This window comes from Streptomyces sp. NPDC005151, assembly GCF_053599875.1.
Map to the genome: position 1 here is coordinate 1 of NZ_JBSFYR010000057.1, position 49,450 is coordinate 49,450.

The following is a 49,450-nucleotide window of genomic DNA, read 5'->3' on the forward strand; positions in this document are numbered from 1 at the left end:
ATGTCGATGGTGGCGACCAGGAACCACTTGCCGCCCCGGAACACCAGGTCGGATTCGCCCTTGCGGTGCTCGACCAGCTGCTTGAGCGCCGCCGGTGAGCAGAGGAACCGCAGGTTCTTCACCCGGCCCGCAAGGGTCCAGATCGAGACCGTCCGAGCGTCGTACTGCCAGGAAAGACACCGGTCGTCGTAGGTGTGCGCCGCGTCCGGGCGGAAGACGACCGGCTTGGACTCCGCCCTGCGACGCCGGTTCGATCCCTCGGGGCCGAGGTTCCCGGCCCGGATATTCGCCCGCAGCGTCGCATACGCGTCCACCACGCGCTTGATGGCGTGCTGCGCCGCCTGCGCCCCCAGGCCACGGGCCTTGAGTTCGCCGTAACACAGCTTCCGCAAGGGTGTCTGGCGGCCCTTGAGCCCGTGGTGCTCGAACGCCACGGCCGACACCCAGTTCGCCGCGCTGTTGACCGTGCGCAGGGTCGCCTCAAGGGCCGGCGCCTGCATGGCATCCGGCATGAGACGAACCTGCACAACGAGTTTCACGGATGTAACTCCATCATCGTGTCTATGTCACCAAGGTGGGAACCAAACCCCGATATCCGCAGGGGTCGTAGCGTCGTCTACATTCTTCACGCACATCTGGTCTTCACTCCGAAGTACCGGCGTCACGTCTTCGCCGGCGAGATCCTGACCCGCTGCGAGGAGGTCATGCGCGAGGTGTGCGCGAAGGCCAACGCGGAACTACGCGAGTTCAACGGCGAGACCGACCATGTCCATCTCCTTGTGCACTACCCGCCTCAAATCAAGCTCTCCGCCCTGGTCGGCAGCCTCAAGGGCGTGTCCGCGCACTATCTCCGCAAGGAGTTCCCCGACCACATCCGCAAGTACCTGTGGGGCGACCACCTCTGGTCACCCTCGTACTTCGCCGCCTCCTGCGGTGGCGCCCCGTTGGCGATGGTCAAGGAGTACATCGAGAACCAGAAGCGACCCGACTGAGCGCGGCGCCGTGGTGGGAGCATTCCGGAGCGATACGGCGGCGCTCCGCGCCGCCCGACTCAGGATGCAATTCCTCCCGAGCCCGGAAGGGCCGGGGTTCCTTGCAAGATCATGCTGAACCCGGGTGCCCACAGCGGGGGCGGGGCGGCTCAGCCGGAGCCGAACCGCTCCCAGAGCCGGGGAAAGCGTTCGGCCAGCGCCGCGTCGTCCTCGAAGCGGACGGGCGCGCCCTGCGGCTCGGAGGCCTGCGGCGGAAGGCCGAGGTCCGGCGTGACGACGCCGGTGAGCTGTTCGTACGCCTCGTCGGCCGCATAGCCGAGATCCTCGGCGTCCCCGTCGATCTCCTCGTCGAACTCGTCGAGCAGTTCGGCGAGGCTGTCCGGATCGTGCACCGCCCCCTCGAAGACCTCCCGCCCCTGGCCGATCAGCCAGCACCGGAAGAAGTCGAAGGCGTCGTCGCTCGCGCCGCCGAGCAGCACGGCGGCGGCGCCCCACAGGTCCCAGTGGTACGCGCGGTTGTAGCGGGCCTCGAAGTGCCGGGCGAAGTCCAGCACGGATTCCGGATCGAGCTGCACCAGCCGGTCGACGAGCAGGTCGGCATGGTCCTCGGGGTCGCCCTCGGCGGCCTCTCGGGTGCTGTCGATGATCTCCCAGAACTCCGTCTCGTCCATCACGGGTCAAGCATCGGCCTTGGTGGCAGGCGATGCACGCGGAGACACGAAGCCTTCAGCGATAGAGGCCGCTCAGCCGTTCGGCGGCAGCGGCGAAGCGGTTCCGCAACGCGGGCGGTTCGAGGACCTCCAACTCCGGTCCCAGGGACAGCAGCTGGTCGTACGCGACCTCCAGGGACTCCACGGGCAGGGTGACGGTGCGCCACCCGCCGGTGCCGGGCGGGCCGGCCGCGTCCAGTGCGTCCTGGACCGCCGAACGGTCCATGGTGTGCGGCAGTCGGCCTACCCCCGCCTTTGACACCCGTACCGTCACCTCGGTCCGCAGGATGGAGCGGGCGAACCGCGCGGCCTGCTCGTCCCAGAAGCCCGGCAGATCGAAGTCGTCGTCGCGTACGAACCGTCCGTCCGACACGGCCACGGCGGTGAAGCGGTCGATCCGGTACACCCGGAATTCCGTCCCGGCGCGGGCGCACACGTACCAGACCCCGGCCTTGAGAACGAGTCCGTACGGCGCCAGCTCCCGCTCGACCTCACCGCCCGCACCGCCGCGCCGGTAGCGGGCGCTGACCATCCGGTCGTCCCAGACGGCCTCCGCGACGGCGGGCAGCAACTCCGGCGTGACGGGCTCCTGATACCAGCCGGGTGCATCCAGGTGGAAGCGCCGGGCGGCGGTGTCGGAGGCGTCCCGCAGCGAGGGCAGCAGCGCGGCGGACACCTTGAGCCGGGCGGCGGACGCGGCGTCCTGGAGCCCCATCTCGCGCAGCGCGGACGGCAGCCCGGAGAGGAAGAGCGCCTCGGCCTCGTTACGGGCCAGCCCGGTGAGCCCGGTCCGGTACCCGCCGACGAGCCGGTACCCGCCGGCCCGGCCCCGGTCCGCGTACACGGGAACCCCCGCCTCGGAGAGTGCCTGGGCGTCGCGGGCGACGGTCCGTTCGGACACCTCCAGCTCCCGGGCGAGCTCGGCGGCGGTCATGGCGGACCGGGACTGGAGGAGCAGCACCATCTTGATGAGCCGGGCAGCACGCATGGGCCCAAGTGTGCCGTGCCCTCGATCGCCGGCAGGCTCGAAGATGCCCTCGACCGCCGGGCGGGCTCGAAAATCAAGCCCGCCGACGGGGTCCCTCCCATGCCTTCAAGGCTATGGGGGGAGATTGAGGGCAAAAGGCCGGCCGGGTACACCCGGCCGGTGTCACCTCACAGCCCGTACTTCTCCCGGGCCTCCTTGACCGCGGACGCGGTCACCTCGCCGCGCCGCGCCAGCTGGGCCAGCGCCGCGACCGTGATCGACTGCGCGTCGACCCCGAAGTGGCGGCGGGCCGCGTCACGCGTGTCGGACAGACCAAAGCCGTCCGTGCCGAGCGAGGACCAGTCCTGCTCCACCCACTGGCTGATCTGGTCCGGCACCTGCCGCATCCAGTCGCTGACCGCGAGGACCGGGCCCGGTGCGCCTTCCAGCGCCTGGGTCACGTACGGCAGCCGCTGCTCGCCGTGGAGCAGCGCCTCGTCGCACTCCAGCGCCTCGCGGCGCAGCTCGCCCCAGGACGTGGCGGACCAGACGTCGGCCGTGACACCCCAGTCCGCGGCGAGCAGTTCCTGGGCCTCCAGGGCCCAGTGGATCGCCGTGCCGGAGGCCAGCAGCTGCAGGCGCGGCGCATCCGCCGTGGCGGGCGTGCCCTCCTTGAAGCGGTAGAGGCCCTTGACGATGCCCTCCTCGACGCCTTCCGGCATTGCGGGCTGCGGCTTCGGCTCGTTGTAGACCGTCAGGTAGTAGAAGACGTTCTCGGCCTCGGGGCCGTACATCCTCCGCAGACCGTCCTTGACGATGACCGCGATCTCGTACGCGAACGCCGGGTCGTAGTTGAGCGACGCCGGGTTCGTGGCCGCGATCAGGTGCGAGTGGCCGTCCGCGTGCTGGAGCCCCTCACCGGTCAGAGTGGTCCGGCCCGCGGTGGCGCCGACGATGAAGCCCTTGCCGAGCTGGTCGGCGAGCTGCCACATCTGGTCGCCGGTCCGCTGCCAGCCGAACATCGAGTAGAAGATGTAGAAGGGGATCATCGTCTCGCCGTGCGTCGCGTACGACGTCGACGCGGCGATGAAGTCGGCCATGGCCCCGGCCTCGGTGATCCCCTCGTTGAGGATCTGGCCGTCCTTGGCCTCCCTGTAGTACATCAGCTGGTCGCGGTCGACCGGCTCGTACGTCTGGCCCAGCGGCGAGTAGATACCGGCCGACGGGAACAGCGACTCCATGCCGAAGGTACGGGCCTCGTCCGGGACGATCGGTACCCAGCGCTTGCCGGTCTCCTTGTCCCGCATCAGCTCCTTGGCCAGGCGCACGAAGGCCATCGTGGTGGCCATCTCCTGCTTGCCGGACCCCTTCTTCAGCGCGGCGAACGCCCGCTCCTCCGGCTCGGGCAGTGCCACCGAGTGCACCCGGCGGGCCGGGGCGGGGCCGCCGAGGGCGGCGCGGCGCTCCTGGAGGTAGCGCACCTCGGGGGAGTCGGCGCCCGGGTGGCCGTAGGGCACCAGGCCGTCGTCGAAGGCGCTGTCCGGGATCGGGAGTCCGAGCAGCTCGCGCATGCCCTTGAACTCGTCGACCGTCAGCTTCTTCATCTGGTGGTTGGCGTTCTTGGACTCGAAGCCCTTGCCGAGCGTGTAGCCCTTCACCGTCTGGGCGAGGATCACGGTCGGCGCGCCCTTGTGCTCGACGGCCGCCCTGTACGCCGCGTACACCTTGCGGGCCTCGTGGCCGCCGCGGGAGGTGTAGAAGCACTCGGCGATCTTCGCGTCCGTGAGCAGTTTCGCCAGCTCGGCGAGGGCGGGCTCGGCGCCGAAGAAGTGCTCGCGGATGTACGCGACGTCGCGGGTGGCGTACGTCTGGAACTGGGCGTCCGGGACCTCCCGGAGCCGGCGGACCAGCGCGCCGGTGGTGTCCAGCTGGAACAGCTCGTCCCAGGCGTTGCCCCAGAGCGTCTTGATGACGTTCCAGCCGGCGCCGCGGAACGCGCCCTCCAGCTCCTGGACCACGCGGAAGTTGGCGCGGACCGGGCCGTCGAGGCGCTGCAGGTTGCAGTTGATGACGAAGGTCAGGTTGTCGAGCCGCTCACGGGCCGCGAGGGCGAGGGCCGCGGTCGCCTCGGGCTCGTCCATCTCGCCGTCGCCGAGGAAGGCCCAGACGTGCGAGTTCGACGTGTCCTTGATGTTGCGGTTGGCCAGATAGCGGTTGAAGCGCGCCTGGTAGATGGCCGAGAGCGGGCCGAGGCCCATCGACACGGTGGGGAACTCCCACAGCCAGGGCAGCCGCCGCGGGTGCGGGTAGGACGGCAGACCGTCGCCGCCCGACTCCTGGCGGAAGTTGTCGAGCTGCTGCTCGCTGAGCCGGCCGTCGAGGAAGGCGCGGGCGTAGATGCCGGGGGAGGCGTGGCCCTGGATGTAGAGCTGGTCGCCGGAGCCGTCCCCCTCCTTGCCGCGGAAGAAGTGGTTGAAGCCTGTCTCGTACAGCCAGGCTGCCGAGGCGAAGGTGGCGATGTGGCCGCCGACGCCGAACCGGGAGCCGCGGGTGACCATCGCGGCCGCGTTCCAGCGGTTCCACGCGGTGATCCTGGACTCCATCTCCAGGTCGCCGTCGAACGCAGGCTCGGCGGCGGTCGGGATGGAGTTGACGTAATCGGTCTCCAGCAGCTTGGGCAGCGCGAGACCGGCGCCCTCGGCGTGCTGCAGCGAGCGGCGCATCAGGTACGCGGCGCGGTGCGGGCCCGCGGCCTTGGTGACGGCATCGAGGGAGGCCGCCCATTCGGCGGTCTCCTCCGGGTCACGGTCCGGGAGCTGGTCGAGCTCGCTCGGAAGCTTTCCTACGGGGTCGGTCATGATCGCCGCCTTCCGGAGAGGAGGGGGGTGGAGAAAGGCCCTGACTGGCAGGACAGGGCGATGGGGCCGGTGGGCCCGCGGAGTGAACTGTAAAACGCTGATCGATGATCGATCAAAGGATGAAGGGCAAAACTTCTCGATATGAAGAAATTGGCATCCGGTGCCCTGTTTCACGGCACGGAGTGACATCAGAAATAGGATGAATCCGGGCGCTCGCCTGCACGGCTGAGCGCCCGACCACGCAACTGCGTACCTGCCTCAGGCGCGCGGCGCGCATCCCAGGACATGCGCCTTCACCAGCACACCGATGTCCGGGTCCTTGCGCAGGAACGCGTCGATGAGTGCCTCGTGCTCCTCCGCGTACGACTTCTGCACCGTCCCCAGCCACCGGATCGAGAGCGCCGTGAACACCTCGATGCCCAGACCCTCCCAGGTGTGCAGCAGTACGGCGTTCCCGGCGGCCCGCACCAACTCCCGGTGGAACGCCACCGTGTGCCGCACCTGCGCCTCGCCGTCGGCCAGCCGGTCGGCCTCGTACAGCGCCGCCACATGCGGCGACAGCCGCGAGCAGTCCTCGCCGAGCGCCGGAGCCGCCAGCTCTGCCGCGATCTGCTCCAGACCGGCCCGTACCGGGTAGGACTCCTCCAGATCGGCGGCGGTCAGATTCCGGACCCGTACGCCCTTGTTGGGCGCCGACTCGATCAGCCGGAGGGTCTCCAGCTCCCGCAGCGCCTCGCGTACGGGCGTCTGGCTGACCTCCAGCTCGGTGGCGATCCGGCGCTCCACGATCCGCTCGCCCGGCTTCCAGCGCCCGCTGACGATCCCGTCCACGATGTGCTCGCGGATCTGTTCGCGCAGCGAGTGGACGACGGGCGGGGTCATGAGGGCTCCTTCGGGGAAACCGGTGCTGCCGATCCGACCGGTGCGGGCGAGGCAACCGGTGGTGTCTGAGGGCTGTCCCGTCATCCCTGGCGGGCGCACGACGACAGCTACGGCACCTCGCTGCGTTGTCGGAACACCCGAATACGCCCAGTATGAGGGCGCTCCTCCACCTTGCGATGCACCGCATCCGACGCCGTGCGCTGATCCGCCAGGGAATACGGGACAGCCCTTAGACAATACGGCGGCGCCCCCGCCCGGAAGGGTTCCGGTCGGGGGCGCCGCTGGTGAGGCTGGTTACAACCGTGGTGCTCAGAGGCCGAGCTCGACCTCGAACTCGCCGGCCTCCAGGATCGCCTTGACCGCAGTCAGGTAACGGGCGGCGTCCGCACCGTCCACCAGACGGTGGTCGTAGGAGAGCGAGAGGTACGTCATGTCGCGGACACCGATGACGGTGCCCTCGGCGGTCTCGATGACCGCCGGACGCTTGACGGTGGCACCGATGCCCAGGATGGCGGCCTGGTTCGGCGGCACGATCACGGTGTCGAACAGCGCACCGCGCGAGCCGGTGTTGCTGATGGTGAAGGTGGCACCGGACATGTCGTCCGGGGTCAGGCCGCCGCCGCGGGCCTTGCCGGCCAGCTCGGCGGTCTTCTTCGAGATACCGGCGATGTTCAGGTCGCCCGCACCCTTGATGACCGGCGTCATCAGACCCTTCTCGGCGTCCACGGCGATGCCGATGTTCTCCGAGTCGAAGTACGTGATGGTGCCCTCGTCCTCGTTGATCCGGGCGTTGATGACCGGGTGGGCCTTCAGCGCCTGGGCCGCCGCCTTCACGAAGAACGGCATCGGGGACAGCTTGACGCCCTCACGGGCGGCAAAGGCGGCCTTCGCCTGGTTGCGCAGCTTCATCAGCTTCGTGATGTCGACCTCGACGACCGAGGTCAGCTGGGCCTGCGAGTGCAGCGCCTTCATCATGTTGTCGCCGATGACCTTGCGCATGCGGGTCATCTTGACCGTCTGACCGCGCAGCGGGGACGCCTCCAGCTTCGGCGCCTTCGCGGCTGCCGGGGCAGCCGCGAAGGGGGCCGGAGCGGCAGCGGCGGCCTTGGCGGCCTCCGCGGCGGCGACGACGTCCTGCTTGCGGATACGGCCACCGACGCCGGTGCCCTTGACCGCACCGAGGTCGACACCGTTCTCGGCGGCGAGCTTGCGGACCAGCGGCGTGACGTACGCACCGTCGTCGACGGAGGCCGCAGCCGGAGCCACCGGGGTGACCGGAGCCGGAGCAGCGACCGGAGCCGGGGCCGGGGCGGCCACGGGCGCCGGGACGGCGGGCGCCGCCGGGGCCGGAGCGGCCACCGGGGCGGGGGCAGCGGCCACCGGAGCCGGAGCGGCCGGAGCCGGAGCGGCCACGGGGGCCGGAGCGGCCGGAGCCGGGGCAGCCGCCGGGGCGGCACCCGCGGCACCGATGACGGCGAGCTTCGCGCCGACCTCGGCGGTCTCGTCCTCGGCGACCACGATCTCCAGCAGCACACCGGAGACCGGGGCGGGGATTTCGGTGTCGACCTTGTCCGTGGAGACCTCGAGCAGCGGCTCGTCCTCCGTGACCTCCTCGCCGACCTCCTTCAGCCAGCGGGTGACAGTGCCCTCGGTGACGCTCTCGCCGAGCGCCGGGAGGGTGACGTCCGTACCGGCGGCGGCACCGGCCGGGGCAGCAGCCGGAGCCGCGGCCACGGGGGCCGGGGCGGCGGGGGCCGCCGCGACCGGCGCCGGAGCAGCCGCGGGCTCGGCGGCCGGAGCCGCGGCCGGGACGGCTGCACCCGTGCCGTCGTCGATGACGGCCAGCTCGGCGCCGACCTCGACGGTCTCGTCCTCGGCGACCTTGATGGACGCGAGGATGCCGGCGGCGGGCGCCGGGATCTCGGTGTCGACCTTGTCGGTCGAGACCTCGAGCAGCGGCTCGTCGGCCTCGACGCGCTCGCCCTCGGCCTTCAGCCAGCGGGTGACAGTGCCCTCGGTGACGCTCTCACCGAGCGCCGGAAGGGTTACGGAAACCGACATGGTTTCAGTTGCTCCTTACGAAAGTGCGGAAGTGGGTCGGTCGTCGCGCCCGGGACTGGATCAGTCGTGGGAGTGGAGGGGCTTGCCGGCCAGGGCCAGGTGGGCCTCGCCGAGCGCTTCGCTCTGCGTCGGGTGGGCGTGGATGAGCTGCGCGACCTCGGCCGGCAGCGCCTCCCAGTTGTAGATCAGCTGGGCTTCGCCGACCTGCTCGCCCATACGGTCACCGACCATGTGGACGCCGACCACGGCACCGTCCTTGACCTGGACGAGCTTGATCTCGCCCGCGGTCTTGAGGATCTTGCTCTTGCCGTTGCCCGCAAGGTTGTACTTCAGAGCGACGACCTTGTCCGCGCCGTAGAGCTCCTTGGCCTTGGCCTCGGTGATGCCCACGGAAGCGACCTCGGGGTGGCAGTACGTCACCCGGGGGACACCGTCGTAGTCGATCGGGACGGTCTTCAGACCGGCCAGCCGCTCCGCCACCAGGATGCCCTCGGCGAAGCCGACGTGCGCGAGCTGCAGCGTCGGGGCCAGGTCGCCCACGGCCGAGATGGTCGGAACGTTGGTCTGCATGTACTCGTCGACGAGGACGTAGCCGCGGTCCATCGCGACGCCGGCCTCCTCGTAGCCCAGACCCTGCGAGACCGGGCCGCGGCCGATCGCGACCAGCAGCACCTCCGCCTCGAACGTCTTGCCGTCGGCGAGGGTCACGCGGACACCGTCCTGCGTGTACTCGGCGCTCTGGAAGAACGTACCGAGGTTGAACTTGATGCCGCGCTTGCGGAAAGCGCGCTCAAGAAGCTTCGAGCTGTTCTCGTCCTCGACCGGAACGAGGTGCTTCAGACCCTCGATGATCGTGACGTCGGTGCCGAAGGACGTCCACGCCGAGGCGAACTCGACGCCGATGACGCCGCCGCCCAGGACGATCGCGGACTTCGGGACGCGGTCCAGCTTCAGCGCGTGGTCCGAGGAGATGATCCGGTTGCCGTCGATCTCCAGGCCCGGCAGCGACTTCGGCACGGAGCCGGTCGCCAGGAGCACGTGGCGGCCCTGGATGCGCTGGCCGTTCACATCCACCGAGGTGGGGGAGGAGAGCCGTCCCTCACCCTCGACGTAGTGCACCTTGCGGGAAGCGATGAGACCCTGCAGACCCTTGTACAGGCCCGAGATCACGTCGTCCTTGTACTTGTGGACGGCCTCGATGTCGATGCCCTCGAAGGTGGCCTTGACGCCGAACTGGCCGGCCTCGCGTGCCTGGTCGGCGATCTCGCCGGCGTGCAGCAGCGCCTTCGTGGGGATGCAGCCGTTGTGCAGGCAGGTGCCGCCGACCTTGCCCTTCTCGATCAGAGCGACGTCCAGGCCCAGCTGCGCTCCGCGCAGGGCCGCGGCATAACCGCCGCTACCACCGCCGAGGATCACTAGGTCGAAAACGGTGCTGGCGTCGTTCGCCACGTCACGTCCTCCATGCATGTGCGCCGTACGCCGGGCCCCGTCGCTGGGGGATGACCGGCCGGTCGGCTGGTGTTCGGCCGCTTTTGTTATTCGGCCCTGTGGTGGGGGGCCCTGTCCTGCCGAGAACCCATCTTCGCACTTGTTGACGGTGGGCGGGACGCGGGGCCCGGATCCGGGACGGACGATCATCCGTTCCGGAAGGTTACTGCTGCGTAGAGATTGGTAGCAGCGGCGCGAAGCGCCGCGGTGGAAGGGTGGTGGTGGGAGACAGGTGGGAGTGCGGATTTCGTTGAGAGCGAAACCTGTGCGCACCGTGCATCGATGCCGACGGGTGAACACGTACGGCCCCGGACGTATGCCCGGGGCCGTACGCACGGAGCATCCTCAGCCGAGGTCCCCGGCAGCGGTGCGCTCCGCCAGCTTCACCAGCGTGCGGACCGCGGAACCGGTGCCGCCCTTCGGCGTGTAGCCGTACGGCGCGCCCTCGTGGAAGGCCGGACCCGCGATGTCCAGGTGCGCCCAGGCGATGCCCTCGCCCACGAACTCCTGCAGGAACAGACCGGCCACCAGGCCGCCGCCCATCCGCTCACCCATGTTGGCGATGTCGGCGGTCGGGGAGTCCATGCCCTTGCGCAGGTCGGCGGGGAGCGGCATCGGCCAGGAGGCCTCGCCGACCTCCTCGGCGATCTCGTGGATGGACGTACGGAAGGCGTCGTCGTTCGCCATGATGCCGAAGGTGCGGTGGCCCAGCGCCAGGACCATCGCTCCGGTCAGGGTCGCCACGTCGACGATCGCGTCCGGGTTCTCCTCGGAGGCGCGGGTCAGCGCGTCGGCGAGGACGAGCCGGCCCTCGGCGTCCGTGTTCAGCACCTCGACGGTCTTGCCGCTGTACATGCGCAGCACGTCACCCGGGCGGGTGGCGTTGCCGGACGGCATGTTCTCGGCGAGCGCCAGCCAGCCGGTGACGTTGACCTGGAGGCCGAGGCGGGCGGCCGCGACGACGGCCGCGAACACGGCGGCGGCGCCGCTCATGTCGCACTTCATCGTCTCGTTGTGACCGGCCGGCTTCAGCGAGATGCCGCCCGAGTCGTAGGTGATGCCCTTGCCGACCAGGGCCAGGGTCTTCTCCGCCTTCGGGTGCGTGTAGGCGAGCTTCACCAGGCGGGGGCCGTGGGTCGAGCCCTGGCCGACGCCCAGCAGACCGCCGAAGCCGCCCTTGACGAGCGCCTTCTCGTCGAAGATCTGCACCTTGATGCCGTGCTCCTTGCCGGCGGCCGTGGCCACGGCGGCGAAGGACTCGGGGTACAGGTCGTTCGGCGGGGTATTGATCAGGTCGCGGGCGCGGTTGATCTCCTCGACGACCGCGGTGGCACGCTCTGCGGCCGCCTTGAACGCCTTGTCGCGCGGCTGGGCGCCGAGCAGGGCGACCTCGGCGAGCGGCAGCTTGGCGCCGTTGCCGTTCTTCTTGTCCTTCGGCGCGAGCTTGTTCTCGCCGCCCTGGTACGCGGTGAAGGCGTACGCGCCGAGCAGTGCGCCCTCGGCGACGGCCTCGGCGTCCTCGACGGACGTGATCGGCAGCGCGAAGCCGGCCTTCTTCGAACCGGTCAGCGCACGCGCGGCGCAGCCGGCGGCCCGGCGCAGTGCCTCGCCGTCGAACGCCGCGTCCTTCTCCGGGGCCGGACCGAGTCCGACCGCGATGACGACCGGGACCTTGAGGCCGTCCGGTGCGGGGAGCTTGGTCACTTCGCCCTCGGCACCAAAGGCGCCCAGGGTCTCCAGGACGGTGGCGAGCTTTCCGCCGAACGCCTTGTCCACGGCCTCGGCGCCCGGTGCGACGACCGGGCCCTTGGCTCCCTTGGCGACGCCGACGACAAGTGCGTCGGCGCGCAGCGTCGCCGCACCGGCAGTGCTGAGAGTGAGAGCAGTCACGGTGGTGAAATCTCGCTTCCGTTGAGTTCGTTGTCGGTCGAGGGGTGGGCCGACCGTGCCCGGCGCATCGTAGACGCCGCCGCAATGTGCCGGGAATGAGCCTACGCGCGCCTTTGCTGCGGGATCACGGCGGCGGGCCGTCTGCGGCCCGTTCCGGCGGTACGGCTCCGGCCCCCGGCCGGCCCGGTCGGGGGCTGCGATGGCGGAACCGGCCCGGGAAGCAGGGTCACCGTGTGGAGTACGAGGTGCCGGTGGCATGGTTCTGCCCGGAGTCGACGAGGCTGCGTCTGAGCTCGCTCCGCAAGAAGTACGACCTGGGCACCTGGCGCCGGAGCTGCACGGCGGGCCCGTCCGCGGATTGAGGAGAAGACGGAAACGGGCCGCCCCGCACCCCCGTCCGCCTACCCCAGGGCCAACGTCACCAGCGCCGCCGTCGCCGCCGTCTCCGCGACCGCCCCGAAGACATCCCCGGTCACGCCCCCGAACCGCCGCACACAGTGCCGCAGCAGCAGCTGCGCGCCCATCAGCCCGGCCACTACGGCAAGGCCGTGGTGCAGCGCGCCGTACCCGCCGAACACCGCCCCCGCCCCCGACCCCACGGCCACCACCGCGACCGTCACAGCCGCCGCCGCCCCCATCGGCACCGTTCCCGCCACCGCTGCCCCCAGCCCCTCCGGCCGGGCCGGAGGCACGCCCTGACGGGATGCCAGCGTGAGCGCGAGGCGGGCGGTGACCCCCGCGACGACCGCCGCCACCGCGCCGTGCGCCCAGCCCTCCCCGTACAGCTCATGGAGGACCGCGACCTGGGCCAGGAGGACGAACAGCAGGGTGATGACACCGAATGGCCCAATGTCCGACTGCTTCATGATGCGCAACGCGTCCGCCGCGGGCTTGCCGCTGCCGAGCCCGTCCGCCGTGTCGGCGAGTCCGTCGAGGTGCAGCCCCCGAGTGAGGGCCGCGGGCACCGCGGCGGAGGCGACCGCCGCGAGCAGCGGCCCGGACCCGAGCAGCAGCAACAGTGCGCCGGGGACCGCCGCGAGCAGCCCCACCACCAGACCGGCGAGCGGGGCGCTCAGCATCCCGGCACGGGCGGCCCCGCGGTCCCAGCGGGTGACGCGGACGGGGAGCACGGTCAGGGTGCCGAAGGCGAAACGTATGCCGTGGCTGTTCAGGGAGGTCACGGCGCGCAGGCTAATCCCTCGGCCGGACCGCTAGATTGGCCGAAACGCTGCAAAGCACTGCAAAGGCGGATCAACGGGAGTGGTGGCATGGGTCACTGGTTCGATCAGAACTTTGTCGAGCCGGGGAAGCTGCCCCTGCTTCTCGCCCTGGCCGCCTTCGTGCTGACCTTCGCCATCACCCGTCTCATCACCCGGATGATCAGGTCCGGGAAGGGGCCGTTCCGCAACATCACGCCCGGCGGGGTGCACGTCCACCATGTGGTGCCCGGTGTGGTGCTGACGGTGATCGGCGGCTTCGGCGCGGTCTCCAGCGGACGGTACGGCGTCGCGGCGGGCGTCTGCGCGGTGATCTTCGGGACGGGCGCGGGACTGGTGCTGGACGAGTTCGCCCTGATCCTCCATCTCGACGACGTGTACTGGTCCGAACAGGGCCGCCAGAGCGTCGAGGTCGTCGTCCTCACCGCGGCGCTCGTCCTGCTCCTCCTCGGCGGCTTCTCGCCGCTCGGGGTGAACGAACTGACCAGCGATCAGCAGCAGGGCCGGCTCGGCATCGTCCTGACCCTGCTGATCAACTTCTGCTTCGTACCGATCGCCCTGTTCAAGGGCAAGGCGCGGATGGCGGTGATCGGCACCCTGGTGCCGTTCATCGCCCTGTTCGGGGCGATCCGGCTGGCCCGGCCGACGTCGATGTGGGCGAAGAGGTTCTACCGCAACCGGCACCGCGCCCGTTCCAGGGCGATGCTGCGCGCATATCACCACGACCGGCGCTGGGTGGGGCCACGCCGCAGGTTTCAGGACCTCATCGGCGGAGCGCCGGACCGGGACCGGCTTCCCACGCCCAAGTCCTGATCGCTGCGGGCGGACAGTTGCCGACGCCGGTCGTGCCGGGCGGTGAGACCGCACAGGATCAGCACCGCGGCGATTGCCGCCAGGTGTTCCTTGCCCGCCAGGTTGTTCTTGAAGATCACTTCGATGACCATCACCGCGATCACCACCGCCCCGGTGCGCCACGCCCGGTAGGCGTGGCACACATAGACCGCGAGCCCGACCACCGCCGCCGACGGTCCGGTGTCGACGACCTGCGCGTCGGATGCGGGCAGTCCGAACAGCCCATCGGGGCCGACCGCGACGCCGGTCCGTGCGTACAGTGTCCCGGCCAGCGTGGCGACGTACGCGATGAGCAGCGTGCGCCGTCGTCCGAGACAGACCTCGGCGGCCCCGAACACCACGAGCACCTGCGCCAGCGCACCCCACACCGGCAGATCGAGCGCGGGCACGAACAGCGACAGCGGGGTACGCAGCAGGGCGGTCCACAGCGGGTCCTCGGCCCGCACCGAGCCGAGGACCTGCACCGGACGGAAGCCCCACGGCTGGTTCTGCACCGCATGGAGCAGCGCCGTCAGGCCGACCGCGGCCAGCGTCATCGGGACCGCGCGCAGCCGGGAACGGGTGAGCACCCCGTGTACGGTCGAGAACAGCGGCCCCCACTCGCGGCGGGCGGCCTCGGGCAGCGCCGCCATCGGTCTCATCTACGGGTCGCCAGGTGCGAGCGGTGCAGCCACTTGGGCAGTCCGGGCGCCTCCAGGAACCCTTCGGCGCGGCCCGCGGCGATGCCGATGCGCAGCAGGTCGGAGCTCTTCTCGAAGAGCATGAAACGCGGCTCCCAGATCGGTCGGTACTTGGCGTTGGCGCGGTAGAGCGACTCGATCTGCCACCAGCGCGAGAAGAAGCTGAGCAACGAGCGCCACAGCCTCAGCACCGGTCCCGCGCCCAGCCGCGACCCCCTCTCGAAGACCGACCGGAACATTGCGAAGTTGAGCGACACCTGTGTGATCCCGATCTCTTCTGCGCGCTGGAGGAGTTCGATGACCATGAACTCCATCAGACCGTTCTCGGCGTTCCGGTCACGGCGCATCAGGTCCAGCGAGAGACCGTTCGGGCCCCAGGGCACGAAGCTCAGTACGGCGCGCAATTCGCCGGGGCCGCCCGCTCCTTCGCCTTGCTCCTTCTCCGTCGAGTCACGGCATTCGAGCATCACGCACTGGCCGTCCGCCGGATCGCCGAGCCGCCCCAGCGCCATCGAGAAGCCGCGCTCGGTCTCGCCGTCGCGCCAGTCGTCGGCGCGTCGCACCAGTTCGGCCATCTCCTCGTCGGGGATGTCGGAGTGGCGCCGGATGGTCACCTCGTACCCGGCGCGCCCGATCCGGTTGTACGCCTGGCGGACGGTCCGCATCGCCCGTCCTTCGAGGGTGAACTCGGCGGTCTCCACGATCGCCTCGTCGCCGAGCTCCAGCGCGTCGAGCCCGTGCCGGGCGTAGACCGTGCCACCCTCCTCGCTCACTCCCATCACCGCTGGGATCCAGCCGTGTTCGCGGGCCTCGGCCAGCCATGGTTCGATCGCGCCGGGCCAGGCCTCCAAGTCGCCGATCGGATCACCGGAGGCGAGCGAGACCCCGCCGACCACCCGGTAGGTGACGGCCGCCTTCCCGGTCGGCGACCAGACGACGCTCTTCTCCCGGCGCAGTGCGAAATAGCCGAGCGAGTCGCGTTCGCCGTGCTTTTCGAGGAGGGCGCGGAGCCGGTCCTCGTCCTGCGGGGTGATCGGGTCGACGGCCCGGCGTGAGCGGAACGCCACGTACACGACGGCGATCAGCAGCAGGGTGGAGAGGATGTTGATGACGACATTGGCCCAGCCGGGCACGGTGATGCCGGGGAAGCGGGCTTCGTCGGTCGCGACCGAGATCAGCCGCAGCGCGCCGTAGCGCCAGCGGTCGAGGAAGGTCGACCGGTACTCGTCGTGCGCCGTGTTCGTGACGGTGACCAGCAGGGTGGCGATCAGCGAGGTGACCAGCAGCCCGCCGACGGCGACCACGGCCGCCAGCTTCGCGTTGGACCGGTCACCCTTCGCGTAGAACTCCCGCCGGCCCAGGATCAGCGCCACGACGAACGCGGCTGTCAGCGCCAGGGAGATCCAGTTCTGCGGGTACTGCCGGATCTCGGGAAAGACGATCACGAAGGCGAAGAGCAGGAGCAGGAGGCCGCTCAGCACCATGTTGACGATCCAGGCGGCGCGCTTGCGCCGTCGCATGGTGATCGCGAGGAAGAGGGCGACCACTCCGGAGGAGAAGCCCGCGGTGAGCAGATAGGGCGTGAAGTAGTTCTCGGTGTTGTGCCGACGCAGGTCCTGACCGAGCGTGACCCAGACGGCGCTCAGGAAATTGATGAACGACACGATGCGCAGATACCAGATGGTGAATGCCGCACTGCGTCGTGAGCGGACGGTGCTCCGCCGGGCGTCCTGGCTGACCAATCGGACCTCTCCCATGAAAACCGATCATATGGTGCATCGGACTCCATGAGGAGGCCTGGTGCGGCCGGTGTCCAGTGGTCGGCGGCCGCAGCGCAGCAGGGTCCGTCAGTCGTCGTCCGTGTCGGTCTTCGAGGCGTTGTCCTCGTCGGCCGGCGCACGCTCGGGCAGCTCCGCCGCCAGCGCGGCGGCGGCCTGCACGAGGGGAAGCGCCAGCAGCGCTCCGCTCCCCTCGCCCACGATGACTCCGTGGTCCAGCAGCGGGTTGAGCGCCATCCGGTCCAGCGCCTTCGTCTGTGCCGGCTCGCCGCTCACCTGACCGGCCAGCCACCAGTCCGGCGCCCGGAAGGCGGCCCGCTGAGCGACCAGCGCGCATGCCGACGAGACCACGCCGTCCAGGATCACCGGCAGCCTGCGCACCGCGCACTGCAGCAGGAACCCCGTCATCGCCGCCAGGTCCGCGCCGCCGACCGTGGCCAGCAGCTCCAGCTGGTCGCCGAGGACCGGCCGGGCCCGCCGCAGCGAGTCCCGGATCGCCGCGCACTTGCGCATCCAGGCGAGATCGTCGATACCCGCGCCGCCGCGCCCGGTGACCACCGAGGCGTCCGTGCCGCACAGGGCCGCGATCAGGGTGGCCGCCGCCGTGGTGCCACCGACGCTCAGATCGCCGAGCACCACCAGATCGGTGCCCGAGTCGGCCTCCTCGTCGGCGATCGCGATGCCCAGACGTACCGCCTGCTCGGCCTCCTCGGCCGTCAGCGCGTCCTCGATGTCGATCCGGCCGCTGCCGCGCCGCACCCGGTGACGTACGACCGGCTCGGGCAGCAGCTCCGGCTCGCAGTCCAGGCCGGCGTCGACGATCCGCACCGGTACGGAGAACTGGCGGGCCAGCACGGCCAGCGGCGTCGCGCCCTCCAGCGTGGCCCGGACGAGCTCGTGGGCGGTCCCGGCCGCGCGGCCGGAGACACCGAGCTCGGCCACCCCGTGATCACCGGCGAAGAGCACCACGCGCGGCTGCAGGATCGGTTTGACCGGCACGGCCTGCTGGGCGGCCGAGAGCCACTCGCCCAGCTCGTCGAGCCGGCCGAGGGCGCCCGGGGGCACGATCTGCCGCTCCCGGCGTTCCTCGGCGTCGCGCCGTACGCCGCCGTCGGGGCGTTCGATCAGGTCGGAGAAGTCGTCCAGATTCACGGGGGTCTGCCTCGCGGGTCGTTACGTGGTGTGGGCCGGTGAGCCCGGCGGCGGGCTCATTGCGGAACAGTACCTGCCACGATTCTGACGCCTCATCAGTGCGGCGGCCGGCCCTCAGAGCCTGTCGGTGGCCTCTGACCTGGCGGCCACGCCCTGGCACGCACGCTTCCCGCGTTGCCGAAATGCCCTAGTAGCTCCTTCCCCAAGCTCTCAGCTTCGTTCGAGCAGGGGAGACCCCATCCGAGGGCCTTCCGGCGCCTTGGAATCGCACGCACCAGACCGCGTCCGCTATCCGATCGAAGGCCACCCGACAGGCTCTCAGGCCCCGAAGCGCAGCAGCGTCATCGCGGGGGTCAGCGTCCGCATCCCCGGCGTCAGATGCTGGAGCCGGATCAGTTCTCCCATCGCGCCCCGCCCCCGCGGCAGCCCCAGCGCGCGCACCTCGGTGATGTTCGGATGCGCACTGCGCAGCTTCTTCCGCTCGCCCGGGTTCATCGCCCAGTGCATCGGCGGGACGGTCATGGAGCCGACTTTCGACTTCCCGGCCACCGTCCCCTTCGCCGGCCGGCGCGCCATCGAGTCCAGGACGAGCACCCCGCCCGGCAGCCGTTCGGCGCAGGTCGCCAGGATCTTCCGTACCTCCCAGGGCTGCAGATACATCAGCAGCCCCTGCGTCGTGACGATCACGCCCCGGCCCGCAGGGTCCTCGATCTCGTCCAGCCAGGAGAGATCGGTCGCCGACCGGGAGAGCGTCCGCAGCCGGTCCGAGGAGGGCAGCAGCGCGCGGCGCAACGCTGCCACCTGGGGCAACTCCACGCTCAGCCAGGTGAGCCGCCCGTTGTCGACCCGCCAGAAGCCGGTCTCCAGACCGTCGCCGAGCGCGACGACGGTGGCCTCCGGATACCCGCGCAGATAGCCCTGCACCGTCAGGTCGAAGCAGCGTGAGCGCAGCGCCTGCGCCTGCGAGTGGAAGGCGTTCGGCCGCCCGAAGCGCTCCTCGAAGGGGTAGTCGAGGTCCGCCATGAGCTGCAGCGCCATCGGATCGTCGATGACGGGATAGGGCTGCCCCGCCTCGTACGCCCGGTTGTAGAGCGTCCAGAGCAGGGTCTCCGGAACGCCTTCCAGCATCGGCCTCACTCGCGCCATGTCCGCTCCCTTCCTGCTGCTGATCCTGTGGCGATGCGGGTCAGCCGCGCAGCGTCAGCGCCTGACCGGCCACCACCAGCAGCACGTGCTCGCACTCGTCGGCGAACGCGGCGTTGAGCCGCCCCAGCTCGTCCCGGAACCGCCGGCCGGCGGCTGTCGCGGGCACCACGCCCGAGCCGGCCTCATTGGTCACGGCGACGACCGTACGCCGCGTTCCGCGCACCGCGCCGACCAGTTCGGTGATCCGCTCCCGCAGCGCACTCTCGCCGCCGTCCGCCCACGCCGCGTCGTCCCAGGCGTTCACCCGGTCCATCGCGTCCGTCAGCCACAGCGACAGGCAGTCGATCAGCAGCGGCGGCCCGTCCGACTCCAGCAGGTCCACCAGCTCACAGGTCTCCTCGGTGCGCCAGGCGGCCGGTCTGCGCTCCTGGTGCAGCCCGACCCGGGCCATCCACTCCGCGTCGCCTTCGCGGCCGCCGCCGGTCGCCACGTACACCACCTCGGGGAAGGTCTCCAGCCGCCGCTCGGCCTCCACCGACTTCCCGGATCGCGCACCGCCCGTCACCAGCGTCCGCCGCGGGACATCCGGTACGGCGTGGTATTCGCCGACCACCAGTGTCGTCCCGTCCGGCACAGTCCGGGCGCCGGCCGCCGCGAGCCGCCGGTCCAGCTCGGGGCCGGTGGGCGCGTCATGGTCCAGATGAACGGCGATGACCTCGGTGGCCGGCCCGATCGCTTCGACGGCCCGCAGCCTGGCGATGGCGTCCGGGCGTCCGGTCACATCACCGACCACCATGTCGTACGGCTCCGCCACCCGGTCCGTGAGACCGGCGGGGGCCGCCCCCGGCGGCATGTACAGCAGCCGCGCGCCCTCCGGGGACGTCACCTCGTACCCGGTCCCCGGCGCGTCCATCGGCACCGCCCGGATCCGGTGCCCGCTGATCAGCGTCAGCACCCGCCCGTCCGGCACCCGTCCGGCCGGGGGCAGCCCGGCGGGCAGCTCCACGGCGGGCCCGTCGTGCGGATGGGTGAGCAGCACCTGCCGTACGCCGGTCAGTGAATGACCCGCGCGTGCGGCGGCGAACACGGCCCCCGGGGTGAGATCGAGCAGCAGCGCGTCGTCGACCAGCAGTGCGGTCGCGGCGCGCGCCCACACCCCGCGGGCGGTGGCGCAGGCGGCGCACGGACATTCGGGGCGCGGCAGCCCGTCGGGGGCTCCGGTGCCGAGCAGTGTCAGTTCCACGCTCCGATCCTCCCGCGTCCCCGCACCGACTGCGCGACCAACCCCATGGATCTCGGTCCGAAAGACCCCAGGCACTAGGCTGCGGGCAGCAACGCGACCCAGGAGGCGGACATGGCGTGGACGTGGCGGTTCGAGAAGTCCGACGGTACGGAGACGGAGCCGGCCCTGCAGCCGGAGGAATTCACGACCCAGGGCGATGCGGAGTCATGGATCGGTGAGTTCTGGAAGGAACTCCTGGACGGCGGGGCGGACCAGGTGACCCTCTTCGAGGACGCGACGAAGATCTACGGCCCGATGAGTCTCCAGGCCGACCAGGGCTGACCCCCGATACGGGCGCACGAGGGCCCCGGGCGCCGTTCCTCGGCATCCGGGGCCCTCGCACGGCAGCGGTCAGATCTCGCCCAGCGTGACGACCGCAGTCCTCTCCACAGCGTCGCGCAGATAGGTCACCTTGACCTTCTGGCCCGGCTTGTCGTTGGCCAGCGTCTCGGCCAGCTCCGTCATCGTCGTGACCCGTGTGCCGCCGATCTTCGTGACGATGTCGCCGACCCGCAGTCCGGCCTTGTCCGCGCCGCCGCCCGCCGTGACGGTGACCAGCGCGATTCCGAACGGCTGGTAGTTGTCGTCGACGACCGTGCGGCCGGTGATGTTCAGCGCCGCCCGGCCCGAGTCGGTGACCTTGCCGCTCTTGATGATCTGGTCGGCCACCGTCTTCACCATCGAGACGGGGATCGCGAACCCTATGCCCGGTGCCGCGCCGTTCATCTGCGGGTCCGTCGCCGCCAGCGTCGGAATGCCGATCACCTCACTGTTCAGGTTCACCAGCGCACCGCCGCTGTTGCCCGGGTTGATCGCCGCCGAGGTCTGCACCATGTTCGCGATGGTCGCCCCGGTGCCACCTTCCGTCCGGCTCTCGCTGACGGTCCGGCCGACCGCCGACACGATGCCCTGGGTGACGCTGCTGGACAGTCCGAGCGGCGAACCCATCGCCAGCACTATCTGGCCGACCTCGACCTTGTTCGTGTTGCCGAACTTCGCCGGCTTCAGCCCGCTCGGTACGTTGTCGAGCTTGATGACGGCCAGGTCCTGCTCCGGATAGGTGGCGACCAGCGAGGCGCCCAGCACCTTCTCGCCGGTGGCGACGGTGACCTTGAACGTCTTCTCCTGGCCGACCACATGGGCATTGGTGATGATATGGCCCTTGCCGTCGTAGACGATGCCGGATCCGAGACTGTTGGCGGCTTGGATCTGTACCACGGAGGGCAGCACATTCCTGATGACGGCCTGGTACTCGGCCTGCAGGTCACCTGCGGCCTGGGAAGTCGCATGCGGCGAGGCCGACTTCGTGGCATCGGCGCTGGCCGAGCCCGAGTCCGAGCAGCCGGACACCAGGGCTATGGCACAGACACCTGCGGTCAGAGGCAGCAGCAGCCGGTACAGACGGCCGCGCGAGTGGGAAGCATCCATGTCTGAAGCATTGCTTTTAACCCCATTGGCGGCCTGTTGGGTTCGGCCGATCGGGTGACGCCCGCTCCTCGTTCATCCCTCAACCATCCCCAGGGATTTCCGGCGGATCATGCCCGGGGTCGCGAGGCCCGGCACGGCACCTCGCGGCGCTGCCGATACGTCGGAACAGCTCGCTGCCTGGACGCTCCGGCGCCTTGCGATGCACCGCACCGGGCGCCGTGAACTGTCCGGCCCTCGTCCGGACGCCCTCTAGTGCCGTGGCCGGCAGTGTTCGCCCCATGAGGAGCGTCGTCCGGTGCGTGCGATCGCAAGGCGGCCGGACGTCCTTGTAGGGGAGCCACCAGGGCTTTTGGCCAACGCGGCGAGCGGGCGTGCTGGGCGGTGCGACGGGGCAGAGCTTGCCGGGAGGGGCACTAGCCGCGCACCCCGCACAGATGCAGCAGCGCGGCAACCCGGCGGTACGGGTCCGTCCGTCCGGCCCGGTCCTCCGCGGCCAGCACCCGGTCGAGTTCCGCGGCGGCCGGCAGCTCCACGTCATCGCTCACCTGGTCCGTGAAGACCCGCACCCCGTACCAGGCGCGCAACGGCGCCGCGATCCCGGCGAGCGTGGCCGTGAGGGCATCCAGCCGGTCGGCGCGGACCGTCAGGCCCAGCCGGTTGGTGTACGTATCCGTGTCGAACGCGGCCAGTGCCGTGTCCCAGTCACCGGCGGTGCCGGGCCGCATCGCCAGCGCGTCGCCGTTCCGTACGAGCAGCGAGAGCAGCCCGCCGGGCGCCAGCATCCGGGCCAGTCCCGCCAGCAGCGCGTCCGGCTCCCGGATGTACATCAGCACGCCGTGGCAGAGCACCACGTCGAAGCTGCCCGGCAGGAAGTGCACGCCCGTGTCCAGGCCGTCGCCCTCGATCAGCCGGACCCGCTCCCGGATGCCCGCGGGCTCGTCCCCGAGCGCCTCGCGGGCGGCCCTCAGCATCTCGGCGTCGGACTCCAGGCCGGTCACCGTGTGGCCGGCCCGGGCCAGCCGCAGCGCCTGCGTGCCCTGTCCCATGCCGACATCGAGGACCCGCAGCCGCTGGCCGACCGGGAAGCGCGCGGCTATCTGCTCGTCGAGCTGCCGGGCAACGAGCTCCTGGCGGACGGTGTTGCGCAGCCCGCCGAGCCCTCTGAGCCACGCCGAGGAGGCCCCGGTGAACCCGTAGTCCCTGGAGTCCCTGAAGAGGGCACCGTCCGGCAGGCCTGCGGACGGACCGCCGACCGAGCCGGAAAGCTCCGCACTCAGGGCCGCTCTCCGCGCTTGACCTGCGGCTTCGGCAGACGGAGCCGACGCATCTGAAGCGTACGCATCAGGCCGTAGGCGACCGCGCCGCGCTTCGGCGTATCGGGGAAGCGTGCGTTCAGCTGCTTCTTCAGCCGGAACGCGAGACCGATCGAGTCGATGACGATCAGCACGATCACGGCGAGCCAGAGCAGCAGCGAGATGTTCTGGATGTTCTGCACCTGGATCACGCTGAGGATCAGGATGATCACCGCGAGCGGCAGGAAGAACTCCGCGATGCAGAAACGCGAGTCCACGAAGTCGCGGACGAACCGCCGCACCGGACCCTTGTCACGGGCCGGCAGGTAGCGCTCGTCGCCGCTGGCGAGCGCCTCGCGCTGTTTGGCCATGTCCACCCGGCGCGCTTCGCGCTGGCGCTTCGTGGCCTCCTTGCGGTCGAGCGGCGCGCCACTGGAGGCACGACGGCGCTGCGACTGGGCATCGCTGCGCTTGGGGGTGGGGCGACCTTTGGGGGCCTGCGGGTCGCGGGGCTGCGTGGAGAGGTCCGCCGTCACCTTGGTGGCGGGGGCCTTCTCATCCTTCGAACGGCTACGGAACACAAAACCCAAGGGTACGGGGTCGGCCGCGACGACCCCAGCCCGGTCGGGAACGATCCGGCAACGGCCTACGTCCTTCCAGGTGTCCCGAGAGGGGCAGAACGGACGTTGCCACCGCTTTCCCGACGGCCACCTACTCCCTGGGCCGGAGCGGTAACCGGGGGCAGTCGTCCTTGGGGAGGACCACATCCGTGCTCGAACAGTGCGGTAATAGAGACAGGGCCCGTACTGTGGGTTCTGTTGGAGTGCTGGAGCCCAGTCCGTCAGAAGGGGGCGCGCGAAGCCCATGAGCGGTGTCATGAAGCGTATGGGGATGATCTTCCGCGCGAAGGCAAACAAGGCCCTTGACCGGGCCGAGGATCCGCGCGAGACCCTCGATTACTCGTACCAGAAGCAGCTGGAGCTGCTTCAGAAGGTGCGCCGCGGTGTCGCCGATGTGGCGACCTCGCGCAAGCGCCTGGAGCTGCAGCTGAACCAGCTGCAGGGCCAGACGTCCAAGCTGGAGGACCAGGGCCGCAAGGCGCTCGCGCTCGGCCGCGAGGACCTGGCCCGCGAGGCGCTGTCCCGGCGCGCCGCCCTCCAGCAACAGGTCACCGACCTGGAGACGCAGCACACGACGCTGCAGGGTGAGGAGGAGAAGCTCACTCTCGCGGCCCAGCGGCTGCAGGCCAAGGTCGACGCCTTCCGTACGAAGAAGGAGACCATCAAGGCCACCTACACCGCCGCCCAGGCGCAGACCCGGATCGGCGAGGCGTTCTCCGGGATCTCCGAGGAGATGGGCGACGTCGGCCTGGCGATCCAGCGGGCCGAGGACAAGACCCAGCAGCTGCAGGCACGCGCCGGTGCGATCGACGAGCTGCTCGCCTCCGGCGCTCTGGACGACCCGACCGGGACGGCGAAGGACGACATCGCCGCCGAGCTGGACCGGATCTCCGGTGGTACGGATGTGGAGCTGGAGCTGCAGCGCATGAAGGCCGAACTGGCCGGCGGTTCCACCCCGCCACAGGCCATCGAGGGCGGCCCGCAGGACGCCGCCCAGCAGCAGTCCTCGCAGTCCCCGCACAGGTTCGACAAGCAGTAAGGCGGACGTCATGATCGTTCGGATCATGGGGGAGGGCCAGGTAGCCCTGGCCGACAGCCACTTCGCTGAGCTCAACAAGCTCGACAACGAGCTGCTCGCCGAGATGGAGAGCGGCGACGGCCCCGGCTTCCGCGCCACGCTCCAGGCGCTCCTCGCCAGGGTGCGCGAGCTCGGCACACCTTTGCCCGACGACTCCCTGGAGCCGTCCGAACTGATCCTGCCGTTGCCGGACGCCACCCTCGAAGAGGTACGCGACATGCTCCGCGACGGCGGTCTGATCCCCGGCTGATGCCGGTCGCTCCAGCATCCGCACGCACTGTGCCCCGTGTCCGGTCCGCCGGCCGCGGGGCACGGTTCTGCCCGGATTTTCGAGTTCTGCGTGCGGTCCCGGCCGCGGGCGGACCGTATCCGTGCGCGACACGCCGTACCGTAGCTTGACGTGACCCCCCTCGGAACCGGGTTCCTGCGCGTCCGGCGCTGGCTGCGCGACCATCCCCTCGCGTTCGACGGTGCGCTCGCCGTGGCCGTACTCCTTGCGATGATCGCCGGATCGTTCACCGACCCGAACGCGCCGAACGGGCCCAGCTTCGGCACCCGCACGCCCGAGGCGGGCAGCGTGGTCCTGATGGTGCTCGCCGCCGCCGTGCTCGCCCTGCGGCGTCGCAACCCGATGGCGGTGCTGGCCGCCACCGGTGGGCTGTCCATCGTCGAGTTCGTGCTGGTGGACCCGCCCGCCCCGGTGGTCATGAGCGCGGTCATCGCGCTCTACACGGTCGCCGCATCCACCGACCGGCCCACCACCTGGCGGGTCGGCCTGCTGACCATGGCCGTGCTGACGGCGTCCGCGATGGTCTTCGGGGCGTCCCCCTGGTACAGCCAGGAGAACCTCGGGGTCTTCGCCTGGACCGGCATGGCCGGCGCCGCAGGGGACGCCGTCCGCTCCCGGCGGGCGTTCGTCGACGCGATCAGGGAACGCGCCGAACGGGCCGAACGCACCCGCGAGGAGGAGGCCCGGCGGCGGGTCGCCGAGGAACGGCTGCGAATCGCCCGCGATCTCCACGACGTCGTCGCCCACCACATCGCCCTGGTCAATGTGCAGGCCGGGGTCGCCGCCCACGTCATGGACAAGCGCCCCGACCAGGCAAAAGAGGCACTCGCCCACGTCCGGGAGGCCAGCCGCTGCGCACTCAACGAACTCCGCGCCACGGTCGGGCTGCTACGCCAGTCCGGCGACCCGGAGGCGCCGACCGAACCGGCACCCGGTCTCGCGGTCCTCGACGAACTCGTGGAGACGGTCCGGCGCGCCGGGCTCCCGGTCGAGGTCTGCGTCGACCGCAGGCCCCCGCTGCCCGCGGCCGTCGACCTGGCCGCGTACCGGGTGATCCAGGAGGCGCTGACCAATGTGCGCAAGCACGCGGGCTCCGGGGCGAAGGCCGAGGTCAGTGTCGTACGGGTCGGGGCGACGGCCGAGGTCACGGTCCTCGACAACGGCATGGGCAGCCCCGAGGGCGCGGGCGCCGGAGCCGACGGCGGCGGCCACGGTCTGCTCGGTATGCGCGAGCGCGTCACCGCCCTGGGGGGCACCCTCACGGCCGGGCCCCGCTACGGCGGTGGATTCAGGGTTCATGCGATCCTGCCGGTCATGGCCCGCACGGGAGAGCCGGGGACACCGGGCATGGCGGGCCGGACGGGGGAAGGCGCATGACACCACCACCCATCAGGGTCCTGCTCGTCGACGACCAGGCGCTGCTGCGCAGCGCGTTCCGGGTGCTGGTCGACTCGGAGCCCGACATGCAGGTCGTCGGCGAGGCGGCCGACGGAGCGGAGGCCGTGGCGCTGACCCGTTCGACGCGCGCCGATGTGGTGTTGATGGACATCCGGATGCCCGGTACGGACGGACTGGCCGCGACCCGGATGATCAGCGCCGACCCGGAGCTGGCGGACGTACGCGTCGTCATGCTCACCACCTTCGAGGTCGACGAATATGTGGTGCAGTCGCTGAGGGCCGGTGCCTCAGGCTTCCTCGGCAAGGGCGCCGAACCGGACGAATTACTCAATGCCATCCGTATCGCCGCGGGTGGCGAGGCGCTCCTCTCGCCGGCCGCCACCAAGGGACTGATCGCCACCTTCCTTGCGCAGGGCGGCAGTTCGGACGGTGAGGGGCCGAGCGCCGCAGAGTACTCCGAGCGGCTCGACGCACTCACCGGCCGCGAACGAGAGGTGCTGGTCCTCGTCGGGGGCGGGCACTCCAACGACGAGATCGCCGAGCGTCTCGTCGTCAGCCCACTCACCGTCAAGACCCATGTGAACCGGGCCATGGCGAAACTGGGCGCCCGCGACCGGGCCCAATTGGTCGTATTTGCTTATGAATCGGGCCTGGTGCGCCCACGGGTGGAATGAAGGGTGGAGAAGCGGCGTACTCCACCTGCGGTATGCGCCACATAAGAAAGTGACCCTGGGGTCGACGCTTCCGCCCCTGTGGATGAGCGATGGTGTAGCTGGGCCGGGTCTGTCCCCGAGTCACCCGCCCACCTGCCGCGTAAGCCACAGAAGAGAGACCCACCCATGTCCTGGCTGTCCAGATTCAGCCTCACGCAAAGGGCCCTGATCGGGCTGATCTCGATCGTCGCGCTCGTCTTCGGAGCGATCGCGATCCCGCAGCTCAAGCAGCAGTTGCTGCCCACCATCGAACTCCCGATGGTCTCGGTGCTCGCCCCCTACCAGGGTGCGTCCCCCGATGTGGTCGAGAAGCAGGTCGTCGAACCGCTCGAGAACACCATCAAGTCCGTCGACGGCGTCACCGGCGTCACCTCGACCGCCAGTGAGGGCAACGCCGTCATCATGGCGACCTTCGACTTCGGCGACGAAGGCACCAAGCAGCTGGTCGCCGACATCCAGCAGGCGGTCAACCGCGCCCGTGTCCAGCTGCCCGACGACGTCGACCCGCAGGTCATCGCCGGTTCGACGGACGACATCCCGACCGTCGTCCTCGCCGTCACCTCCGACAAGGACCAGCAGGCGCTCGCCGACCAGCTGGACCGCACCGTCGTCCCCGCTCTGGAGGACATCGACGGTGTCGGCCAGGTCACCGTCAACGGTGTCCAGGACCTCCAGGTCTCCATCACCCCCGACGACAGGAAGCTCGCGGCCGCCGGCCTGAACGCCGGATCCCTCGCCCAGGCCCTCCAGACGGGCGGCGCCACGGTCCCGGCCGGATCGTTCTCGGAGCAGGGCAAGAGCCGCACCGTCCAGGTCGGCGGAGCCTTCACCTCCCTGAAGCAGATCGAGGACCTGCGGGTCGTCGGTCAGGACCCGCGCACCGGCAAGCTCGGCGAGCCGGCCCGCATCGGTGAGATCGCCACGGTCAAGCAGGAGCCGTCCACCGCGGTCTCCATCACCCGTACCAACGGCAAGCCGAGCCTCGCCGTGATGGCCACGATGGACAAGGACGGCAGCGCCGTCGCCATCTCGGACGCCGTCAAGGACAAGCTCCCGGACCTCCGCAAGGACCTCGGCGCCGGCGCCGAACTGACCGTCGTCTCCGACCAGGGCCCCGCCGTCTCCAAGGCGATCTCCGGGCTGACCACCGAGGGCGCGCTCGGTCTGCTCTTCGCGGTCATCGTGATCCTGGTCTTCCTCGCGTCGCTCCGCTCGACGCTGGTCACCGCGGTCTCCATCCCGCTCTCCGTGGTTCTCGCACTGATCGTGCTCTGGACCCGCGACCTGTCGCTCAACATGCTTACGCTCGGCGCGCTGACCATCGCGATCGGCCGCGTCGTCGACGACTCGATCGTGGTCCTGGAGAACATCAAGCGTCACCTCGGCTACGGCGAGGAGCGGCAGTCCGCGATCATCACCGCGGTCAAGGAAGTGGCCGGCGCGGTCACGTCCTCGACCCTCACCACGGTCGCGGTCTTCCTCCCGATCGGTCTGGTCGGCGGCATGGTCGGCGAGCTGTTCGGCTCGTTCTCCCTGACCGTCACCGCGGCCCTGCTCGCCTCCCTGCTGGTCTCGCTGACCGTGGTCCCCGTCCTGTCGTTCTGGTTCCTGCGCGCTCCCAAGGGCAGCACGGAGAACCCGGACGAGGCCCGTCGCAAGGCCGAGGAGAAGGAAGCCCGCAGCAGGCTCCAGCGGCTGTACGTCCCGGTGCTGCGCTTCGCGACCCGGCGCCGCATCACCAGCATCGTCATCGCCGTTGCCGTGCTCTTCGGCACCTTCGGCATGGCGCCGCTGCTCAAGACCAACTTCTTCGACCAGGGCGAGCAGGAAGTCCTCTCCATCAAGCAGGAGCTGGCCCCGGGCACCAGCCTGGCGGCCGCCGACGAGGCGGCCAAGAAGGTCGAGAAGCTCCTCGACGAGGACAAGGGCGTCAAGGACTACCAGGTCACCGTCGGCTCGTCCGGCTTCATGGCGGCCTTCGGCGGCGGTACGGGCGCCAACCAGGCCTCCTACCAGGTCACCCTGAAGGACTCGGCCGACTTCGACGCCACCCAGAAGCGTATCGACGAGGGCCTCGGCAAGCTCGACGGCATCGGTGACACCACCATCGCCGCGGGCGACGGTTTCGGCAGCCAGGACCTCAGCGTCGTGGTCAAGGCCGCCGACGCGGACGTCCTGAAGAAGGCCTCCGAAGAGGTCCGGGCCGAGGTGGCGAAGCTCAAGGACGTCACCGACGTCCAGAGCGACCTGGCGCAGAGCATCCCGCGGATCTCGGTCAAGGCCAACGCCAAGGCCGCGGACGCCGGCTTCAACCAGACCACGCTCGGCGCGGCCGTCGCCGGAGCGGTGCGCGGCACCCCGTCCGGCAAGGCGATCATGGACGACACCGAGCGTGACATGGTCATCAAGTCCGCCCACCCGGCCACCACCATGGCCGAGCTGAAGAACCTCCCGCTCGGCCCGGTCAAGCTCGGTCGGATCGCCGACGTCGAGCTGGTCCCCGGACCGGTCTCGATGACCCGGATCGACGGCCAGCGCGCCGCGACCATCACGGCCAAGCCGACCGGTGACAACACCGGTGCGGTCAGCGCCTCGCTCCAGACGAAGATCAACGCTCTGAAGCTCCCGGACGGCGCCACCGCCACCATCGGCGGGGTCTCCCAGGACCAGAACGACGCGTTCATGAAGCTCGGCCTGGCCATGCTCGCGGCCATCGCGATTGTCTTCATGCTGCTGGTCGCGACCTTCCGGTCCCTGGTCCAGCCGCTGATCCTGCTGGTCTCCATCCCGTTCGCGGCGACCGGCGCCATCGGCCTCCTCGTTGTCACCGGCACCCCGATGGGCGTCCCGGCGATGATCGGCATGCTGATGCTGATCGGCATCGTGGTGACCAACGCGATCGTGCTGATCGACCTGATCAACCAGTACCGGACGCAGGGCATGGGCGTCGTCGAAGCAGTCATCGAGGGCGGCCGCCACCGCCTCCGCCCGATCCTGATGACGGCACTCGCGACGATCTTCGCCCTGCTCCCGATGGCGCTCGGCGTCACCGGCGAGGGCGGCTTCATCTCGCAGCCCCTCGCGGTCGTGGTGATCGGCGGCCTGATCACGTCGACGCTGCTGACGCTGCTGCTGGTGCCGACGCTCTACGCGATGGTTGAGCTCCGCAAGGAGCGCCGCGCGAAGAAGAAGGCCATCAAGCGCGCGAAGAAGGCGGGCCTGTCCGCCCCGGCGGAGGAGACCATCTCCGAGGAGCCGGAGCCCGCGAAGGCGTAACGCAGCACATGCGAAGGCCCCGGCACCGTCCAACGGTACCGGGGCCTTCGTGCGTCGCCGGCCGATCCGGGCAGGGGACGACGCCCGCCGCAGGCGCAAACCCCTACGGGAGCGCCAGCATCCGCTTCAGCGCCAGCTTCGCGTACTTCTCCGTCTCGGGGTCGACCTCGATCCGGTTGACCAGGTTCCCCTCGGCCAGCGACTCCAGCGTCCACACCAGGTGCGGCAGGTCGATCCGGTTCATCGTCGAGCAGAAGCAGACCGTCTTGTCGAGGAAGACGATCTCCTTGTCCTCCGCGGCGAACCGGTTGGCCAGGCGGCGCACCAGGTTCAGCTCGGTGCCGATCGCCCACTTCGAGCCGGCCGGGGCCGCCTCCAGGGCCTTGATGATGTACTCCGTCGAGCCGACGTAGTCCGCCGCAGCCACGACCTCGTGCTTGCACTCGGGGTGCACCAGCACGTTGACGCCCGGGATGCGCTCACGCACATCGTTGACGGAGTCCACCGAGAAGCGCCCGTGCACCGAGCAGTGCCCGCGCCACAGGATCATCTTCGCGTTCCGCAGCTCCTCGGCGGTGAGGCCGCCGTTCGGCTTGTGCGGGTTGTAGAGGACGCAGTCCTCCAGCGTCATCCCCATGTCGCGGACCGCGGTGTTCCGGCCCAGGTGCTGGTCGGGGAGGAAGAGGATCTTCTCGCCCTGCTCGAAGGCCCACTCCAGGGCGCGCTTCGCATTGGACGAGGTGCAGATCGTGCCGCCGTGCCTGCCGGTGAAGGCCTTGATGTCGGCGGAGGAGTTCATGTACGAGACGGGTACGACCTGCTCGGCGACCCCGGCCTCGGTCAGTACGTCCCAGCACTCGGCGACCTGCTCGGCGGTGGCCATGTCGGCCATCGAGCAGCCCGCGGCCAGGTCCGGCAGCACGACCTTCTGGTCGTCGGTGGTCAGGATGTCCGCGGACTCCGCCATGAAGTGCACGCCGCAGAAGACGATGTACTCGGCTTCCGGCCGGGCGGCCGCGTCACGGGCGAGCTTGAACGAGTCGCCGGTGACGTCCGCGAACTGGATGACCTCGTCGCGCTGGTAGTGGTGGCCGAGAACGAAGACCTTGTCCCCGAGCTTCTCCTTGGCCGCGCGGGCGCGCTCCACCAGGTCCGGGTCGGACGGGGAGGGCAGATCGCCGGGACACTCGACGCCGCGCTCGCTCTTCGGGTCGGCCTCGCGGCCGAGCAGCAGCAGGGCGAGGGGCGTCGGCTGGACATCGAGGTCCTGGACGGGGTGGGCCGTGGTCACGTCACGCACCCTTTCTTCTCTGCAGATAAGCCTTTTCGTCTAATTGACGTTATCTATCATATCCGGTTCACGTCACTTTGACGACGCCGATAGCGTCTATGTGACGAATTCCCTCCGGAGGTGGTCGGGGGCCGTTCCGGGGTCGCGAGAAGCCGCCTTGCCCCGCCCGGCACCTCTTCCCGGAGCGGTGTGCGAGCATGAAAGGAACAGGCAAGCGCTCGGCCCGGAATGAATCCGCGGTCCCGACGGTTGCAACGTCGGCAAGCAGTCCGCACAACCCGGGAGAGAAGCAGATGTCCGTATCGGACGAGACCACCACCGTGAGCGACGGCATCCTCCTGTCCGACGCCGCCGCAGCCAAGGTCAAGGGCCTGCTGGAGCAGGAAGGCCGTGACGACCTGGCGCTGCGCGTCGCCGTCCAGCCCGGCGGCTGCTCGGGCCTGCGCTACCAGCTCTTCTTCGACGAGCGTTCGCTCGACGGCGATGTCGTGAAGGACTTCGACGGCGTCAAGGTCGTCACCGACCGGATGAGCGCTCCGTACCTGGGTGGCGCCTCCATCGACTTCGTCGACACCATCGAGAAGCAGGGCTTCACGATCGACAACCCGAACGCCACGGGCTCCTGCGCCTGCGGTGACTCCTTCAGCTAAGTCGCGAAGGCGGTATCGGGCAGCTGTGCCTGACGAAGGCGGCGGCCCCCGGATTCCGGGGGCCGCCGCCTTCAGTCGTGCCAGGCACCGATCAGCCGACTGTCACCGACGTCATGACCGAGTACACCTAGTGCCGTGACCGGCAGTGTTTGCCCCATGAGGAGCGTCGTCCAACGCGGCGAGCGGGCGTGCTGGGCGGCGCGACGGGGGGAAGCTTGCCGGGAGGGGCACTAGCCGCGCGGCACCGTGCCGCCCGCCGCGTCGAGCACCTTCCGGTCGCCCAGCGGGGCATCCAGCGTCACCGTCCGCGTCAGCTCCTTGGCGATCATGATGCAGACCTTCTTCGGGTCCGGGGTCGACTCGGTGATCGTCACCCGTACCGCGTCCGCGCTCTCGGTCGCGCTCGCCGCGTACGTACTGCACACCCCGCCCCAGAACGTCACCTTCAGCGTCCGGCCGTCCGCGGTGTACGAGGTCAGCTGGTGCGTGGACCGGGACGCGTCCCCCGTGCCCGAATCCGGCCCCGCGTCCTTCGAAGGCTTCGCCAGCGAGTCCGGGTCCACCGCGACCTGCGTCACCGTGTTGCCTGTCCCGCCCGCCGCCGGCCGCACCGAGAAGAGCCACGACGGTACGAGCGTCTGCTCGCCGTCCACGTACTGCATCACAAGGCCGAAGACCGCCTTGTCGACCGTGACGGTCGTCGTCTCCCGCTCCGCTCCGGTCCGTGTCCCGCAGCTGACAGCCGGCGACTTCGGTTCGCCCTCCTCCAGCGGTACGGGGGTGGCGCACCCGCCGACGTCGCTCCGCGAAGCGTCCGCGCGGCCGGCCTTGTTCAGCTGCTTCAGCGCATCGTCCGCGCTGATCACCGGATACTCCGCGCCTTTCTCCAGGCTCTTCAACTGACCGCTGCCGCCGACCACTTGACCGTCGGACCCCACCTGGATCCCGGTCGCCCAGCCGTACGTGGGCAGCCCGCCCACCACCGGGTTCGCGTTTACCACCCTTACCGAGCCCATGAGTTGGGACGCGTCAAGGGCGGCATCGTCCTGGCCCGCTGCCTTCAGCACGGGCACGGCGGCGGCCTTGGCGGCGTTCTCGCTCACCGGCGATCCCGTGCCGCCCGGCGCCACGTCCTTGCTCGCACACACCGTGGTGCTCCGGCAGTTGTCCGTTCCGCCGGAGCCGAAGCGGGCGAAGGACCAGGTGCCCGGCGCCTGCTTGTTCACCCGCAGGACCGGACCCGAGCCGTCCCCGTCGGACCCCACCTTCCAGGCCGTGCCCTCGGCCCGCGGAGTGCCCTCCAGGCCCAGAACCTTCGCCAGTCGGGTCACCTCCGCCGCGGAGACGGTGCCCTTCGCGCGGTGGACGGCGGCCTTGGCCGGGCCGTCGGGCAGCTTGCCGGACGCGCGGTAGACCACGCCGTCACCGCTGGGGTCGGGCTCGCCCGGGGCAATACCCTCCGAGGGTGCCGTCGGGCTCGACGCACCCTCGTCGAGCGCGAGCAGGGGAGGCGTGCGGTTGCTGCTGTCCGCCCGGCTGCCGCTGCCGCTGCCGCCGTCCGCGGCAGCCCAGTACGCGCTGCCGCCCCCGGCGAGCAGTACCGCTGCCGCCACCGAGGCCACGGCCAGCGGCGACCGCCGCCGCCGCCGGGGGGCAGTCACGTCGTTGTCGGGTCGCTCGGTGCTCACCGGATCGCTCCTTCGACTGCGTTGCCGTCACCATGACCGTCGCACGGTCATCGCCTGTCCCGCGAGTGCGGACAACGGTGGGACGGAGCAGGGTGGCGCCCGGTTCCCCGAGGCCGGAAGCGAGCGGTTGCGGCCGTCAGTCGCCGTACTCGGACATCGCGTCGATCAGCCGTGCGGACGCGTCCGGAACGGTGACGCCATGAATCAGGGACGGCGCGACAGGGGTGGGGGCGGCCTTGGCGGGTACGACCCAGTGCGGAGCCATCCGTGCGCAGTCACCGCGCAGCTCGGCCAGGCTGATCTCGGACTCACGCGGGGCGGTGTTGTTCGGCATATCCGCACCGTAGGCACCGCAGGCCTCAGGATAAAAGACCTACTATCGGGTAGTTTTTCCCCTTCAGAGTGAGTGCGGCGAACGGGTAGCGTGAACTGTCACGCCGTCCCGGGAGCGCAGTCACCCGTTCCCCCCGACCTCCGCAGGAGCAGTCTCCCCGTGCGCATCGCAGTCACCGGCTCCATCGCCACCGATCACCTCATGACCTTCCCCGGCCGTTTCGCCGACCAGCTGGTCGCCGATCAGCTGCACACGGTCTCGCTCTCCTTCCTGGTCGACAACCTCGATGTGCGCCGGGGCGGTGTCGCCGCCAACATCTGCTTCGGCATGGGCCTGCTCGGTACCGGCCCGATCCTGGTCGGCGCCGCGGGCTCCGACTTCGACGAGTACCGTGCCTGGCTCGACCGGCACGGCGTCGACACCGGCTCGGTGCGGATCTCCGAGGTCCTGCACACCGCCCGTTTCGTCTGTACGACGGACGCCGACCACAACCAGATCGGCTCCTTCTACACGGGCGCGATGAGCGAGGCCCGGCTGATCGAGCTGAAGGCCGTCGCCGACCGTGTCGGCGGTCTCGACCTCGTCTCGATCGGCGCCGACGACCCGGAGGCGATGCTCCGCCACACCGAGGAGTGCCGCTCCCGGGGCATCGCGTTCGCCGCCGACTTCTCGCAGCAGATCGCACGGATGGACGGCGACGAGATCCGGATCCTCCTCGACGGCGCCACGTACCTCTTCTCCAACGAGTACGAGAAGGGGCTCATCGAGTCCAAGACCGGCTGGACCGACGAGGAGATCCTCGGCAAGGTCGGCCACCGCGTCACCACGCTCGGGGCCCGCGGCGTCCGGATCGAGCAGGCCGGTCAGGAGACCATCGAGGTCGGCTGCCCGGAGGAGGAGACGAAGGCGGACCCGACCGGCGTCGGTGACGCCTTCCGCGCCGGTTTCCTCTCAGGCCTCGCCTGGGGCGTCAGCCTGGAGCGTGCCGCGCAGGTCGGCTGCATGCTCGCCACGCTGGTCATCGAGACGGTCGGCACCCAGGAGTACACCCTGCGCCGCACCCACTTCATGGACCGCTTCACCAAGGCGTACGGTCACGACGCCGCCGCCGAGGTCCGCACCCACCTGCGCTGATCCGGGAACGCTGGTGCCCCTCCCGGCAAGCTCTGCCCCGTCGCGCTGCCCAGCACGCCCGCTCGCCGCGTTGGCCACAAGCCCTGGTGGCTCCTTCCCCAAGCTCTCAACTTCGTTCGAGCAGGGGAGACCCCACTGGGGGACTTCCGGCCGCCTTGCGATCGCACGCACCGGACGACGCTCCTCATGGGGCAAACATTGCCGGTCACGGCACTAGGACAGCCGGCGGACCACATAGGCCGAGCCCCGGTCCGCCGGCTCCTCACCCACGTACTCCTGCTCCCGCATCTCGCACCACGCAGGGATGTCCAGCCGCGCAGCCTCGTCGTCGGAGAGTACGGTCACCGTCCCGCCCACCGGTACCTCTCCGATCACCTTTGCGAGTTCGATCACCGGGATCGGGCACCGCTTCCCCAGCGCGTCGACCACCAGGGACGCGGCCGTCGCGGGGGAGGGGGCGGGCGGGACGGGCGCGCCCAGCCTCTCCCGTACCCCGGTCACCACCCCTGGCAGCACCCGGAGGAAGCGGTCGACGTCCTCCTCCGTGGTGCCGGCCGGCAGGGACACCCGGACGTTGCCCTCCGACAGCACTCCCATCGCCTTCAGTACATGGCTCGGTGTGAGCGTGCTGCTCGTGCAGGACGAACCGGACGACACGGAAAATCCCTCACGGTCCAGTTCGTGGAGGAGTGTCTCCCCGTCGACATAGAGACAGGAGAAGGTCACCAGATGCGGCAGCCGCCGCACCGGATCGCCGACCACCTCCACATCGGGCACGACCGAGCCCACCGTGGCCCGAATCCGGTCCACCAGCGCCCGCAGCCGTACGGACTCCGCCGCCGCCTCGGTCCGGACGGCCCGCAACGACGCCGCCGCCGCCACGACGGCCGGGATGTTCTCGAACCCGGCGGCCCGCCCCGACTCCCGTTCGTCCGCCGCGCCTTGGGGTGCGAACCGGACACCCTTGCGTACGGCGAGCAGCCCCACCCCCGAGGGCCCGCCCCACTTGTGGGCACTGGCCGCCAGCAGCGACCAGCCGCCCGGCACCGGACCCCAACCCAGCGACTGCGCGGCGTCCACCAGCAGCGGTACGCCCGCCGCCCGGCAGGCCTCCGCGACCTCGGCCACCGGCTGCTCCGTACCGACCTCGTGATTGGCGGACTGCAGGCAGGCCAGCGCGGTGTCCTCGCGCAGGGCCTCCCCGTACGCCGCCGCGCTCACCGCCCCCGCCCGGTCCACCGGCACCTCGGCGAACGTCCCGCCCTGAGCCTCATGGGCGGCGGCCGAATGGAGCACCGACGAGTGTTCGACCGCCGAGACCACCAGATGGCGGCCGACACGCCGACGCCCGGCGAGGGCTCCGGAAATTCCTGAGTGCACCGCCCGGGTTCCCGACGAGGTGAAGGTCAGCTCGTCCGGGCGGCACCCCACCGCCTCCGCGGCGGCCTCCCGGGCCGCGTCCAGCAGCAGCCGGGCCCGCCGCCCCTCCCGGTAGAGGCGGGCCGGGTCGGCCCAGCCCTCGTCCAGTGCGGCTAGCAGCGCCTGGCGGGCCACGGGGTGCAGGGGTGCGGAGGATGCGGCATCGAAGTAGGGCACATGTCCACGCTAGCTGGCGCCCGCCGCCGCCTCGGGACGGGCCGCTCACGCAGCCAGGAGAGGGCCCGTCAGATGGCGGCCGGAGGCCCGGATTCCACCCCTTCGGGGAGTCGGGCGGCGCGTTGGGCACCCTCCCCGCGCGGCCTCAAATAGCGTCCAGTAGGGTTTGGTCCGCATAAACATCCAAACCCCTGCCCGCGTCAGGGCGGCGACCGACCAGAGAGACGGCCGCGCCGAACGCGCGGGCGAGACTCTCGGGAAGGCGCTACGTGAGTCCCAACGGCTCCGACCGCTCGTCGCGGCGCCCGATGCGGCGGAAGCTGCCGCAGGTGCTGACTGCGGCCCTGATCCTGGCGACCGCCACCGGTTGCACATACAAGGACTTTCCTCGCCTTGGTATGCCCACGCCGGTAACGGAAGAGGCACCACGGATCCTTTCCCTCTGGCAGGGCTCGTGGGCGGCAGCGCTCGCCACGGGTGTGCTGGTCTGGGGCCTGATCCTGTGGAGTGTCATCTTCCACCGGCGCAGCCGCACCAAGGTGGAGGTACCTCCGCAGACCCGGTACAACATGCCCATCGAGGCGCTGTACACCGTGGTCCCTCTGATCATCGTCTCGGTGTTGTTCTACTTCACCGCGCGCGATGAATCGAAGCTCCTCTCGCTCTCCCCGAAGCCCGCCCACACCGTCAACGTGGTCGGCTTCCAGTGGAGCTGGGGCTTCAACTACATCGAGAACGTGGACGGCTCGACCGTCACGGGCAAAAAGATCCCCAAGGAGCTCGACGCCATCCCCGACCGGCTCCGGACGGACTTCCCCGAGGGTGCGGAAGGCGTCTACGACGTCGGCATCCCGGGCACCCGGAACCCGCAGAACGGCAACCCGGGTCCGACCCTGTGGCTGCCGAAGGGCGAGAAGGTCCGCTTCGTTCTGACTTCGCGTGACGTCATCCACTCCTTCTGGGTGGTGCCGTTCCTCATGAAGCAGGACGTCATTCCGGGCCACACCAACTCCTTCGAGGTGACTCCCAAGCTGGAGGGCACCTTCATGGGCAAGTGCGCCGAGCTCTGCGGCGTCGACCACTCCCGGATGCTCTTCAACGTCAAGGTCGTCTCCCCGGAGCGCTACCAGGCGCACCTCAAGGAGCTGGCCAAGAAGGGTCAGACGGGCTACGTGCCGGCCGGTATCGAGCAGACGGACCCGGCCAGGAATGCGGAGACGAACAAACTGTGAGCATCCTCAACGAACCTCAGGGTGCCGCGGCAGCAGACGACTCGTACGAGGACGAGCTGCCGGTCCGGCTGAAGCAGCCGGGAAACGTCGTCGTCAAGTGGTTGACCACCACTGACCACAAGACGATCGGCACGATGTACCTGGTCACGTCGTTCGCGTTCTTCTGCATCGGCGGTCTGCTGGCGCTCTTCATGCGCGCCGAGCTGGCCCGTCCCGGCACGCAGATCATGTCGAACGAGCAGTTCAACCAGGCGTTCACGATGCACGGCACGATCATGCTGCTGATGTTCGCGACGCCGCTGTTCGCCGGGTTCGCGAACTGGATCATGCCGTTGCAGATCGGCGCGCCCGACGTGGCGTTCCCGCGGCTGAACATGTTCGCGTACTGGCTGTACCTCTTCGGCTCGATCATCGCGGTGGCCGGCTTCCTCACCCCGCAGGGTGCGGCGGACTTCGGCTGGTTCGCCTACTCCCCGCTCTCGGACGCCGTCCGTTCGCCGGGTGTCGGCGCCGACATGTGGATCATGGGTCTGGCCTTCTCCGGCTTCGGCACGATCCTCGGTTCGGTCAACTTCATCACCACGATCATCTGCATGCGCGCACCCGGCATGACGATGTTCCGGATGCCGATCTTCGTGTGGAACGTCCTGCTGACCGGTGTGCTGGTCCTGCTGGCCTTCCCGGTGCTCGCCGCCGCGCTCTTCGCGCTGGAGGCGGACCGCAAGTTCGGTGCACATGTGTTCGACGCGGCCAATGGCGGCGCGCTGCTCTGGCAACACCTCTTCTGGTTCTTCGGCCATCCAGAGGTGTACATCATCGCCTTGCCGTTCTTCGGAATCATTTCCGAAGTGATCCCGGTGTTCAGCCGGAAGCCGATGTTCGGCTACATCGGCCTGATCAGCGCCACGATCGCCATCGCGGGCCTGTCCGTGACCGTGTGGGCGCACCACATGTACGTCACCGGCGGTGTGCTGTTGCCGTTCTTCTCGTTCATGACGTTCCTCATCGCGGTACCGACCGGTGTGAAGTTCTTCAACTGGATCGGCACGATGTGGAAGGGCTCGCTGTCCTTCGAGACACCGATGCTCTGGGCCGTCGGCTTCCTGATCACCTTCGCCTTCGGTGGTCTGACCGGCGTCATCCTGGCCTCGCCGCCGTTGGACTTCCACGTCTCGGACTCGTACTTCGTCGTCGCGCACTTCCACTACGTCATCTTCGGCACCGTGGTCTTCGCGATGTTCTCCGGATTCCACTTCTGGTGGCCGAAGTTCACCGGCAAGATGCTGGACGAGCGGCTCGGCAAGATCACGTTCTGGACGCTGTTCGTGGGCTTCCACGGCACGTTCCTGGTGCAGCACTGGCTCGGTGCCGAGGGCATGCCGCGTCGTTACGCGGACTACCTCGCCGCCGACGGCTTCACCCTGCTGAACACGATCTCGACGATCTCCTCGTTCCTCCTCGGACTGTCGGTGCTGCCGTTCTTCTACAACGTGTGGAAGACCGCCAAGTACGGCAAGAAGGTCGAGGTCGACGACCCGTGGGGGTACGGCCGTTCGCTGGAATGGGCGACCTCCTGCCCGCCGCCGCGGCACAACTTCCTCACCCTGCCGCGGATCCGCTCCGAATCCCCGGCGTTCGACCTGCACCACCCGGAGATCTCTGCGCTCGAACAGCTGGAGCACCACTCCGAGGGTGACAAGGCCCTCGCTGGTGGCAAGGAGGCCGGCAAGTGAAGATCCAGGGCAAGATGTTCCTCTGGCTGAGCATCTTCATGCTCGCCATGGCAATCACCTATGGCGTGTGGTCGAAGGAGCCGGCCGGTACCACCGCGCTCGTCCTGGGCTTCGGCCTGAGCGTCATGATCGGCTTCTACCTGGCCTTCACGGCGCAGCGCGTCGACGACATGGCTCAGGACAACAAGGAAGCCGATGTCGCGGACGAGGCCGGCGAGGTGGGGTTCTTCTCCCCGCACAGCTGGCAGCCGCTCTCACTGGCCATCGGTGGCTCCCTCGCCTTCCTGGGAGTCATCTTCGGATGGTGGCTGCTCTACTTCTCGGCCCCGGTCATCATGATCGGCCTGTTCGGCTGGGTCTTCGAGTACTACCGCGGTGAGAACCGCACCCAGTGACACCGCTCCACCGGTGACACCGCTCCACCTGACGGGGGCCCGCGCTTCTCCTCCACGAGAAGCGCGGGCCCCCCGTTTGCAGTCATCCGGCGCGCTGAAACTGATGAATCTTCTTAGCGTGGGTTCATGAACCTCACGCCGCGCTTCCGACCCGTAGCGAGCTGCACACTGGTGGTCGTGACCCTGGTTGCAGGGGCGACCGCCTGTGGCGGGCCCGATGGTCATCCGCTGTCCGCGCAGCCGTACGACGCGGCGGACGAGATCTCCTTCAACACCCCGGAGGGCGACAAGAAGGCTGATCCCGACAAGCCCCTCGAAGTCACCCTCACGGGTGACGACGGCCGGATCACGGACGTGACGGCCGTGGACACGGCCGGGCACCATCTCGCGGGTGAACTCGCCGCCGACGGGAGTCGCTGGCACTCCACCGTCCCGCTTGCCGCGGGCACCCGATACACCGTCAAGGTCAGCGTCGAGGACGACGACGGCGCCCCGGGCGCCCGTACGCTCGCTTTCGAGACGGCCCCGGCGAAGAAGTTCCTGAAGGTCGCCTTCGGCCCGCAGGCAGGCACCTACGGCGTCGGACAGCCCATTACGGCGGTACTCAGCGCTCCGGTCAAGGACAAGGCCGCCAGGGCTACCGTGGAACGCTCCCTGAAGGTCCGGTCCACGCCCTCCGTGCTGGGCTCCTGGTACTGGGTCGACGACAAGACCCTGCACTACCGCCCGCAGGAGTACTGGCCCGCCAGGGCCACCATCGAGGCCACCAGCACCATGGCGGGCATCAAGGTCACCAAGGCGCTGTACGGGGCTCCCGCGAAGGCGCTGAAGATCACTACCGGTGACCGCATAGAGGCCGTCACCGACGCCTCCACGCACTCCATGACGGTCAAGCGCAACGGACGAGTGATCAAGACCATTCCGGTGACCACCGGCAGGCCCGGCTTCGACACCCGCAACGGCGTCAAGGTCGTGCTGAGCAAGGAGTACTCCGTACGCATGCGCGGGGAGACGATCGGCATCGCGGAAGGCTCATCCGACTCGTACGACCTGCAGGTCTACTACGCGACCCGCGTCACCTGGAGCGGCGAGTACGTGCACGCGGCCCCCTGGTCCGTCGGCTCACAGGGGCTGGCGAACGTCAGCCACGGCTGCACGGGCATGAGCACCAGCGAGGCCGTGTGGTTCTTCAACACCGTGCGCGAGGGGGACATCGTCAAGGTCGTCGGCAGCCAGGGTACGACGATGACGCCGTTCGACAACGGCTACGGCGACTGGAACCTGTCCTGGGCCAACTGGCAGAAGGGCAGCGCCCTGCAGAACAACGCCACGCCGGACCGCGCGGACACGATCCAGGCGGCGCGCCTGCGCCCCGAGGTCTGACAGGCCAGGGGAGTGCGCTGCCCCTCGGCGGGACATGAAGAGCCGCGGATGCGGCCGCGGCGGCTCCCGGGCCGGTCAGGCGTCTGCGCAGAGCCTGTTGCGCAGCAGAGCGGCCAGGGTGTCCGCGAACTCGACCGGCTCGACCGGAAGGGTCACCGCAGCGTCCGCACGGCTCCAGGTGGCCAGCCAGGCGTCCTGAGGGCGCCCGATCAGCAACAGCACCGGCGGACAGTGGAAGACCTCGTCCTTGATCTGCCGGCAGACGCCCATGCCGCCCGCCGGGGCCGTCTCGCCGTCCAGCACGCACACGTCGATGCCACCGTTCTCCAGAGCGGTCAGGACGGCGGGCAGGGTGGCGCACTCCATGAACTCCAGCGGTGGCACGTCCGCCGCAGGCCTGCGACCGGCGGCCAGCCTCACCTGCTCACGGGTGTTGGCGTCGTCGCTGTAGACCAGGACCGTGGCGGTCGGCTGCATTGTTCCTCCGTGACATCTGTGTCTTCGGGGCTCTCGGGGCATGAACCGATGCGCGGATCGTACTCCGACGGACAGCCTGTCAGCACCGGTAATGACGCCGATTCGATGGGCCGTTCGGGGAGGACACACCCTGCTGACACACCGAATGGCACCCCCCGGAGTGAGGGCGGGATAAGCGACCGACATAATGTCGGTCGTGGCGACAGCAACGACAGTAGAAACCGGGCACGCGCACCCGTCGGTCAATCGACCGAACCTCACCAGCGTCGGAACCATCATCTGGTTGAGTTCCGAGCTGATGTTCTTCGCGGCCCTCTTCGCGATGTACTTCACCCTGCGATCGGTGATGGGACCCGACCACTGGAAGGAAATGGCTTCGCACCTGAACTTCCCGTTCTCGGCGACGAACACCACGATCCTGGTGCTCTCCTCCCTCACCTGCCAGCTCGGCGTCTTCGCCGCGGAGCGGGGCGATGTGAAGAAGCTCCGTGCCTGGTTCGTGATCACTTTCGTGATGGGTGCGATCTTCATCGGCGGCCAGGTCCTGGAGTACACCGAGCTGGTGAAGGAGGCCGGCCTCTCGCTGTCCTCCGACCCGTACGGCTCGGTGTTCTACCTGACCACCGGCTTCCACGGTCTGCATGTGACAGGCGGTCTCATCGCCTTCCTGCTCGTTCTGGGCAGGACATACGCAGCCAAGAGGTTCACCCACGAACAGGCGACCGCTGCCATCGTCGTGTCCTATTACTGGCACTTCGTCGATGTCGTGTGGATCGGCCTCTTCGCCACGATCTACATGATCAAGTAACCGGGCTCGAACCCGAACCACATCCAGCATCGACGCAGAAGATCCTGACACCGGGGTAATCCGTGAAAAAGCTCTCCGCACGACGACGCCATCCGTTGGCGGCGGTCGTCGTACTACTCCTCGCGCTGGCGGCCACTGGGGGGCTGTACGCCGCGTTTGCGCCCGCGAGTAAGGCGCAGGCCGACGACACCGCCCAGTCCCTCGCCATTGATGAGGGCAAGAAGCTGTACTCCGTCGGTTGCGCCAGCTGCCACGGAACCGGCGGTCAGGGCACCACCGACGGGCCGAGCCTGGTCGGCGTGGGCTCCGCCGCCGTCGACTTCCAGGTCGGCACCGGCCGTATGCCGGCGCAGCAGCCGGGTGCCCAGGTACCGAAGAAGAAGGTCATCTACACCCAGGCCGAGATCGACCAGCTCGCGGCGTACGTCGCGTCGCTCGGCGCCGGCCCGATCGTGCCGACCAAGGACCAGGTCAGCCCTGACGGTGCGGACATCGCCAAGGGTGGCGATCTGTTCCGTACCAACTGCGCGCAGTGCCACAACTTCACCGGCGAGGGCGGTGCGCTGTCGAAGGGCAAGTACGCGCCCAGCCTTGAGGGCGTGGACCCGAAGCACATGTACGAGGCCATGCAGACCGGCCCGCAGAGCATGCCGTCGTTCCCCGACACGACGATGCCCTCGCAGCAGAAGCGGGACATCATCGCGTACATCAAGACCGTGAACAGCGACGAGTCCGAGACCCCTGGTGGCCTCAAGCTGGGCGGGCTCGGTCCGGTCAGCGAGGGTCTGTTCGCCTGGATCTTCGGCCTCGGCGCCCTGATCGCAGTTGCCGTTTGGGTCGCGGCCCACACCGCTAAGGCCAAGAAGTCATGAGTAGCCAAGAGATTCCAGAAGAGAACCTGCCTGCTGCGCAGGGCACCGTGCACACCGCGGTAGAGGTCGCGGACGACCCGTTCGCAGACCCGGGGCTGCCGGCCCACAGGCCGCGCATCCAGGACATCGACGAACAGGCCGCGAAGCGGTCGGAGCGCACGGTTGCGCTTCTGTTCATGCTGTCCATGGTGGCGACGGTCGGCTTCATCGCCGCGTACGTCATTTTCCCGGTCGACAGGATCGTGTACATCTGGCCGTTCGGTCACGTGAGCGCGCTCAACTTCTCCCTGGGTCTGACCCTGGGCGTGGCCCTCCTCGCGATCGGAGCGGGCGCCGTCCACTGGGCGCGCACGCTGATGTCCGACGTGGAGGTGGCCGACGACCGCCACGCCATCGCGGCCGAGCCCGAGACCAGGGCGAAGGTTCTCGCCGACTTCGCGGCCGGCGCCGAGGAGTCCGCGCTCGGCCGGCGCAAGCTGATCCGCAACACCATGTTCGGTGCGCTGGCCCTGGTGCCGCTCTCCGGTGTGATGCTGCTGCGCGACCTCGGTCCGCTGCCGGAGAAGAAGCTCCGCAACACCCTGTGGGCCAAGGGCAAGCAGCTCATCAACATGAACACGATGCTGCCGCTGCGTCCCGAGGACGTCACCATCGGTTCGCTGACCTTCGCCATGCCCGAGGGCCTGAGTGAGGACGCGGAGGACTTCCAGAACCAGATGGCCAAGGCCGCGCTGATGATCATCCGTATCGAGCCGAAGAACATCAAGGACAAGCGCGAGCGCGAGTGGGCCCACGAGGGCATCGTGGCCTTCTCGAAGATCTGCACCCACGTCGGCTGCCCGATCAGCCTGTACGAGCAGCAGACGCACCACGTGCTCTGCCCGTGCCACCAGTCCACCTTCGACCTCTCCGACGGCGCCCGCGTCATCTTCGGTCCGGCCGGTCACGCCCTTCCGCAGCTGCAGATCGGTGTGAACCCCGAGGGCAACCTCGAAGCGCTCGGTGACTTCGCAGAGCCCGTCGGTCCTGCCTTCTGGGAGCGCGGATGAGTACTGTGACCACAAACACATCTGGTGCTGCCGCACCGGGCAATCGCAAGGCGCCCGCCGGTGAGCGGGTGGCCGACTGGGCGGACGGCCGGCTCGGGATCTACTCCCTGGCCAAGGCCAACATGCGCAAGATCTTCCCGGACCACTGGTCCTTCATGCTCGGTGAGATCGCCCTCTACAGCTTCATCGTCATCATCCTCACGGGTGTGTATCTGACGCTGTTCTTCCACCCGAGCATGAACGAAGTCGTGTACCACGGCTCGTACGAGCCGATGCAGGGCATCCGGATGTCCGAGGCCTACGCCTCGACGCTGGACATCAGCTTCGACGTCCGCGGTGGTCTGCTGGTTCGCCAGATCCACCACTGGGCCGCGCTGATCTTCCTGGCCGGCATGTTCGTGCACATGATGCGTGTCTTCTTCACGGGTGCGTTCCGCAAGCCGCGTGAGATCAACTGGCTGTTCGGCTTCCTGCTGTTCGTGCTGGGTATGTTCACCGGCTTCACCGGCTACTCGCTCCCGGACGACCTGCTCTCCGGTACGGGTGTCCGCTTCACCCAGGGCGCGATCCTGTCGATGCCGATCGTCGGCACGTACATCTCGATGTTCCTGTTCGGCGGAGAGTTCCCCGGTCACGACTTCGTCGCCCGGTTCTACTCGATCCACATCCTGCTGCTGCCGGGCATCATGCTCGGCCTGCTGGTGGCGCACCTGATCCTGGTCTTCTACCACAAGCACACGCAGTTCGCGGGTCCCGGCCGGACGAACAAGAACGTCGTCGGCATGCCGCTGCTGCCGGTGTACACGGCGAAGGCCGGAGGCTTCTTCTTCCTGGTCTTCGGTGTCATCACCGTCATCGCGGGCATCGCCTCGATCAACCCGATCTGGGCCATCGGCCCGTACCGCTCGGACCAGGTGTCCACCGGCGCCCAGCCCGACTGGTACATGGGCTTCGCCGAGGGTCTGATCCGAGTGATGCCGGGCTGGGAGATCAACCTCTGGGGTCACACGCTCGTCCTGGGCGTGTTCATTCCGCTGATGGTCTTCGGACTGGTGCTCGCGATCATCGCGGTCTACCCGTTCGTCGAGTCCTGGGTCACCGGGGACAAGCGCGAGCACCACATCCTGGACCGCCCGCGCAACGCCCCGACCCGGACGGCCTTCGGCGTCGCCTGGATCACCGTGTACGTCATCGTCTTCATCGGCGGTGGCAACGACCTCTGGGCCACGCACTTCCACCTCTCGCTGAACGCCATCTCGTGGTTCATCCGGATCTTCGTCTTCGTGGGGCCGGTCGTCGCGTTCATCGTGACGAAGCGGATCTGCCTCGGCCTTCAGCGCCGGGACAAGGAGAAGGTGCTGCACGGACGTGAGTCCGGCATCATCAAGCGCCTGCCGCACGGTGAGTTCGTCGAGATCCACGAGCCGCTCGGTCCCGAGCAGCTGCACACGCTCACCGCGCACGAGCAGTACAAGCCGGTCGAGATCGGCCCGACGGTCGACGAGAACGGTGTCGAGCGCAAGGTGCCCGCGATGCAGAAGCTGCGGGCCAAGCTCAGCAAGGGCTACTTCGGCGAGCACAACCAGATCGACAAGCCCACTGTCGAGGAGTACAAGGAGATCACCAGCGGCCACGGCCACCACTGATCACCTGAACTGATCGCCACAGCGAGAGCCTCGTCCATTCGATGGACGGGGCTCTTCGCTGTCCGTGGCGCTCGATAGGGTGGGGTCCATCCCCTTTATCGGCTGTGGACCCCAGGAGCGGACCATGAACGTTGTGACCCCGGTCGGCGGCGACAGCGTGGCGGCTCGTTCCTGGCCGGGCGTGCTGAACCCGCTGCTGCGTGGCGAGGACCTGACCGCCGACGACACCGCGTGGGCGATGGACAGCATCATGAGCGGCGAGGCGACCGACGTGCAGATCGCCGGTTTCGTCGTCGCCCTGCGGGCCAAGGGCGAGACCGTCGACGAGGTCACCGGACTCGTCCGCGCGATGTACGAGCACGCCACCACGATCCACGTGCCGGGCCGCACGGTCGACATCGTCGGCACCGGCGGCGACCTCGCCAAGACGGTCAACATCTCCACGATGTCCGCGATCGTCGTCGCGGGCACGGGCGCCAAGGTCGTCAAGCACGGCAACCGGGCCTCCTCCTCGGCCAGCGGTGCCTCCGACGTCCTGGAGAAGCTCGGCGTCAATCTGGAGCTGACCCCGCAGCGTGTCGTCGAGGTGGCGGAGGAAGCCGGTATCACCTTCTGTTTCGCGGTGAAGTTCCACCCCGCCCTGCGGTACGCGGCGAAGGCCCGCAAGGAGCTCGGCGCGCAGACCACGTTCAACATCCTCGGGCCGCTCACCAACCCGGCGCAGGTGCGCTCCCAGGCTGTCGGTGTCGCCGATCCGAAGATGGCTCCCATCGTCGCGGGCGTGCTCGCGGCGCGCGGTAACTCCGCGCTCGTCTTCCGCGGCGACGACGGTCTGGACGAGCTGACGACCACGGCGACCTCCCGGGTCTGGGTGGTCCGGGACGGAGAGGTGCGCGAGGAGGCGTTCGACCCGCGCGACGTCGGTCTGCAGCTGGTCCCCGTCGAGGAGCTGCGCGGCGCCGACGCGTCGTACAACGCCGATGTGGCCCGCCGGCTGCTGGCCGGCGAGACCGGTCCGGTACGCGAAGCGGTGCTCCTCAACTCGGCGGCGGCGCTGGTGGCGCTGGACCCGGGCGAGGGCACGCTGAACGAGCAGCTCGCCGCCGGAATGGCGCAGGCCGCCGAGTCCATCGACTCGGGTGCGGCCCGTGCGGCGCTGGAGCGCTGGGTGGCGGTCAGCAACACCTGACCGTACGGAATGTGGCACAGGGCGCAGTCCAGATCTTGGACTGCGCCTTGCGCGTCGGCGCCCGTATGGCAGGATGCTGGTCAGGTCATGAGTGACAGCGACTACGGCCCCGGCCCGCTGTCCGGCAACCCTCCGTCCGTGGCGGGGTGCCCCGGGTGAAGACCAGGCCGTAGGCAGCGAGGTCTGCGGCAAGCGCGGACCCCTCGACATCTCTGAATGTCAGATCCCTGGGGTCCTGGTCCTCAAGGAGCCTCTTGTGAGCAAGCGAATGCGATAGGGCCCAAGGCCCTTCTCCGCACACCCTTTTCTTCTTCCTGCGCTGCCGCGTGTCCGCCGGCGCAGTGAATTCGCCTGCCTGTTACGGGAGTTCGCCATGTCTGTCTTCACCGCTGCCGCCGATCAGTCCATTTGTACACCGCTGCCCGTTCTGGGGCGGGATGTGACCGTTCCTCTGGTGACCGGTGGTGAAGTCACGTACGCCGCCCTCGACTACGCGGCCAGCGCCCCGGCCCTGCAGCGCGTGTGGGACGACGTCGCCGCGTACGTCCCGTACTACGGCAGCGTCCACCGTGGCGCCGGCTACCTCTCGCAGCTCTCCACGGACCTCTTCGAGAACAGCCGCAAGACCGTCGCGGAGTTCCTCGGCTGCCGCCCCGAGGGAGACCAGGTGATCTTCACCCGGTCGACGACCGACTCGCTGAACCTGCTCGCCGCGGCGATCCCCGCCGACTGCCAGGTCTTCGTGTACGAGACCGAGCACCACGCCTCGCTGCTGCCCTGGCGCGACGCCCCCGTCACCTACCTCAACGCCCCGCGCACCCCGGCCGAGGCCGTCGAAACGCTGGAACGGGCGCTCGCCGACCGCGACCCTTCCCCAAGCTCTCAGCTCCGTTCGAGCAGGGGAGGCCCCATTGGCCCCGCGCTGGTCTGCGTCACCGGCGCCTCCAACGTCACCGGTGAGCTGTGGCCGGTGAAGGAGCTGGCCACCGCCGCCCACGCGCACGGCGCCCGGATCGTGCTCGACGCCGCGCAGCTCGCCCCGCACCACCCGGTGGACATCGCCGGGCTCGACGTCGACTGGGTCGCCTTCTCCGGACACAAGCTGTACGCGCCGTTCGGCTCCGGTGTCCTCGCGGGCCGCGCCGACTGGCTGCAGGACGCCGAGCCGTATCTCGCCGGTGGCGGCGCCTCGAGGAGGGTCGCCCGGCGCACCGACGGCGGAGTGGACGTCGAGTGGCACTCGACCGCCGCCCGGCACGAGGCCGGTTCGCCCAACGTCATCGGCGTCCACTCCATCGCCTCCGCCTGCAAGGCGCTCACCGAGGCCGGCTTCGACCGGCTCGTCGCCCGTGAGCAGCAGCTCGTCACCCGGGTCCGTGCAGGTCTCGCCGAGGTCCCGCAGGTCAAGGTGCTGTCGCTGTTCGGCGACGACGCCCCGCGGGTCGGCGTCATCTCCTTCGTGGTGGAGGGCTGGAACAGCTCGCACTTCGCCGCGGCGCTCTCCGCCGAATACGGCATCGGGGTACGAGACGGACTGTTCTGCGCCCACCCGCTGGTCCGCACCCTGCTGGGCAGCGACCCGCAGGACCCGGGCGGGTGCGGTGCGCCGGAGGCCGAGCCGGGCGAGCGGTCGCTGAACGCGATCCGGGTCAGTTTCGGCGCCGGTACGCCGGACGAGCACATCGAGCGCTTCGTCCGCGCGGTCAAGGAACTGGTGAGCAAGGGCGCCCGGTGGACGTACCGCACCGAGGACGGCCGCTGTGTCCCGGACCGGGGCGCAGCGCAGGTCTGACGGGCCCGTCGCACTTCGGCCGGGGACGGGCAGCACTGCCCGTCCCCCGGCGGAGGGGGGGGGGGGAACACGCGGCGGGAGCCATTGGGGAGGGCGCCGGCAGGGGGGGGTGGGGGGAGGTGGGGGTGGCGG

Annotated in this window: 42 protein-coding genes, 1 pseudogene and 1 riboswitch; of the genes and pseudogenes, 21 read left to right on the plus strand and 22 right to left on the minus strand. The window is 69.4% G+C overall.

Annotation, left to right across the window (positions count from 1 at the left end; translation table 11 throughout):
* A pseudogene (locus ACWD6R_RS26265) lies at positions 1–512 on the minus strand (RNA-guided endonuclease TnpB family protein); the annotation flags it as partial.
* A gap of 51 nt (positions 513–563) precedes the next feature.
* Between ACWD6R_RS26265 and tnpA the strand changes: the two are divergent.
* Positions 564–992, plus strand: a complete 429-nt coding sequence (gene tnpA, locus ACWD6R_RS26270) for an IS200/IS605 family transposase (protein WP_451820954.1) — start codon at positions 564–566, stop codon at positions 990–992.
* A 149-nt stretch (positions 993–1,141) separates the two neighbouring features.
* Here tnpA and ACWD6R_RS26275 read toward each other — a convergent pair whose 3' ends face one another.
* The 7 genes from ACWD6R_RS26275 to ACWD6R_RS26305 all read right to left on the minus strand — a co-directional run bounded on the left by ACWD6R_RS26275 (position 1,142) and on the right by ACWD6R_RS26305 (position 11,848).
* Positions 1,142–1,663, minus strand: coding sequence for a DUF4240 domain-containing protein (locus tag ACWD6R_RS26275; protein ID WP_451820990.1), 522 nt, complete (start codon positions 1,661–1,663; stop codon positions 1,142–1,144).
* Positions 1,664–1,718: 55 nt separating this feature from the next.
* On the minus strand, positions 1,719–2,690 hold the full coding sequence (locus tag ACWD6R_RS26280; protein ID WP_451820955.1) for a helix-turn-helix transcriptional regulator: 972 nt from the start codon (positions 2,688–2,690) through the stop codon (positions 1,719–1,721).
* A 167-nt stretch (positions 2,691–2,857) separates the two neighbouring features.
* Entirely contained in the window at positions 2,858–5,527 is a 2,670-nt protein-coding gene (gene aceE / locus ACWD6R_RS26285; RefSeq protein ID WP_451820956.1) for a pyruvate dehydrogenase (acetyl-transferring), homodimeric type, read from the minus strand.
* 258 nt (positions 5,528–5,785) lie between these two features.
* The gene (locus ACWD6R_RS26290; protein ID WP_359118397.1) at positions 5,786–6,409 is read right to left on the minus strand and encodes a GntR family transcriptional regulator; all 624 of its coding nucleotides are present in this window, start codon (positions 6,407–6,409) and stop codon (positions 5,786–5,788) included.
* Between the two features lie 309 nt (positions 6,410–6,718).
* On the minus strand, positions 6,719–8,470 hold the full coding sequence (gene sucB / locus ACWD6R_RS26295) for a 2-oxoglutarate dehydrogenase, E2 component, dihydrolipoamide succinyltransferase (protein ID WP_451820957.1): 1,752 nt from the start codon (positions 8,468–8,470) through the stop codon (positions 6,719–6,721).
* Between the two features lie 60 nt (positions 8,471–8,530).
* The gene (gene lpdA, locus ACWD6R_RS26300; RefSeq protein ID WP_451820958.1) at positions 8,531–9,919 is read right to left on the minus strand and encodes a dihydrolipoyl dehydrogenase; all 1,389 of its coding nucleotides are present in this window, start codon (positions 9,917–9,919) and stop codon (positions 8,531–8,533) included.
* Between the two features lie 384 nt (positions 9,920–10,303).
* Positions 10,304–11,848, minus strand: coding sequence for a leucyl aminopeptidase (locus ACWD6R_RS26305; RefSeq protein WP_451820959.1), 1,545 nt, complete (start codon positions 11,846–11,848; stop codon positions 10,304–10,306).
* Positions 11,849–12,081: 233 nt separating this feature from the next.
* Between ACWD6R_RS26305 and ACWD6R_RS26310 the strand changes: the two genes are divergently transcribed.
* Positions 12,082–12,210, plus strand: a complete 129-nt coding sequence (locus ACWD6R_RS26310; protein ID WP_451820960.1) for a hypothetical protein — start codon at positions 12,082–12,084, stop codon at positions 12,208–12,210.
* Positions 12,211–12,249: 39 nt separating this feature from the next.
* On the opposite strand, the gene ACWD6R_RS26315 is transcribed toward ACWD6R_RS26310, so the two are convergent.
* Complete coding sequence (locus tag ACWD6R_RS26315) at positions 12,250–13,029, minus strand: adenosylcobinamide-GDP ribazoletransferase (protein WP_451820961.1); 780 nt, start codon at positions 13,027–13,029, stop codon at positions 12,250–12,252.
* An 87-nt stretch (positions 13,030–13,116) separates the two neighbouring features.
* On the opposite strand from ACWD6R_RS26315, the gene ACWD6R_RS26320 reads away from it, so the two are divergent.
* Positions 13,117–13,878, plus strand: a complete 762-nt coding sequence (locus tag ACWD6R_RS26320) for a hypothetical protein (RefSeq protein WP_451820962.1) — start codon at positions 13,117–13,119, stop codon at positions 13,876–13,878.
* Here the strand turns inward: ACWD6R_RS26320 and ACWD6R_RS26325 are convergent.
* The 5 genes from ACWD6R_RS26325 to ACWD6R_RS26345 form a co-directional block, all read right to left on the minus strand.
* Positions 13,821–14,558: a hypothetical protein gene (locus ACWD6R_RS26325; protein ID WP_451820963.1), complete on the minus strand. Its 738-nt coding sequence runs from the start codon at positions 14,556–14,558 to the stop codon at positions 13,821–13,823. The genes ACWD6R_RS26320 and ACWD6R_RS26325 overlap by 58 nt on opposite strands.
* On the minus strand, positions 14,555–16,354 hold the full coding sequence (locus tag ACWD6R_RS26330) for a phosphatidylglycerol lysyltransferase domain-containing protein (RefSeq protein WP_451820964.1): 1,800 nt from the start codon (positions 16,352–16,354) through the stop codon (positions 14,555–14,557). Before ACWD6R_RS26330 ends, ACWD6R_RS26325 begins: the two co-directional genes overlap by 4 nt.
* Before the next feature lie 90 nt (positions 16,355–16,444).
* The gene (gene cobT / locus ACWD6R_RS26335) at positions 16,445–17,527 is read right to left on the minus strand and encodes a nicotinate-nucleotide--dimethylbenzimidazole phosphoribosyltransferase (protein WP_451820965.1); all 1,083 of its coding nucleotides are present in this window, start codon (positions 17,525–17,527) and stop codon (positions 16,445–16,447) included.
* 318 nt (positions 17,528–17,845) lie between these two features.
* A complete protein-coding gene (locus tag ACWD6R_RS26340; protein WP_451820966.1) occupies positions 17,846–18,673 on the minus strand; it encodes a class I SAM-dependent methyltransferase in 828 nt (275 codons plus the stop codon).
* 40 nt (positions 18,674–18,713) lie between these two features.
* Positions 18,714–19,916, minus strand: a complete 1,203-nt coding sequence (locus ACWD6R_RS26345) for a bifunctional adenosylcobinamide kinase/adenosylcobinamide-phosphate guanylyltransferase (protein WP_451820967.1) — start codon at positions 19,914–19,916, stop codon at positions 18,714–18,716.
* Positions 19,917–20,027: 111 nt separating this feature from the next.
* Between ACWD6R_RS26345 and ACWD6R_RS26350 the strand changes: the two genes are divergently transcribed.
* Positions 20,028–20,237 carry a hypothetical protein gene (locus tag ACWD6R_RS26350; RefSeq protein ID WP_030933634.1) on the plus strand — a complete coding sequence of 70 codons (210 nt, stop codon included), beginning with the start codon at positions 20,028–20,030 and terminating at the stop codon, positions 20,235–20,237.
* A gap of 69 nt (positions 20,238–20,306) precedes the next feature.
* Here ACWD6R_RS26350 and ACWD6R_RS26355 read toward each other — a convergent pair whose 3' ends face one another.
* The 3 genes from ACWD6R_RS26355 to ACWD6R_RS26365 all read right to left on the minus strand — a co-directional run bounded on the left by ACWD6R_RS26355 (position 20,307) and on the right by ACWD6R_RS26365 (position 23,256).
* A complete protein-coding gene (locus ACWD6R_RS26355) occupies positions 20,307–21,383 on the minus strand; it encodes a S1C family serine protease (protein ID WP_451820968.1) in 1,077 nt (358 codons plus the stop codon).
* 413 nt (positions 21,384–21,796) lie between these two features.
* Positions 21,797–22,531, minus strand: coding sequence for a class I SAM-dependent methyltransferase (locus tag ACWD6R_RS26360; RefSeq protein WP_451820991.1), 735 nt, complete (start codon positions 22,529–22,531; stop codon positions 21,797–21,799).
* Between the two features lie 125 nt (positions 22,532–22,656).
* A complete protein-coding gene (locus ACWD6R_RS26365; RefSeq protein WP_451820969.1) occupies positions 22,657–23,256 on the minus strand; it encodes a DUF3043 domain-containing protein in 600 nt (199 codons plus the stop codon).
* Between the two features lie 295 nt (positions 23,257–23,551).
* On the opposite strand from ACWD6R_RS26365, the gene ACWD6R_RS26370 reads away from it, so the two are divergent.
* From ACWD6R_RS26370 to ACWD6R_RS26390, 5 genes are all read left to right on the plus strand, one after another.
* Complete coding sequence (locus ACWD6R_RS26370; RefSeq protein ID WP_366134536.1) at positions 23,552–24,334, plus strand: PspA/IM30 family protein; 783 nt, start codon at positions 23,552–23,554, stop codon at positions 24,332–24,334.
* A 10-nt stretch (positions 24,335–24,344) separates the two neighbouring features.
* Positions 24,345–24,623: a PspA-associated protein PspAA gene (pspAA, locus tag ACWD6R_RS26375; protein ID WP_451820970.1), complete on the plus strand. Its 279-nt coding sequence runs from the start codon at positions 24,345–24,347 to the stop codon at positions 24,621–24,623.
* 150 nt (positions 24,624–24,773) lie between these two features.
* A complete protein-coding gene (locus ACWD6R_RS26380; protein WP_451820971.1) occupies positions 24,774–26,039 on the plus strand; it encodes a sensor histidine kinase in 1,266 nt (421 codons plus the stop codon).
* Positions 26,036–26,734, plus strand: coding sequence for a response regulator (locus tag ACWD6R_RS26385; RefSeq protein WP_451820972.1), 699 nt, complete (start codon positions 26,036–26,038; stop codon positions 26,732–26,734). The genes ACWD6R_RS26380 and ACWD6R_RS26385 overlap by 4 nt, the downstream gene beginning before the upstream one ends.
* 165 nt (positions 26,735–26,899) lie before the next feature.
* Positions 26,900–30,049 carry an efflux RND transporter permease subunit gene (locus ACWD6R_RS26390; RefSeq protein WP_451820973.1) on the plus strand — a complete coding sequence of 1,050 codons (3,150 nt, stop codon included), beginning with the start codon at positions 26,900–26,902 and terminating at the stop codon, positions 30,047–30,049.
* A gap of 103 nt (positions 30,050–30,152) precedes the next feature.
* Here ACWD6R_RS26390 and nadA read toward each other — a convergent pair whose 3' ends face one another.
* On the minus strand, positions 30,153–31,349 hold the full coding sequence (nadA, locus tag ACWD6R_RS26395) for a quinolinate synthase NadA (RefSeq protein ID WP_451820974.1): 1,197 nt from the start codon (positions 31,347–31,349) through the stop codon (positions 30,153–30,155).
* A gap of 284 nt (positions 31,350–31,633) precedes the next feature.
* Between nadA and ACWD6R_RS26400 the strand changes: the two genes are divergently transcribed.
* A complete protein-coding gene (locus tag ACWD6R_RS26400) occupies positions 31,634–31,990 on the plus strand; it encodes a HesB/IscA family protein (protein WP_030933606.1) in 357 nt (118 codons plus the stop codon).
* Between the two features lie 230 nt (positions 31,991–32,220).
* Here the strand turns inward: ACWD6R_RS26400 and ACWD6R_RS26405 are convergent, their stop codons facing one another.
* Together ACWD6R_RS26405 and ACWD6R_RS26410 are read right to left on the minus strand one after the other, a co-directional pair.
* Positions 32,221–33,678 (minus strand): hypothetical protein, encoded by a 1,458-nt coding sequence (locus tag ACWD6R_RS26405; protein WP_451820975.1) that lies wholly within the window; start codon positions 33,676–33,678, stop codon positions 32,221–32,223.
* 136 nt (positions 33,679–33,814) lie between these two features.
* A complete protein-coding gene (locus ACWD6R_RS26410; protein WP_451820976.1) occupies positions 33,815–34,012 on the minus strand; it encodes a hypothetical protein in 198 nt (65 codons plus the stop codon).
* 159 nt (positions 34,013–34,171) lie between these two features.
* Here ACWD6R_RS26410 and ACWD6R_RS26415 point away from each other — a divergent pair, with 159 nt between their 5' ends.
* Positions 34,172–35,146, plus strand: a complete 975-nt coding sequence (locus ACWD6R_RS26415; protein ID WP_451820977.1) for a carbohydrate kinase family protein — start codon at positions 34,172–34,174, stop codon at positions 35,144–35,146.
* A gap of 213 nt (positions 35,147–35,359) precedes the next feature.
* Here the strand turns inward: ACWD6R_RS26415 and ACWD6R_RS26420 are convergent, their stop codons facing one another.
* A complete protein-coding gene (locus tag ACWD6R_RS26420) occupies positions 35,360–36,742 on the minus strand; it encodes an aminotransferase class V-fold PLP-dependent enzyme (RefSeq protein WP_451820978.1) in 1,383 nt (460 codons plus the stop codon).
* 269 nt (positions 36,743–37,011) lie between these two features.
* Here ACWD6R_RS26420 and ctaC point away from each other — a divergent pair, with 269 nt between their 5' ends.
* From ctaC to ACWD6R_RS26440, 4 genes are all read left to right on the plus strand, one after another.
* Positions 37,012–37,974 carry an aa3-type cytochrome oxidase subunit II gene (gene ctaC, locus ACWD6R_RS26425; RefSeq protein ID WP_451820979.1) on the plus strand — a complete coding sequence of 321 codons (963 nt, stop codon included), beginning with the start codon at positions 37,012–37,014 and terminating at the stop codon, positions 37,972–37,974.
* Positions 37,971–39,707 (plus strand): aa3-type cytochrome oxidase subunit I, encoded by a 1,737-nt coding sequence (ctaD, locus tag ACWD6R_RS26430; protein ID WP_451820980.1) that lies wholly within the window; start codon positions 37,971–37,973, stop codon positions 39,705–39,707. Before ctaC ends, ctaD begins: the two co-directional genes overlap by 4 nt.
* The gene (locus ACWD6R_RS26435; protein WP_451820981.1) at positions 39,704–40,102 is read left to right on the plus strand and encodes a cytochrome c oxidase subunit 4; all 399 of its coding nucleotides are present in this window, start codon (positions 39,704–39,706) and stop codon (positions 40,100–40,102) included. The genes ctaD and ACWD6R_RS26435 overlap by 4 nt, the downstream gene beginning before the upstream one ends.
* 126 nt (positions 40,103–40,228) lie before the next feature.
* A complete protein-coding gene (locus ACWD6R_RS26440; RefSeq protein ID WP_451820982.1) occupies positions 40,229–41,485 on the plus strand; it encodes an Ig-like domain-containing protein in 1,257 nt (418 codons plus the stop codon).
* Positions 41,486–41,560: 75 nt separating this feature from the next.
* On the opposite strand, the gene ACWD6R_RS26445 is transcribed toward ACWD6R_RS26440, so the two are convergent.
* A complete protein-coding gene (locus tag ACWD6R_RS26445; protein WP_451820983.1) occupies positions 41,561–41,962 on the minus strand; it encodes a hypothetical protein in 402 nt (133 codons plus the stop codon).
* Between the two features lie 187 nt (positions 41,963–42,149).
* Between ACWD6R_RS26445 and ctaE the strand changes: the two genes are divergently transcribed.
* From ctaE to ACWD6R_RS26475, 6 genes are all read left to right on the plus strand, one after another.
* A complete protein-coding gene (gene ctaE / locus ACWD6R_RS26450; protein ID WP_451820984.1) occupies positions 42,150–42,770 on the plus strand; it encodes an aa3-type cytochrome oxidase subunit III in 621 nt (206 codons plus the stop codon).
* A gap of 62 nt (positions 42,771–42,832) precedes the next feature.
* The gene (gene qcrC, locus ACWD6R_RS26455; RefSeq protein WP_451820985.1) at positions 42,833–43,642 is read left to right on the plus strand and encodes a cytochrome bc1 complex diheme cytochrome c subunit; all 810 of its coding nucleotides are present in this window, start codon (positions 42,833–42,835) and stop codon (positions 43,640–43,642) included.
* Entirely contained in the window at positions 43,639–44,691 is a 1,053-nt protein-coding gene (gene qcrA, locus ACWD6R_RS26460; protein ID WP_451820986.1) for a cytochrome bc1 complex Rieske iron-sulfur subunit, read from the plus strand. The genes qcrC and qcrA overlap by 4 nt, the downstream gene beginning before the upstream one ends.
* Positions 44,688–46,337 carry a cytochrome bc1 complex cytochrome b subunit gene (qcrB, locus tag ACWD6R_RS26465; RefSeq protein WP_451820987.1) on the plus strand — a complete coding sequence of 550 codons (1,650 nt, stop codon included), beginning with the start codon at positions 44,688–44,690 and terminating at the stop codon, positions 46,335–46,337. The genes qcrA and qcrB overlap by 4 nt, the downstream gene beginning before the upstream one ends.
* A 124-nt stretch (positions 46,338–46,461) precedes the next feature.
* Positions 46,462–47,526 (plus strand): anthranilate phosphoribosyltransferase, encoded by a 1,065-nt coding sequence (gene trpD / locus ACWD6R_RS26470; protein WP_451820988.1) that lies wholly within the window; start codon positions 46,462–46,464, stop codon positions 47,524–47,526.
* Between the two features lie 83 nt (positions 47,527–47,609).
* Positions 47,610–47,727, plus strand: a riboswitch (SAM riboswitch).
* Between the two features lie 172 nt (positions 47,728–47,899).
* Positions 47,900–49,318 (plus strand): aminotransferase class V-fold PLP-dependent enzyme, encoded by a 1,419-nt coding sequence (locus ACWD6R_RS26475; protein ID WP_451820989.1) that lies wholly within the window; start codon positions 47,900–47,902, stop codon positions 49,316–49,318.
* Positions 49,319–49,450: the final 132 nt, after the last annotated feature.

Bases quoted from the DNA above. Each gene is read 5' to 3' on its own strand.
- tnpA (WP_451820954.1), top strand. From the start codon at position 564: ATGTCACCAAGGTGGGAACCAAACCCCGATATCCGCAGGGGTCGTAGC.
- ACWD6R_RS26275 (WP_451820990.1), bottom strand. From the start codon at position 1,663: ATGGACGAGACGGAGTTCTGGGAGATCATCGACAGCACCCGAGAGGCC.
- ACWD6R_RS26280 (WP_451820955.1), bottom strand. From the start codon at position 2,690: ATGCGTGCTGCCCGGCTCATCAAGATGGTGCTGCTCCTCCAGTCCCGG.
- aceE (WP_451820956.1), bottom strand. From the start codon at position 5,527: ATGACCGACCCCGTAGGAAAGCTTCCGAGCGAGCTCGACCAGCTCCCG.
- ACWD6R_RS26290 (WP_359118397.1), bottom strand. From the start codon at position 6,409: ATGACCCCGCCCGTCGTCCACTCGCTGCGCGAACAGATCCGCGAGCAC.
- sucB (WP_451820957.1), bottom strand. From the start codon at position 8,470: ATGTCGGTTTCCGTAACCCTTCCGGCGCTCGGTGAGAGCGTCACCGAG.
- ACWD6R_RS26320 (WP_451820962.1), top strand. From the start codon at position 13,117: ATGGGTCACTGGTTCGATCAGAACTTTGTCGAGCCGGGGAAGCTGCCC.
- ACWD6R_RS26325 (WP_451820963.1), bottom strand. From the start codon at position 14,558: ATGAGACCGATGGCGGCGCTGCCCGAGGCCGCCCGCCGCGAGTGGGGG.
- ACWD6R_RS26330 (WP_451820964.1), bottom strand. From the start codon at position 16,354: ATGGGAGAGGTCCGATTGGTCAGCCAGGACGCCCGGCGGAGCACCGTC.
- ACWD6R_RS26340 (WP_451820966.1), bottom strand. From the start codon at position 18,673: ATGGCGCGAGTGAGGCCGATGCTGGAAGGCGTTCCGGAGACCCTGCTC.
- ACWD6R_RS26350 (WP_030933634.1), top strand. From the start codon at position 20,028: ATGGCGTGGACGTGGCGGTTCGAGAAGTCCGACGGTACGGAGACGGAG.
- ACWD6R_RS26355 (WP_451820968.1), bottom strand. From the start codon at position 21,383: ATGGATGCTTCCCACTCGCGCGGCCGTCTGTACCGGCTGCTGCTGCCT.
- ACWD6R_RS26370 (WP_366134536.1), top strand. From the start codon at position 23,552: ATGAAGCGTATGGGGATGATCTTCCGCGCGAAGGCAAACAAGGCCCTT.
- pspAA (WP_451820970.1), top strand. From the start codon at position 24,345: ATGATCGTTCGGATCATGGGGGAGGGCCAGGTAGCCCTGGCCGACAGC.
- ACWD6R_RS26385 (WP_451820972.1), top strand. From the start codon at position 26,036: ATGACACCACCACCCATCAGGGTCCTGCTCGTCGACGACCAGGCGCTG.
- ACWD6R_RS26390 (WP_451820973.1), top strand. From the start codon at position 26,900: ATGTCCTGGCTGTCCAGATTCAGCCTCACGCAAAGGGCCCTGATCGGG.
- ACWD6R_RS26400 (WP_030933606.1), top strand. From the start codon at position 31,634: ATGTCCGTATCGGACGAGACCACCACCGTGAGCGACGGCATCCTCCTG.
- ACWD6R_RS26410 (WP_451820976.1), bottom strand. From the start codon at position 34,012: ATGCCGAACAACACCGCCCCGCGTGAGTCCGAGATCAGCCTGGCCGAG.
- ACWD6R_RS26440 (WP_451820982.1), top strand. From the start codon at position 40,229: ATGAACCTCACGCCGCGCTTCCGACCCGTAGCGAGCTGCACACTGGTG.
- ACWD6R_RS26445 (WP_451820983.1), bottom strand. From the start codon at position 41,962: ATGCAGCCGACCGCCACGGTCCTGGTCTACAGCGACGACGCCAACACC.
- ctaE (WP_451820984.1), top strand. From the start codon at position 42,150: ATGTCGGTCGTGGCGACAGCAACGACAGTAGAAACCGGGCACGCGCAC.
- qcrA (WP_451820986.1), top strand. From the start codon at position 43,639: ATGAGTAGCCAAGAGATTCCAGAAGAGAACCTGCCTGCTGCGCAGGGC.
- qcrB (WP_451820987.1), top strand. From the start codon at position 44,688: ATGAGTACTGTGACCACAAACACATCTGGTGCTGCCGCACCGGGCAAT.
- trpD (WP_451820988.1), top strand. From the start codon at position 46,462: ATGAACGTTGTGACCCCGGTCGGCGGCGACAGCGTGGCGGCTCGTTCC.
- ACWD6R_RS26475 (WP_451820989.1), top strand. From the start codon at position 47,900: ATGTCTGTCTTCACCGCTGCCGCCGATCAGTCCATTTGTACACCGCTG.